Annotated in this window: 50 protein-coding genes and 4 tRNA genes (1 of these 54 running past the window's edge); 18 read left to right on the top strand and 36 right to left on the bottom strand. The window is 69.5% G+C overall.

The genetic code is table 11. The annotated features are described in order from the left end of the window. Positions 1-277: 277 nt before the first annotated feature. The 5 genes from ACFVBH_RS34860 to ACFVBH_RS34840 all read right to left on the bottom strand — a co-directional run bounded on the left by ACFVBH_RS34860 (position 278) and on the right by ACFVBH_RS34840 (position 5,715). Positions 278-353 (bottom strand) — tRNA-Thr (locus tag ACFVBH_RS34860). A gap of 62 nt (positions 354-415) precedes the next feature. Further along, positions 416-1,633 (bottom strand): DNA polymerase III subunit delta', encoded by a 1,218-nt coding sequence (locus tag ACFVBH_RS34855; protein WP_379008322.1) that lies wholly within the window; start codon positions 1,631-1,633, stop codon positions 416-418. Positions 1,634-1,689: 56 nt separating this feature from the next. Next, complete coding sequence (locus ACFVBH_RS34850; RefSeq protein ID WP_354990606.1) at positions 1,690-2,196, bottom strand: DinB family protein; 507 nt, start codon at positions 2,194-2,196, stop codon at positions 1,690-1,692. Positions 2,197-2,302: 106 nt separating this feature from the next. Then, positions 2,303-5,242, bottom strand: coding sequence for a type I DNA topoisomerase (gene topA / locus ACFVBH_RS34845; protein ID WP_379008750.1), 2,940 nt, complete (start codon positions 5,240-5,242; stop codon positions 2,303-2,305). A 269-nt stretch (positions 5,243-5,511) separates the two neighbouring features. Then, a complete protein-coding gene (locus ACFVBH_RS34840; RefSeq protein WP_029925108.1) occupies positions 5,512-5,715 on the bottom strand; it encodes a cold-shock protein in 204 nt (67 codons plus the stop codon). A 463-nt stretch (positions 5,716-6,178) separates the two neighbouring features. Here ACFVBH_RS34840 and ACFVBH_RS34835 point away from each other — a divergent pair, with 463 nt between their 5' ends. Beyond that, positions 6,179-8,548: a DEAD/DEAH box helicase gene (locus ACFVBH_RS34835; protein WP_379008748.1), complete on the top strand. Its 2,370-nt coding sequence runs from the start codon at positions 6,179-6,181 to the stop codon at positions 8,546-8,548. A gap of 364 nt (positions 8,549-8,912) precedes the next feature. Here the strand turns inward: ACFVBH_RS34835 and ACFVBH_RS34830 are convergent, their stop codons facing one another. The 8 genes from ACFVBH_RS34830 to ssd form a co-directional block, all read right to left on the bottom strand. Further along, entirely contained in the window at positions 8,913-9,245 is a 333-nt protein-coding gene (locus ACFVBH_RS34830; RefSeq protein ID WP_354990605.1) for an Rv3654c family TadE-like protein, read from the bottom strand. Positions 9,246-9,325: 80 nt separating this feature from the next. Further along, the gene (locus ACFVBH_RS34825) at positions 9,326-9,643 is read right to left on the bottom strand and encodes a TadE family type IV pilus minor pilin (RefSeq protein WP_379008316.1); all 318 of its coding nucleotides are present in this window, start codon (positions 9,641-9,643) and stop codon (positions 9,326-9,328) included. Positions 9,644-9,660: 17 nt separating this feature from the next. Continuing rightward, positions 9,661-9,876, bottom strand: a complete 216-nt coding sequence (locus ACFVBH_RS34820; protein ID WP_354990603.1) for a DUF4244 domain-containing protein — start codon at positions 9,874-9,876, stop codon at positions 9,661-9,663. 54 nt (positions 9,877-9,930) lie between these two features. Beyond that, complete coding sequence (locus ACFVBH_RS34815; protein WP_379008312.1) at positions 9,931-10,581, bottom strand: type II secretion system F family protein; 651 nt, start codon at positions 10,579-10,581, stop codon at positions 9,931-9,933. Further along, positions 10,578-11,225, bottom strand: coding sequence for a type II secretion system F family protein (locus ACFVBH_RS34810; RefSeq protein ID WP_379008308.1), 648 nt, complete (start codon positions 11,223-11,225; stop codon positions 10,578-10,580). Before ACFVBH_RS34810 ends, ACFVBH_RS34815 begins: the two co-directional genes overlap by 4 nt. Before the next feature lie 1,732 nt (positions 11,226-12,957). Then, positions 12,958-14,142, bottom strand: a complete 1,185-nt coding sequence (locus tag ACFVBH_RS34805; protein WP_379008306.1) for a TadA family conjugal transfer-associated ATPase — start codon at positions 14,140-14,142, stop codon at positions 12,958-12,960. Further along, positions 14,139-15,353, bottom strand: coding sequence for a hypothetical protein (locus tag ACFVBH_RS34800; RefSeq protein WP_379008303.1), 1,215 nt, complete (start codon positions 15,351-15,353; stop codon positions 14,139-14,141). The genes ACFVBH_RS34805 and ACFVBH_RS34800 overlap by 4 nt, the downstream gene beginning before the upstream one ends. Next, positions 15,353-16,531: a septum site-determining protein Ssd gene (ssd, locus tag ACFVBH_RS34795; RefSeq protein ID WP_379008300.1), complete on the bottom strand. Its 1,179-nt coding sequence runs from the start codon at positions 16,529-16,531 to the stop codon at positions 15,353-15,355. The genes ACFVBH_RS34800 and ssd overlap by 1 nt, the downstream gene beginning before the upstream one ends. A gap of 363 nt (positions 16,532-16,894) precedes the next feature. On the opposite strand from ssd, the gene ACFVBH_RS34790 reads away from it, so the two are divergent. Beyond that, positions 16,895-17,695, top strand: a complete 801-nt coding sequence (locus tag ACFVBH_RS34790) for an HAD-IB family hydrolase (RefSeq protein ID WP_354990597.1) — start codon at positions 16,895-16,897, stop codon at positions 17,693-17,695. Between the two features lie 572 nt (positions 17,696-18,267). Here ACFVBH_RS34790 and ACFVBH_RS34785 read toward each other — a convergent pair. The 5 genes from ACFVBH_RS34785 to ACFVBH_RS34765 all read right to left on the bottom strand — a co-directional run bounded on the left by ACFVBH_RS34785 (position 18,268) and on the right by ACFVBH_RS34765 (position 24,405). Then, positions 18,268-19,023, bottom strand: a complete 756-nt coding sequence (locus ACFVBH_RS34785; protein WP_379008296.1) for an oxidoreductase — start codon at positions 19,021-19,023, stop codon at positions 18,268-18,270. A gap of 110 nt (positions 19,024-19,133) precedes the next feature. Then, complete coding sequence (locus tag ACFVBH_RS34780; RefSeq protein ID WP_379008294.1) at positions 19,134-20,807, bottom strand: dipeptide ABC transporter ATP-binding protein; 1,674 nt, start codon at positions 20,805-20,807, stop codon at positions 19,134-19,136. After that, on the bottom strand, positions 20,804-21,766 hold the full coding sequence (locus ACFVBH_RS34775) for an ABC transporter permease (protein WP_379008290.1): 963 nt from the start codon (positions 21,764-21,766) through the stop codon (positions 20,804-20,806). The genes ACFVBH_RS34780 and ACFVBH_RS34775 overlap by 4 nt, the downstream gene beginning before the upstream one ends. Positions 21,767-21,779: 13 nt before the next feature. Then, positions 21,780-22,706, bottom strand: coding sequence for an ABC transporter permease (locus tag ACFVBH_RS34770; RefSeq protein ID WP_354990593.1), 927 nt, complete (start codon positions 22,704-22,706; stop codon positions 21,780-21,782). A gap of 76 nt (positions 22,707-22,782) precedes the next feature. Then, positions 22,783-24,405 (bottom strand): ABC transporter substrate-binding protein, encoded by a 1,623-nt coding sequence (locus ACFVBH_RS34765; RefSeq protein WP_354990592.1) that lies wholly within the window; start codon positions 24,403-24,405, stop codon positions 22,783-22,785. A gap of 297 nt (positions 24,406-24,702) precedes the next feature. On the opposite strand from ACFVBH_RS34765, the gene acs reads away from it, so the two are divergent. The 4 genes from acs (at position 24,703) to ACFVBH_RS34745 (ending at position 29,618) form a co-directional block, all read left to right on the top strand. Next, positions 24,703-26,649, top strand: a complete 1,947-nt coding sequence (gene acs, locus ACFVBH_RS34760; protein ID WP_379008286.1) for an acetate--CoA ligase — start codon at positions 24,703-24,705, stop codon at positions 26,647-26,649. Positions 26,650-26,861: 212 nt separating this feature from the next. Continuing rightward, the gene (gene nhaA, locus ACFVBH_RS34755) at positions 26,862-28,100 is read left to right on the top strand and encodes a Na+/H+ antiporter NhaA (RefSeq protein WP_379008283.1); all 1,239 of its coding nucleotides are present in this window, start codon (positions 26,862-26,864) and stop codon (positions 28,098-28,100) included. A 28-nt stretch (positions 28,101-28,128) separates the two neighbouring features. Then, positions 28,129-28,641, top strand: coding sequence for a phage holin family protein (locus ACFVBH_RS34750; RefSeq protein ID WP_354991851.1), 513 nt, complete (start codon positions 28,129-28,131; stop codon positions 28,639-28,641). 23 nt (positions 28,642-28,664) lie between these two features. Then, entirely contained in the window at positions 28,665-29,618 is a 954-nt protein-coding gene (locus ACFVBH_RS34745; protein WP_354991850.1) for an alpha/beta hydrolase, read from the top strand. A gap of 76 nt (positions 29,619-29,694) precedes the next feature. On the opposite strand, the gene ACFVBH_RS34740 is transcribed toward ACFVBH_RS34745, so the two are convergent. The 4 genes from ACFVBH_RS34740 to nth all read right to left on the bottom strand — a co-directional run bounded on the left by ACFVBH_RS34740 (position 29,695) and on the right by nth (position 33,121). After that, positions 29,695-30,888 (bottom strand): MarP family serine protease, encoded by a 1,194-nt coding sequence (locus tag ACFVBH_RS34740; RefSeq protein WP_354988365.1) that lies wholly within the window; start codon positions 30,886-30,888, stop codon positions 29,695-29,697. Next, positions 30,885-31,613, bottom strand: a complete 729-nt coding sequence (locus tag ACFVBH_RS34735; RefSeq protein WP_354988366.1) for a CoA pyrophosphatase — start codon at positions 31,611-31,613, stop codon at positions 30,885-30,887. Before ACFVBH_RS34735 ends, ACFVBH_RS34740 begins: the two co-directional genes overlap by 4 nt. Before the next feature lie 171 nt (positions 31,614-31,784). Continuing rightward, positions 31,785-32,363 (bottom strand): TlpA family protein disulfide reductase, encoded by a 579-nt coding sequence (locus ACFVBH_RS34730; RefSeq protein ID WP_379008278.1) that lies wholly within the window; start codon positions 32,361-32,363, stop codon positions 31,785-31,787. Positions 32,364-32,422: 59 nt separating this feature from the next. Next, positions 32,423-33,121 (bottom strand): endonuclease III, encoded by a 699-nt coding sequence (gene nth, locus ACFVBH_RS34725; protein ID WP_379008746.1) that lies wholly within the window; start codon positions 33,119-33,121, stop codon positions 32,423-32,425. 253 nt (positions 33,122-33,374) lie between these two features. Here nth and ACFVBH_RS34720 point away from each other — a divergent pair, with 253 nt between their 5' ends. Together ACFVBH_RS34720 and ACFVBH_RS34715 are read left to right on the top strand one after the other, a co-directional pair. After that, entirely contained in the window at positions 33,375-33,617 is a 243-nt protein-coding gene (locus ACFVBH_RS34720) for a hypothetical protein (RefSeq protein WP_354988369.1), read from the top strand. Positions 33,618-33,909: 292 nt separating this feature from the next. Beyond that, entirely contained in the window at positions 33,910-34,584 is a 675-nt protein-coding gene (locus ACFVBH_RS34715) for a Crp/Fnr family transcriptional regulator (protein WP_019044571.1), read from the top strand. Positions 34,585-34,776: 192 nt separating this feature from the next. Here ACFVBH_RS34715 and ACFVBH_RS34710 read toward each other — a convergent pair whose 3' ends face one another. From ACFVBH_RS34710 to ACFVBH_RS34700, 3 genes are all read right to left on the bottom strand, one after another. Further along, positions 34,777-35,586 (bottom strand): MBL fold metallo-hydrolase, encoded by an 810-nt coding sequence (locus ACFVBH_RS34710; RefSeq protein WP_379008275.1) that lies wholly within the window; start codon positions 35,584-35,586, stop codon positions 34,777-34,779. 119 nt (positions 35,587-35,705) lie between these two features. Further along, the gene (locus ACFVBH_RS34705) at positions 35,706-36,176 is read right to left on the bottom strand and encodes a RidA family protein (protein WP_354988371.1); all 471 of its coding nucleotides are present in this window, start codon (positions 36,174-36,176) and stop codon (positions 35,706-35,708) included. Continuing rightward, complete coding sequence (locus tag ACFVBH_RS34700) at positions 36,173-36,337, bottom strand: hypothetical protein (protein WP_354988372.1); 165 nt, start codon at positions 36,335-36,337, stop codon at positions 36,173-36,175. The genes ACFVBH_RS34705 and ACFVBH_RS34700 overlap by 4 nt, the downstream gene beginning before the upstream one ends. A 170-nt stretch (positions 36,338-36,507) precedes the next feature. Between ACFVBH_RS34700 and ACFVBH_RS34695 the strand changes: the two genes are divergently transcribed. Together ACFVBH_RS34695 and ACFVBH_RS34690 are read left to right on the top strand one after the other, a co-directional pair. Further along, positions 36,508-37,527: an ArsA family ATPase gene (locus tag ACFVBH_RS34695; RefSeq protein ID WP_379008271.1), complete on the top strand. Its 1,020-nt coding sequence runs from the start codon at positions 36,508-36,510 to the stop codon at positions 37,525-37,527. Positions 37,528-37,529: 2 nt separating this feature from the next. Next, a complete protein-coding gene (locus ACFVBH_RS34690) occupies positions 37,530-38,699 on the top strand; it encodes an ArsA family ATPase (RefSeq protein ID WP_379008269.1) in 1,170 nt (389 codons plus the stop codon). Between the two features lie 140 nt (positions 38,700-38,839). On the opposite strand, the gene ACFVBH_RS34685 is transcribed toward ACFVBH_RS34690, so the two are convergent. Next, a complete protein-coding gene (locus ACFVBH_RS34685) occupies positions 38,840-39,163 on the bottom strand; it encodes a WhiB family transcriptional regulator (RefSeq protein ID WP_354988375.1) in 324 nt (107 codons plus the stop codon). A gap of 300 nt (positions 39,164-39,463) precedes the next feature. On the opposite strand from ACFVBH_RS34685, the gene ACFVBH_RS34680 reads away from it, so the two are divergent. Further along, a complete protein-coding gene (locus ACFVBH_RS34680) occupies positions 39,464-41,830 on the top strand; it encodes a penicillin-binding protein (RefSeq protein WP_354988376.1) in 2,367 nt (788 codons plus the stop codon). Between the two features lie 116 nt (positions 41,831-41,946). Here the strand turns inward: ACFVBH_RS34680 and ACFVBH_RS34675 are convergent, their stop codons facing one another. Then, a complete protein-coding gene (locus ACFVBH_RS34675; protein ID WP_354988377.1) occupies positions 41,947-42,411 on the bottom strand; it encodes a GatB/YqeY domain-containing protein in 465 nt (154 codons plus the stop codon). Positions 42,412-42,480: 69 nt separating this feature from the next. Here ACFVBH_RS34675 and ACFVBH_RS34670 point away from each other — a divergent pair, with 69 nt between their 5' ends. From ACFVBH_RS34670 to ACFVBH_RS34650, 5 genes are all read left to right on the top strand, one after another. After that, the gene (locus tag ACFVBH_RS34670; RefSeq protein ID WP_354988378.1) at positions 42,481-43,443 is read left to right on the top strand and encodes a metallophosphoesterase; all 963 of its coding nucleotides are present in this window, start codon (positions 42,481-42,483) and stop codon (positions 43,441-43,443) included. Between the two features lie 52 nt (positions 43,444-43,495). After that, entirely contained in the window at positions 43,496-44,605 is a 1,110-nt protein-coding gene (locus tag ACFVBH_RS34665) for a hypothetical protein (RefSeq protein WP_379008263.1), read from the top strand. A 479-nt stretch (positions 44,606-45,084) separates the two neighbouring features. Beyond that, positions 45,085-45,831, top strand: coding sequence for a hypothetical protein (locus ACFVBH_RS34660; RefSeq protein WP_379008260.1), 747 nt, complete (start codon positions 45,085-45,087; stop codon positions 45,829-45,831). Between the two features lie 64 nt (positions 45,832-45,895). Continuing rightward, positions 45,896-45,969, top strand: a tRNA-Pro gene (locus ACFVBH_RS34655). A 184-nt stretch (positions 45,970-46,153) separates the two neighbouring features. Beyond that, positions 46,154-47,068 (top strand): NAD-dependent epimerase/dehydratase family protein, encoded by a 915-nt coding sequence (locus ACFVBH_RS34650; RefSeq protein ID WP_379008257.1) that lies wholly within the window; start codon positions 46,154-46,156, stop codon positions 47,066-47,068. A 134-nt stretch (positions 47,069-47,202) separates the two neighbouring features. Here ACFVBH_RS34650 and ACFVBH_RS34645 read toward each other — a convergent pair whose 3' ends face one another. From ACFVBH_RS34645 to ACFVBH_RS34635, 3 genes are all read right to left on the bottom strand, one after another. Continuing rightward, complete coding sequence (locus ACFVBH_RS34645; protein ID WP_379008255.1) at positions 47,203-47,580, bottom strand: hypothetical protein; 378 nt, start codon at positions 47,578-47,580, stop codon at positions 47,203-47,205. A 54-nt stretch (positions 47,581-47,634) separates the two neighbouring features. Beyond that, positions 47,635-47,706 (bottom strand) — tRNA-Ala (locus ACFVBH_RS34640). 65 nt (positions 47,707-47,771) lie between these two features. Then, positions 47,772-48,629, bottom strand: a complete 858-nt coding sequence (locus ACFVBH_RS34635; RefSeq protein WP_379008252.1) for a helix-turn-helix transcriptional regulator — start codon at positions 48,627-48,629, stop codon at positions 47,772-47,774. A 239-nt stretch (positions 48,630-48,868) separates the two neighbouring features. Here ACFVBH_RS34635 and ACFVBH_RS34630 point away from each other — a divergent pair, with 239 nt between their 5' ends. Continuing rightward, positions 48,869-49,480, top strand: coding sequence for a YbhB/YbcL family Raf kinase inhibitor-like protein (locus ACFVBH_RS34630; RefSeq protein ID WP_379008249.1), 612 nt, complete (start codon positions 48,869-48,871; stop codon positions 49,478-49,480). Positions 49,481-49,530: 50 nt separating this feature from the next. On the opposite strand, the gene ACFVBH_RS34625 is transcribed toward ACFVBH_RS34630, so the two are convergent. Next, positions 49,531-49,600, bottom strand: a tRNA-Val gene (locus tag ACFVBH_RS34625). A gap of 148 nt (positions 49,601-49,748) precedes the next feature. Beyond that, positions 49,749-51,353 (bottom strand): succinic semialdehyde dehydrogenase, encoded by a 1,605-nt coding sequence (locus tag ACFVBH_RS34620; RefSeq protein ID WP_354988387.1) that lies wholly within the window; start codon positions 51,351-51,353, stop codon positions 49,749-49,751. Positions 51,354-51,479: 126 nt separating this feature from the next. Between ACFVBH_RS34620 and ACFVBH_RS34615 the strand changes: the two genes are divergently transcribed. Then, positions 51,480-52,301, top strand: coding sequence for a crotonase/enoyl-CoA hydratase family protein (locus ACFVBH_RS34615; protein ID WP_354988388.1), 822 nt, complete (start codon positions 51,480-51,482; stop codon positions 52,299-52,301). Positions 52,302-52,406: 105 nt separating this feature from the next. Here the strand turns inward: ACFVBH_RS34615 and ACFVBH_RS34610 are convergent, their stop codons facing one another. The 4 genes from ACFVBH_RS34610 to ACFVBH_RS34595 form a co-directional block, all read right to left on the bottom strand. Further along, on the bottom strand, positions 52,407-54,119 hold the full coding sequence (locus tag ACFVBH_RS34610) for an ABC transporter ATP-binding protein (RefSeq protein WP_379008245.1): 1,713 nt from the start codon (positions 54,117-54,119) through the stop codon (positions 52,407-52,409). Between the two features lie 261 nt (positions 54,120-54,380). Then, positions 54,381-55,151 (bottom strand): SDR family NAD(P)-dependent oxidoreductase, encoded by a 771-nt coding sequence (locus tag ACFVBH_RS34605; protein ID WP_379008243.1) that lies wholly within the window; start codon positions 55,149-55,151, stop codon positions 54,381-54,383. Then, on the bottom strand, positions 55,148-55,858 hold the full coding sequence (locus tag ACFVBH_RS34600) for an acetoacetate decarboxylase family protein (RefSeq protein WP_379008239.1): 711 nt from the start codon (positions 55,856-55,858) through the stop codon (positions 55,148-55,150). Before ACFVBH_RS34600 ends, ACFVBH_RS34605 begins: the two co-directional genes overlap by 4 nt. A gap of 99 nt (positions 55,859-55,957) precedes the next feature. Further along, positions 55,958-57,552, bottom strand: partial view of an acyl-CoA synthetase gene (locus ACFVBH_RS34595; protein WP_354988392.1) — the 3' portion only. Its footprint extends 10 nt past the window's final position; 1,595 of the gene's 1,605 nt are visible here — the last part of the coding sequence; the start codon falls outside the window, past its right edge; the stop codon is at positions 55,958-55,960.

The following is a 57,552-nucleotide window of genomic DNA, read 5'->3' as shown; positions in this document are numbered from 1 at the left end:
CTGGCACTGCTGATCACCGCAGCATGGTCCGCTCACCAAGCCACCGATCGATGATCGCCACCTCGCGGTGGTCATCCGCAGATGCATCCCGAAGCTTTCAGCTCCATGATGCTGCTCCGATTACGAGGCCCACGGATTCTGAGATGCCGCCGCGGTCACAGTGTCGAGGTCGTCAGCCATGCAGCCCCTCTAGAACAGAACACCAGCAACTCCGGCCAGGAAACCGTTAGACCCCTCAAACTCAAAAGCCCCGATACCGAAGTATCGGGGCCCTTCATGGAGCCGCCTGGGGGAATCGAACCCCCGACCTTTTCATTACGAGTGAAGCGCTCTACCGACTGAGCTAAGGCGGCGTGCCTTCCGGCGGTGCGAGTCTATCGTCTCGGGGGCGGATCGCGAAAATCGGTGGTCACGGTCACGCGGAGCGGGCCGCTATCAGGGTTGCGACCATCGCCGCCACCGCGAAGCGGGGCTTCACATTCGTCTCCAGGGCCTCGCGGCAATCCAGGACCGCCTCGATCGAACGCAGCAGGCCCTCGGGACGGACATCGCCCGCGAGCTCGCGGATCTGGTCGGCCATGTCCGGATGGGTCAGTGTCACACCGGATTTCGAGTCGGCGGTCGCCGCGCCGAACCGGACCGCGAGGGCATCGCGGTACAGGCCCGCGACATCGATGAGCGCGCGGTCCAGGGCGTCGCGGCCGGTGCGGGTCGCGCGGGACTTCTGGCGCTTCTCCAGATCCTTGAGCACACCGACCGAACCGCGGGTCGCCGACGCCGCGCCCTTACCGGTGCCGCCCGCGCCGAGCGCGGTCGCGAGGGCGTCGCGCTCCTGCTCGTCGCGGCCGACGGTCAACTGCTTGGCCTCGTCATCGGCAGACTTCACCAGCTCGTCGGCGGCGGTATAGGCGACCCCGGGCCGGGCCGTCGCCGCGACCAGGGCCAGCGCCCGCTTGCGCCGGGACCGGGCATCCTCGTCGGTGGCCAGCCGGCGCGCTCGCGCGACATGACCACCGCTGACGGCCGCCGCCCAGGACGCCTGAGCGGCGGGCAGCCCGTCACGTTCACGCAGCACCCGCGCGATCGCGTCGGCCGACGGCGTCGACAGATGCACGTGCCGGCACCGCGAACGCAGCGTGACCGAGATGTCCTCCGGATCCACCGACGGCGCGCACAGCAGGAACACCGTCCGCGCGGGCGGCTCCTCGACAACCTTGAGCAGCACGTTGCCCGCGCCCTCGGTCAGGCGATCGGCGTCCTCGACCACCACCACCTGCCACCGCCCGGTACTGGGACGGCGGGCGGCGACCTGCACGATCGACCGCATCTCCTTGGTCGTGATGCTCAAACCCTCGGGCACCACCCGCCGCACATCACCGTGCGTACCGGCCATCGTCGTGGTGCAGGCGTGGCAGGTACCGCACCCCGGGTTATCCGGATCGGTGCACTGCAGGGCGGCCGCGAAACACAGCGCCGCCTCGGATCGGCCCGACCCGGGCGGCCCGGTGAACAGCCACGAATGCGTCATCGCCGAGGACGAGACCCCCGCGCCACCGCGCGCGGCCACCGCCGCCACCAACAGATCGGACTCGACCGCGTCCTGGCCCACCAGCCGATCGAAGACTCCTGCCACGCCGTACACCCTACTGTCGGCCCCCGACACCCCCGCTCCCCGCCGGGTGCGGCGCGTCAGGGCATGCGCGAATACGTGGAATTCGCCCCGTCGACCGCCTCGCGGATGATGTCCGCGTGCCCGGCGTGCTGGGAGATCTCCCGCAGGATGTGCAGCAGCACCCAGCGCACCGGCAGCCGCACCGGCTCCGGGGTCCACGGCGCGATCGGCTGCGGCACCGTGTCGTCCAGGGTCGGGAGTTCGCGAATCACCTTCGCGGTGTGCTCGGCGGTCGCCTCCCACTCGGCGAGCAGTCCGGCAACCGTCTCGTCCGCACCCATCTTGTACTCGGAATCCATTGCGGCGAGATCGATTTCGGCGTTCTCGTCGCGCTCGACCAGGATGGTCGTCCAGTGCCGCTCACAGTTGTTGATGTGGTGCAGCAGACCGCCGAGGGTGAGCTCGCTGACCGTGCTGCGCTGCCGGGCCTGCTCCTCGGTCAACCCGCGCAGGGTGATCCGAAAAAGGTCCCGCTCCTCGGCGAGAAACGCGATCAACTGCTCACGCTCGTTGTCGACGGTCATCCGCTGATCCTTCCCCTGGGTGCGTATCGGCCTACACGCTACGGCAGGCCCCCGGCGCACTCCACCGTGATGATCGCCCGCCGGAGCGGGCGATCCGAATCGCGGACTACTGGGAAGCGGATGTCTTCTTGGCGGCCGCGGCCTTGGTCGTGGCGCCGTCGGCCGTCTTCTTGGCGACCTTCTTCGCGGCCGCCTTCTTGACCACCTTGGTGGCCGTCGCCTTGGTCGCGGTCGCCTTGGCGGCGGCCTTCTTGGCCGGGGTCTTCTTCGCGGCCGTCTTCTTCGCGGCGGTCTTCTTGGCCGCCTTCTTCACCGGGCCGCGTGCCCGCCGATCCGCCAGCAGCTCCGAAGCCCTTGCGTCGGTGATGGACTCGACCTCGTCGCCCTTGCGCAGACTCGCGTTGGTCTCGCCGTCGGTGACGTACGGGCCGAACCGGCCGTCCTTGATCACCATCGGCTTCTCCGACACCGGATCCACACCCAGCTCGCGCAGCGGCGGCGCGGTCGCGGCCTGACCGCCGCGCCGCTTGGGCTCGGCGTAGATCTTGAGCGCCTCCTCGAGGGTGACCGAGAAGATCTGATCCTCACCGGTCAGCGACCGCGAATCGGTGCCCTTCTTCAGGTACGGGCCGTAACGCCCGTTCTGCGCGGTGATCTCCTCGTTCGAGGCCGGATCCACACCCACCACGCGCGGCAGCGACAGCAGCTTGAGCGCGTCCTCGAGCGTAATGCTCTCCAAATTCATGGATTTGAACAGCGAACCGGTACGCGGCTTGGGCGCTTCGGGCTTCTTCGCGCCCTTCTTGACCTCTACCTCTTCGGCGGGCGCGGGCAGCACCTCGGTCACGTACGGGCCGAAACGTCCTTCCTTGGCGACGATTTCGTGCCCGCTGGCCGGATCCACACCCAGCGAACGACCTTCCTGCGGCGTGGAGAACAGCTTCTCCGCGACCTCGTTGGTCAGCTCGTCCGGCGGCAGATCATCGGGCAGGTTCGCGCGCTGCGAGATCGGATCCCCGTCCGGGTCATCGGGATTGACGATGATCCGCTCGAGATAGGGACCGAACTTGCCGACCCGGACCACGACATCGCGGCCCTCCTCGTCGGCGAAGAGCTTGATCGAGTTGACCTCGCGGGCATCGATGCCGTCGAGCCGCTCGCCGACCATCTTCTTCAGGCCGCCCTCGCGCGCGACCGAACCCTCCGCGCCGATGTCGCCGCCGAAATAGAAGCTGGACAACCAGTTTCCGCGCTGCTCGCGGCCACCGGCGATGGCATCGAGGTCGTCCTCCATGGCCGCGGTGAAGTCGAAGTCCACCAGCCGGCCGAAGTGCGCTTCCAGCAGGCCGATCACCGCGAACGCGACCCAGGACGGCACCAGCGCGCTGCCGCGCTTGTACACGTACCCGCGATCGAGAATCGTCTTGATGATCGAGGAGTAGGTGGAAGGACGGCCGATGCCGAGCTCTTCCAGCGTCTTGATCAGCGAGGCTTCGGTGAATCTCGGCGGCGGATTGGTGGTGTGCCCGTCCGGCGCGAGCTCGACCGCCGTCACGCCCTGGCCCTCGGTCAGCACCGGCAGGCGCGATTCGGCGTCGTCGGACTGGCCGCCCGCTTCCTCGTCGACACTCTCCACGTACGCCTTGAGGAAACCGGCGAAGGTGATGGTCCGGCCCGACGCCGAGAACACGCACTCCTCACCGGAATTCGCGGTACCGGTGACCCGCACGGTCAGCGTGGTGCCGCGCGCGTCCTGCATCTGCGAGGCCACGGTGCGCTGCCAGATGAGTTCGTACAACCGGAATTCGTCGTTGTCGACGCGGGCGTGCACCTGCCCCGGGGTCATGAACACATCACCGGAGGGGCGAATCGCCTCGTGTGCCTCCTGCGCGTTCTTGACCTTGCGCGTGTACTGGCGCGGCGTCGGGCTCACGTACTCCGCGCCGTACAGCTGGGTGGCCTGCGCCCGGGCGGCCTGGATCGCGGACTCCGACAGCGTCGTGGAGTCGGTTCGCATGTAGGTGATGTAGCCGTTTTCGTACAGCCGCTGCGCGACCCGCATCGTGCGCTCGGAGGTGAAGCGCAGCTTGCGCGCGGCCTCCTGCTGCAACGTCGAGGTCATGAAGGGCGCGTACGGCTTACGGGTGTACGGCTTGGACTCGACCGAGGTGACGGCCAGGTCCACCCCGTGCAGCGAACCTGCCAGGGCTTGCGCGTAGGCGGCGTCGAGGACGACCACACCGGGATTTGCGCTGGTCGCGGAGGATTTGAGCTGTCCGTCGGAACCGAAGTCACGGCCGCTGGCCACCCGGGCGCCGTTGACGCTGACCAGGCGGGCGCCGAAGACGCGCGGATTGCTCTCGCCCTGATCGCCGGCGTCGAGCTTGGCCGCGATGTCCCAGTACTCGGCGGAGCGGAACGCCATGCGCTCGCGCTCGCGCTGCACGATGACGCGGGTCGCCACCGACTGCACGCGGCCCGCCGACAACCGCGGCATGACCTTCTTCCACAGCACCGGCGAGACTTCGTAGCCATAGAGCCGATCGAGGATGCGTCTGGTCTCCTGCGCGTCCACCAAATCTTGATCGAGGTCGCGCGTGTCGGCGGCCGCGGCCAGGATGGCCGGTTCGGTGATCTCGTGGAACACCATGCGCCGGACCGGGACCTTCGGCTTCAGCGTTTCGAGCAGATGCCACGCGATGGCCTCGCCCTCGCGGTCGGGGTCGGTGGCGAGGTAGAGCTCGTCGGCGTCGGCCAGCAGGCTCTTGAGCTCCGCGACCTTGGCCTTCTTATCGGGGCTCACGACATAGATGGCCTCGAAGTCGTTGTCGACGTCGACACCGAGCCGGGCCCACTGCATGCCCTTGTATTTGGCGGGCACGTCCGCCGCACCACGCGGCAGGTCCCGAATGTGACCGACCGAGGCCTCGACCACGTAGTCGCGACCCAGGTAGGGCGCGATCTTGCGGGCCTTCGTCGGTGACTCGACGATGACGAGACGACGCAGGGGGCGGCCCTGGTCGGGCGCTGCCTTGGAGTTCGGCACTGCACCGCGGTCTCGTGTTGCCACCGGCGAACACACCTTTCCTGTAGATCCGCGCGGCGCTAGGTGTGCGCGCCGTAAGCGGCTGGGGCAAACGGCTGCGACTACTTATATCGCTGCCAGCAACGTTTATACCCTGTTCAGATGCCGCGCCTTGGTCGCAGCGACGATGTGGCCCCGGGTTGTGATCGAGTGTAATGGGTCCGGATATGGGTCGTCCCCCACCGCCTGGAGGCGATGGGGGACGGAGTACCTGTGGTCTAGAGCTCTAATCAGAGCGCGCGAACACCGGTGGCCTGCGGGCCCTTGGTGCCCTGCCCGACCTCGAACTCGACCTTCTGGTTCTCCTCGAGGGTGCGGAAGCCCGACCCCTGGATCTCGGAGTAGTGGACGAAGACGTCAGCGGAGCCGTCCTCGGGCGCGATGAAGCCGAACCCCTTCTCCGCGTTGAACCACTTCACAGTTCCCTGTGCCATTCTGTTCCTTCTCTTTCCATACCGGAACGGTAGACAAGTAGGTTCGTCCACCGGGTCCGTTGAGACCGCTGTACTCTGTTCCCCCTGCAGGAAAGCCATCAGTACACCGTTCGCAACATCGATCCTGCTTGATGGTTTGGACTTTGGATCCGTTCCCTCGAACACAGAAGCTTGCGACCAGGAACCAGTGAACCATGTCTTCGCTCAATTCAACAGCTGAGTTACCCACAATTTGCAAAAAAGTTGATCTTGCGAATGCGCAGGTGAGGGGCATAATGCCCAAATCCGTACTTGAAGTAGGTTTGCTTCCGGATAACAGAGCGAGCATCCGGCAAACCGCCTGCGAGCCAAGCCGCTACTCGGTAGTGAAATGGCAGGTAGCGCCCGGGACGTACGCACCTTTCGCACCCGAGGTGCGCTCCGGGACGTCCCGGGGATGAATCCGACGGATCCGGCGGGCGCGATGGGCAATTCCAGCGACCCGAGCTATGGGCGATCGTTGCTGAATCGTGTCCTAACCGGGGCGGGTGCCGGCGACCCACGTCTCACTCATGTCGCGGAACTGCCCTCACGTGCGGCTCAGGTCACGAATTGGCCCGAATGGGCCTCACCCGAGGTGGTTGCCGCGGTGCGCGCCGCCGGGGTCGAAGCACCCTGGTCGCATCAAGCGGAAGCCGCTGACCTGGCCTTTCAGGGCCGGCACGTGGTGCTCTCCACCGGCACCGCCTCCGGGAAGTCGCTGGCCTATCAGCTACCGGTGCTGACGGCGCTGCAGGCCGATCCGCGCGCGACCGCCCTATATATAGCGCCGACCAAAGCGCTCGGCGCCGATCAGCTCCGCATGGTCAATGACCTGACCTGCGAGGATCCACTCCGGGGCATTCATCCCGCGCCCTATGACGGTGATACCCCGCTGGAGATCCGGCAGTGGGTGCGGTCCAACGCCCGCTGGGTCTTCACCAATCCGGACATGCTGCACATCGGCATGCTGCGCTCACATGCACGCTGGGCCAGGCTGCTCCGGCAGCTCACCTACGTCGTGGTCGACGAATGCCACACCTACCGGGGCGTCTTCGGTTCACACGTGGCGCTGGTCCTGCGCAGACTGCGGCGGCTGGCCGCCCGCTACGGGGCGAATCCGGTGTTCGTGCTGTGCTCGGCGACCACCGCCGAACCCGCCGATACGGCCTCGCGGCTCATCGGCGCACCCTGCGTCGCGGTGACCGAGGACGGGTCGCCGCAGGGCTCGCGGACGGTCGCGCTGTGGGAGCCGCCGCTCATCGGCGGCGGCGTGACCGGGGAAAACGGTGCGGCCGTCCGGCGTTCGGCCGGTTCCGAGGCGGCCCGGGTGATGGCCGATCTGGTGGCCGAGGGCGCGCGGACGCTCACCTTCGTGCGCTCGCGGGTCGGTGCGGAGTCCATCGCCATGGATACGAGACGCATTTTGGCGGATATAAATGCCGAACTTCCCGGGCGTGTCGCGGCCTACCGCGCGGGGTACCTGGCCGAAGACCGGCGAGCGCTGGAAAACGCCCTGTCAGAGGGGTCTTTGCTGGGCGCCGCCACCACCAACGCCCTCGAACTCGGCGTCGACATCGCCGGGCTCGACGCGGTCGTCGTCGCCGGCTACCCCGGGACGGTGGCCTCGTTCTGGCAGCAGGCCGGGCGCGCCGGGCGGCGGACGCAGGGGTCGCTGGTGCTGCTCATCGCGCGGGACGATCCGCTGGACACCTACCTTGTGCATCATCCGCAGGCACTGCTCGGACGGCCGGTCGAGGCGACCATCACCGACCCGCACAATCCGTACGTACTCGGCCCGCATCTGCTGTGCGCGGCACTGGAACAGCCGCTCACCGATGCCGAGGTACACCACTTCCGGGCCTGGGATCTGCTGTCCGACCTGGCCGCGCGGGGTTTGATCCGACGCAGGCCGGGGACCGGAAAAGAGGGCACCGCACGCTGGTTCACCACCGCGGACTCCGTGCCGCACGACGAGGTGGACGTGCGCGGCGGCATCGGCGCGGGCATCGCGGTCGTCGACGTGGAGACCGGGCGCATGCTGGGCACCACCGATGCCGGCCGGGCGCCCGCCACCCTGCACGAGGGCGCCGTCCACCTGCATCAGGGCGAGAGTTTCGTGGTCGATGAGCTGGACCTTGAGGAAGGCGTGGCCCTGGTGCGCGCCGAGACGCCGGGCTGGACCACCAGCGCCCGCGCGGTGACCACCATCGACATCGAGGAGATCACCGCCGAACACGAGTACGGGCCGGTCACGACCGCGTTCGCGAAGGTGTTCGTGACCAGGCAGGTCATCGGGTATCTGCGACGGCTGCCCTCGGGCGAGGTGCTGGACATGATCCCGCTGGAACTGCCCGCGCAGACGCTGCCGACCCGGGCCGTGCTGTACACCGTGACACCGGAACTGCTGGTCAGAGCCGGTATCGATCCCCGGCAGGCCGGGGGCGCGCTGCACGCGGCCGAGCACGCGGCGATCGGGATGCTGCCGCTGGTGGCGACCTGCGACAGGTGGGACATCGGCGGGGTGTCCACCGCCGAGCACGCCGACACCGGATTGCCGACGGTCTTCGTCTACGACGGGCATCCGGGCGGCGCCGGCTTCGCCGAGCGCGGGTTTGCGCGACTGCGGGACTGGCTGTCGGCGACCCTCGCGGCCATCTCGTCCTGCGGGTGCGCGCAGGGCTGCCCGTCCTGCGTCCAGTCCCCGAAGTGCGGAAACGGCAACAATCCGCTGGACAAGGCGGGCGCGGCACGGCTGCTGACCGCGGTGCTGGCCGAGCTGGCCGCAGGTGACGGTCCGACCACCCAACCGTGATCGGACCGTCTCCGGAGCGAGGCCGGAGCATCATCCGACCGATCGGTCCGAGCCCGGGAGCTGGGCGGTATCGGGCGGCAATGCGAGCCCCGGGGGCCGGACCGGGCACGCCGGGGGCCGTAGCCGAATAAAAAGGGATGTGATCCTGTTAACTGAGCGATTGCTCCGTTCGATAATGTCGATCACGCATTTACCTGTGCATTCTTTCCAATCCGACTTCCGGAACGAATTGCATTGCGATCGGCGCCCGCGCTATTCGCCTACCACTTTCATCTAATTTCGACATACACCGACACGCAGTGTGGTCCGCGCCATGCAATTCCTAACCAACCGCTCAGTACGAGATAGTCGACATTGGCGTCCGCTACTCCCTATCGGCGACGGGTCCGGCGCGCGCTTGCGCGCGAACTTCGCGGGTTCCGAGTGGGCCGAGCGCCATTCGCGCTTCGACCACGATGGTCACATCCCACTCGGCCGCCGTGCAGGCCGACAACCGCACGTTCATCCGCCGCGTGATGTCCGCGGCCCGGGCACAGGCCGCCGGGGTCCCCGCGCTCAATTCCGACGCGGCCGCCAGTGCTGCCAGGTCGGCCGCCGACTGCGCGTGGTGCCGGCCCGCGATCGCCACTCCCACCTGCGCCATCAGCAGCGTGAGGGCGAGCAGAGCGAGCAAGGACACACATGCGGCGACGGTCACACCGCCCGCCTCGGAGCGGTGCGAGGGCCGGGATGCCGGCCAGACAGCCCGCGTCCGGCACCGCGCGCCCGTCACACCGGTCATTCGTCCACCTCCCCCGGTTCGCGGGCGGCGACCGCTTCGGCGCGCACCGTGATCGGGAGCAGTGGTGAGCGAGCGCTCACCATCGCGATCACCAGGTCACCGTCCACCCGGACGGTGACCTCCGCGCCCGAGGGCGCGACCCCGCGGGCGACGGGAACCGCCCGCTCGGTGTCGCCGCGGGCGGTGAGCCGGGCGGCTTCCCGCGCGGCGTCGACACAGCGCACCTGCGCGGCGGCCGCCAGCAGGGCGCCCGCGCACAGCACGACCACCGCGACCAGGGCGGTCAGCGCCAACGCGGCCTCCACCGTGGCCATGCCGTGCTCGCCGGTGCTCAGCCGACCGAGGTCTTCAGCGCCTTGTCGATGATCTCGGTCAGCGCGTTCACGATGCTGTCCCCGGTCACAACGCCGTAGAGCACGGCCCCGAAGGCCGCCGCGGCGATCGTCCCGATGGCGTATTCGGCCGTGCTCATGCCGTCCTCGGCGACGGCGAGGCGCAGCAGCCGGTGGCGCAGTTCCCAGCCGAGGTTCCGTGTCGCAGCTCGCATGGGTCTCCCCTTCCTCGTTCCGGCGCGGCGGTTCCGCGCCGGCACAGTCGGTGTTCACAGCAGGCCGCCGCCCAGGACACGGCCCGCCAGGCCGATCACCACCGGCACGATGCCCAGGCAGACGAAGGCGGGCAGGAAGCACAGGCCGAGCGGGCCGCCGATGAGGACGCCCGCTCGTTCGGCGCGCGCGGCGGCCGCGTCCTCGGCCGCCGCGCGCCGCCGCTGCGCCAATTCGGTCACCGCCGTGGCCAATCCGGCGCCCGAGCGCGCGGACCGGCGGGCCATGCGGGCCAGCGCGCCCACCGATTCGTCGGGGCAGCCGGCCGTGGCCTGTTCCCACGCGGTGACCGGATCCGCGCCCAGCGCCAGCAGATCCGCGGCACGGCGCAGGACCGAACCCAGCGGTTCGGGCGCGGTGGGAGCGACCGCTGCGGCGGCGGCAGCGGCGGGCAGCCCGGCGGTGAGGCAGGCCGCGAAAAGGTCCAGCGCGCCCGCTGTTTCGAGCGGGTCGACCGGCGCGGACTTCGCCGGACGGGCGGAGCGCTCGCCGGCGAGCAGCCGCGTCCCACTTCGTCGTCCGGGCTCCGCGGCATTGCGATCGGCGCGAATCCGCAAGGCACGCAGCCGCTGTGCCGGGACCAGGTGACCCGGCACGGTCACCAGCGCGAGAGCGGCGCACAGCAGCGCCGGCGTGAACGCGTTCATCGCAACACCCGCTCGGTGATGGCATCGGTCCAGAGCAGTCCGGCGCAGGTGAGCCCGGCGCCCAGTGGCAACAGCCAACTCCCCGCCGCGGTCTCGAACAGCACGCTCAGTGGAGCCGCTCCCATCAACTGCCCCAACCCGATTCCGAGCACCGGCAGCAGCGCCAGTACTCCCGCGGTCGCCCGCGCCCCGGCCAGCGCCGCCCGCGTCCGATCGCGAAATCGCCCGCGCCCCACCAGATCGAGCCGGGTAGCGCCCAGCAGCTCCGCCAGCGCCAGCCCGTGCCGGTCCGCCACCTCCCAGGCCGCCGCGATCCGTGCCAGCTCCGCGGGCACCGCGCTCTCCGCCCGCCGAAATCCCTCCGCCCCGGACCCGCCGAGCCGGCTCCGCGCCGCGCTGACCCCGAACACCCGTCCCACCACCCCGTCGATTTCCCGCGCCGCGACCTCCACCGCCGCGCTCGGATGCGCCCCGATCCGCAACTCCCCGATCACCGTCTCCAGCCCCTCCAGCACTTTCCCCCGCTCCCCCTCCCGCCGCATCTCTCCCCGCTTCCGCCGCATTCGCACCCCCAAGGTCCCCGCCACCAGCGCCCCGGCCACGAATGCCCCCGGCCCCACCGCGAGCAGCACCACCACCCCCACTCCCCACCCCCCTCGAATCCACCCGCCCCGCACCCCTTTTCGCCCACCCCCGCTCCCCCCGAACACGCCCCCGAACCGCCGCCGCCCACCCGGCCCCGGCAGCACCACCAGCGCAAGCCCCACACACCCCACCGCCAACCCCCACTCCCCAACCTCCGAAACCAACCGCCCCACAACCACCACCCCCAAACCGAGCCGCGAGTACGACGACTCCCAGCACCCATGACCACGGACCTCGAATCACACCCGCTGTTTCTTCGGGCCGCGGCCGGCATGAAGGCCATGCGCGAACCGAAACCTCCGACCCAGGCACCCACCGACCCACGCATCTACCGACCTCTCGCGCCACTGACCTCTAGCGCCCTCCGGCCTCGCTCGTCCTACACACCCATCTCGTGCCGCTCGATCGATGCCGCGCGTCGATCCACGCGGCACTTCCATCCGGATCGGTGCCGGGGGCGGTGCGGGGCTGAAAGGCCGCCCGATGGGTGTCGCCAGTAGGCGATGCCTGGATTCGGCGACCGAACGCCGTGTCGTTGTTCGCGGTGCGGAGCGTGGAAGGGCTACCCCGCGGACCGCGGCAGCCGGTGCCCGCCGAGACCAGGCGACTGTCGCAGCCGGCTCCCTGCGAGACCCGCAGTGGCGAATGACGTGGGTGTAGGAGGTCGATCGAAATCGATCCCGGTCGGGCCGCGTGACACCGAGGCGGCACGCGGACTCGGTACCGGCTTGCCAGCGGTACGGAAATCCGGCACCGTTCGTCCGCGCAGGCGCGGCGACGGGCTTCCACGCGCCGGCCCGGTCGGTCTCGGTGCCTGCACGTCTCGCCCGTCCCGCGCCGGCTTGGAGGCACACACCCGCCTTCGATCGTCGAGCCGGTGAAGCCGGACCACATCGCGGGGCCACCACGGGCGCACCCGGGACCGAGCTCGTGCGAGGCGAACGGCCTCGGATGCCGAGTGCGGGTGGAGTCATGGTCCGGATTCCCGATCGGGCCGGGGCTTTCGGCAGGGGAAGTGGTCCGGGGCATCGCAGGTGTCGCGGTGCCGGGGGCGTAGCGGGAGAGATCGACGGGGGTTCGGCGGGGAGACGGCCGGATCGCGGGTCGCGGCCGGCGGGTCGTCCGGGGCGGAGGCCGAGCCACCCGCGGGGGCATCGGCGAGTTGGTTTGCGGCATCGTGGTTTTCGCAACCCTGCGCTGCTAGCGGAGGATTTGGCGTGTAGCCACCGTGAACCGGCTCGTCGGAGTCGGCACCGTCGCGCTCGCCCTGTGTGCGGCGGATCTTCCTGTCGGACTCGAGGCGATCTCGCGGCCCGGGGTCGCGGGGATCGTATCGAGGGGCGCCGGAGTCGGTGTGCCGTCCGGGTGGCGGCTCGCCTTCGGCGCCCGGATCGAGGCGATGCTGTGCCGCGGGGGCGGCGGGCTCGAGATGGGGAGATCGGAGGTGCTCAGGGGGCGGCCCGGCCTGCTGCCCGAACTCGACTTCCCCAAGGCACACTTCGATCTTGCCGGGGCGGGGGTGATGACCGGTGGGCCGTTGACGGCGTGGTTGGCCGGCGGGGCGGGGTTCGGGGGGCGGGGGGTAACGATTCGTGGGGAGGTAGGGGATGGGGGTGTCGCAGTCGAGGTGGGGGGCCGGGGGTAGCCCCGGGGGCTGGGTGCGGCGCCATTGGAAGTGCTTGGTGCAGCGCTGGTCTCGGGTGGGGTGGGTCGAATCGGGGTCGGGGGTGGTCATCCGGCGGTCCTTTCGTCGAGGAGGGCGGTCAGGGCGGCGGCGGCCGGGGTGGGGCGGGCGTCGATGGTCCAGGCGGGAACGATGTGGACCCGGCCGTCGGCGGGGGTGATCAGGCCGATTTCGCGGAGGGTGCGCGCGCCGCCGGGGTGGCGGTGGACGTGCAGGACCACCTGGATGGCGGCGGACAGCTGACTGTGCAGCGCCGCCCGGGACATACCGCCCAGGGCGGCAAGGGCTTCCAAGCGCGCGGGGACCTCGCGGGGCGAGTTCGCGTGCACGGTGCCCGCACCGCCGTCGTGTCCGGTGTTCAGGGCGGTGAGCAGATCGACGACCTCCGCGCCGCGCACCTCACCGACGACTATCCGGTCGGGGCGCATGCGCAGGGCCTGGCGGACCAGGTCGCGCACCGTCACTTCGCCCGCGGCCTCTACGTTCGGCGGGCGCGCGACGAGCCGGACCACGTGCGGATGCGGCGGGGCCAGTTCGGCGGCGTCCTCCACGCAGATGATGCGCTCGGCGGGATCGACTTCGGCCAGCAGCGCCGACAGCAGCGTAGTTTTTCCCGCGCCCGTCCCACCGATGACCAGGAAGGCCAGTCGGGCCCGAATGATGCGCCGCAGCAGCGCTTTCGCCTCGGCAGGCACCGCACCCGCGGCGGCCAGCGCGCTCAGGCCCTGGGACGCGGGGCGCAGCACCCGCAGGGACAGGCAGGTGCCGCCGTGCGCGATGGGCGACAGGACCGCGTGCAGGCGGACGCCGAAGGAATTGCCCAGTGCGGCTTCCATTCCGGCCAGCCGGCCGTCGACCCAGGGCTGGGCGTCGTCGAGTCGACGGCCCGCGGCCAGCGCGAGCCGCTGCGCCAATCTGCGCACGGCCGCCTCGTCGGCGAACCGGACGGGCGCGCGGCGCAGACCGTGACCGCGATCCACCCACACCGCGTCCGGCGCGGTGACGAGCACGTCGGACACCTCCGGATCGTGCAGCAGCGGTTCGAGCGCGCCCGCGCCGGTGAGCTCGGTCTGCAACAGCCGCAGCGCACCCAGCAGATCCGTATCACCCAGCACGCCACCGGCTTCCGCTCGAATGGCGGCCGCCACCCGCGCCGGTCCCGGATCCCCCGCACCGTCCGCGAGCCGCTCCCGCACCCGATCCAGCAGCTCCGCCGTCACCAGCCCGCTCACCCCCGCTCCCCCGCGTCGCCGAGCCGCGCCGCGGATCGCGTCGCACCTCGTCGCCGTGCTCCCGAGCCGATGAACCGTGCCCGCCGGGCAGCACAGCGCTCCCGCACGCTCGCCCAGCCGAAGAGCACCGCCTCTGCGGCTCGCCACTTCAGGGCCCAGACATCCACCGACCGCAGCCGCGACAGGGCACCGTGCACCCACGCCGCCACACCGGCCGGGCCCACTGCCGCCGCGACTCCGCGCATCAGCTGCCGGGCATCCAACGTGGGCAGCACCCGAACGCCGCGGTGCACCCACGCCGCCACACCGGCCAGCCCCACTACCACTGCGGCTCTTCGCATCAACCGATCGACATCCGCCGAGGGCAACAACGCCGCGCATACCGTGCGCCGCTTCTCCGTCGGCATCGACCTGCGCGAGCCCGCCCAGGTCGTCGCCCGCGCCGACGACGTCACCGGCCCCCGAGCGCCGCGGTGTGCACGGGCCGCCACACAGGCGAGGCCCAATGCCGCCGCAGCTCCTGTCAACTGCCGGGCATCCGGCGATGGCAGCCGCCGCACGGCGCACTTCGTCCGCGCGGCGATGCCGGACAGACCCAATACCGTTGCGGCTCTGAACATCAGCCGACGATCCTGCGCCGGATAAGATCGCCACTCGGCTGCCCGTACCCGCCCCGCCGATGATCGCAGCCAACGCACCGCGGCGTGCACCCACTCCCGGACCACCGCGAGACCCACCGCCGGTGCGCCGTTCCACGTCAGCTCCCCCGCACCGATGGCCGGAACCCGGTGCATGGCAGCGCATCCCGGGGTGTGCGGGGCGATGGAGCGCAACGCCCGGAGGATGCCGTGCTGCCGCCGTCCGACCCCGAGCGACCGCAGCAGACCGATGACGGCCCGCCGCAACGCGCGGCTCAGCGCGACGACCCGGGCGAACGATGCCGGCGGGAGTTCCCAGGGGTGGTGCAGCTCCAGGACACTCGGCTGGGGCGGCGGGCCGGACTCTCGTATCCAGTTCGACAGCTCGTCGGCCGCGGCCGCCGGAACGGGGCCGGGAACCGCGGGACGCGGCGGAGCCGGGAGGTGTCCGGGAAAGCCCCGCCGGGAACGGTCGCGGAGTTCCGGGCGTTCGGCGATGCTGTTCCACCACGCGGGGGTGGTGGTGACCGCGGCGTGCCGGGCGCGGCGGGTGGAACGGGAAGGGCGCTGCATCAGTGAGCTCCTGTCTGGTGGAGGGCATCGCTTACGTCGGGGCGCACGGGCGTTCGCGCGGCCGGATCCGCGCGCGCACTCGGAACCGCGGGCGTACGGGCGCGGCGGTCGGGGCGCTCGAGCGCAGCGAGCACTGATTCGGCGGCCAGGCGCAGCGGCCCGCGGCGGCGCAGCGTGAGACCCGTGGATTCCAGGCGGCCCGCCAACCCGGGTTGCGGTGGAACCGCCACCAGGAGCGGCAGTTCCAGTGCCCGCGCCATCTCGCCGGCGCGGAGCCCGCCGGGTGCGGGACCGCGAACCACCAAGGACACCTGAGGATTTCGCGCGGTGAGATGTGCGCCGACGGCTTCGGCGGCCGCGGTGGCGCGCAAGCGGGCCGGGACGAGCAGGATCACCAGATCGGCCGTGTCGAGGATGTGGTCGGCGTGCGGGCCGCGCTCGGTGGAGAGATCGCAGACCACGAGATCGCCCGCGGCGCGCCCGGCTTCCACCACCGCGCGCACGGCGGCGGGCGCGAGTTCGACTGCGGGCGTTGCTCTTCCGCACGAGAGCACGGCCGCGCCCGCGGCGCCCGGTAGCGCCTCGTGCAGCGCGGCGGCCGACACCCGGCCGTTCTCGATCACCAGATCGGGCCAGCGGAGGCCGGGGGTTCGCTCCAGCCCGAGCAGCAGATCCAGCCCGCCGCCGAAGGGCGCGGCATCCACCAGCAGCGTGCGGCCGTGCTGCCGCACGGCGGCTGCCAGTGCGACCGCCGCCGCCAGGGTGGACGCGCCCGCGCCGCCGCAGGCTCCGGCGACCGCGATGACCGCACCGTCCCCGGGACCACGCGCGTCGTGTGCCGCGAACGCGGCGATGAGCGCGTCCGCCGCCCGCGGTAGCGAGAGGACCTGTTCGGCACCGACTTCGGTGGCCGCCTGCCATTCCGGCAAACCCGGCTCATCGGCGCTCACCAGGAGAATTCCGGGTCGGCGGGGGCAGCCGGCGGCCGCGCAGCTACGCGCGGCCGCCGCGTCCAGCACGATGACCGAGGCGGCGCTCCAGGCGTGCCGGGCCGGCGGTCCGCCGGGTTCGTCGAGCGGGTGATCGGCCGCGGCCGCGATGCGGCGCACCTCGTCCCGTAGGCGAGCGCCGGAGACGAGCGCCAAGGCTCGGGGCGGAACAGCGGTTCGAGAGTTCATGCAGGTCAGCGTCGCTCGGCGAGCACGTCGTCGAAAGTGCCGAAACCCGGAATGTGGATAACACGCGGCCTGTGGACAAAATCCGAGCCGGAACGACCTGTCCGGAAATAGAGGACGGCCCCAGCCGGGGGGGGAGGAGGCTGGGGCCGTCGGGTTCAGCCCCGGGGGGTCGGGCTGAACGCTACCTGGAACAAGTCCAGGTATCTGCGATACTACACCCAAGCCCCGTCCCGTTTGCAAGTCCGGCGGGCGAGTCTTTTTCCTGCCGTCACGGCCCGGCTTTCGACTGGCAAACTCCGGCAAACGCGGCGTGGACCGGGTCGCCGCACCGGCTCGTCACCCGGGAAACCTATTGTGGACCCCGTGACAGCCGAACGCGGACGAGTCGCCGCCTTCTTCGACCTCGACAAGACGGTGATCGCCAGGTCGAGCGCCTTCGTGTTCAGCAAGCCGCTGATGGATCAGGGCCTGCTCAGCAGGCGCGCGGTGCTGGAGAGCAGCTACGCGCACTTCCTGTTCCTGCTCTCGGGCGCGGACCACGATCAGATGGAACGCATGCGCGAGAACCTGCAGCGCATGTGCGCCGGCTGGGATGTGGACCAGGTGCGCGCGGTGGTGGCCGAGACCCTGCACGACATCGTGGATCCGCTCATCTACGCCGAAGCGGCGGATCTCATTGCCGACCACCACATTCGAGGCCACGACGTGATCATCGTCTCGGCCTCGGGCGCGGAGGTGGTGGCGCCGATCGCCGCCGCGCTGGGCGCCGATCACTACGCGGCCACCCGCATGGTGGTCGAAAACAACAGGTACACAGGCGAAGTCGAGTTCTACTGCTACGGCGAGGGCAAGGTGGAGGCCATCGAAAGCCTTTCCGCCGCATACGGATACGACCTGTCGCGCAGCTACGCCTACTCGGATTCGGTGACCGACGTCCCGATGCTGAGCGCGGTCGGGCACGCCACCGCGGTGAATCCGGATCGCGGATTGCGCCGCGAGGCCGTCGCGCGCGGCTGGCCGATCCTCACCTTCTCCAACCCGGTGTCGCTGTGGGCGCGCATTCCGCAGCCGTCCACCACGACGGTCGCGGCCAGCGTGGCGGTGGGCCTGAGCGCGGTCGCGGCCGGCGCGCTGACCTATCGACTGCTGCGCGGACGGCGCTGACCGGCGGGTCGAATGTGCCCCGAGGGCTTGATGTGAGGGCCGTCACAGAGTAACAATGGACGCACGGAAGGACGGAAGGCCAAGGTCGGATCGGAAGAGAAGGTCCGGACTCCCATCCCACCCTTCCCAGCACGGACACCAGGCACCCACGCGGAGCACGCCGCGACAAGGGCACGAGTAGTTGTGGGCCTGCGTTATCCGCGGTTCCTGTGGCAACGGCCTCGCACCGGCGGGGATGAGCCACATCGGAGCCCGGAGAGCTCGCCGAGGCCGGAACACAACCCGAACAGCACGCTTGGTAACCAGGCGCTCCGTGCTAGCGGGCGGTGAGGTCGCAATCGCGACTACGCCGCCCGCTTCGATGTGCGTACCCGCCCGTCCGAATGCGTGGACCCACCGCTTCGATGTGCGCGGCCACCCGCTCCGAGCCTGCGCGCCCCTCTCCCCCGCGCTCACGCACACCGCCCCACGTCCTTTGCGCGCCACTCATACCCCTGGCGCACACCCGTATTCGCGCGATTCCGCGCTCCCGCTGCCGCGTGGCTACGCGTCAACCCGGCTGACCCCGGGGATCACGATTTCGCGGCGATGGCCGAGTCGGCGATCGATTTGGCTTCGCGCGCACCGTCTTCGAGCGCGCCGCAGACGAAGAGCACCCATCCGCCCACCCCGTCCGCGGTGCCCATGCCGAAGCCGGCGGCCGCGTCCAGGTACGCCTGGCGACGCCGCAACCAGAACACTTCGGGCACGCCGAGGCTGTGCGGGTCAAGGCCGGTGGACACCGCGACGAGCCGGGACGCGGCCCGCGCGACGATGCCGTCGCCGTCGCCGAAGGGCCGCAGGGACAGCAGTTCGCCGTGCACGACGGCGGCGATCACCGGCGCGGGCGCCTTGGTGACCTGGATGGTCTGCACCAGCTGATCGAGTCGTTCGGCGACGCCGCGCACATCGCGGGGCCGGCCCAGGGTCTGCTTGTCCTGCACCATGTCGGCGGCGGCCAGCAGGTGCAGCCGGGCCAGGGCCTGCAGCGGCGCGCGTTCCCACACCCGGACCAGCGACTGCAGCGGCTCGCCGTCCAGTGCCTGGCCCACCCGCAGCGCGCCCGCGAGGATGGGGTCCTCGACATTGCCGTCGGCGGGCAGCTCGATGGTGCCGCCCTCGATGGCGGCCGAGGACCGGGCGGCGCGCACCGCGGCCTCGGCGGCGGTGGTCGGCCAGCCGCGCCGGTTCGCCTGGTGCCGATGCACGAAGGCCAGCGCGTCCCGGGCCTTGTCGGCGGCCTCGAGCACACCGGGCAGATCGACGAGGGGCTGCAGCGGATCGGTCACGAAAGACGAGGCTACTGCCGCCCGCACTGTGACCTGCCCCCGCCTCCGCCGCCCCGCGGACCCCGGCCCGCACGCGGGCCAGCCGCCCTGCACGACCGGATTGAGGCCTATCAGCCCACCGGCAGGTCGCGCCCGGGGATCGCCTCGAGGAGGCGGCGGGTGTACTCGGAAGTGGGATTGTCGAAAACTGCTGCGGTGGGGGCGGATTCGACGACCCGGCCCTGCTGCATCACCACGACGTCGTCGGCGATCTGGCGGACCACGGCCAGGTCGTGGGTGATGAACAGGTAGGACAGGCCCAGCTCGGCCTGGAGTTCGTTGAGCAGGTTCAGGATCTGGGCCTGGACCAGGACGTCGAGCGCGGAGACGGCTTCGTCGCAGATGACCAGGTCGGGTTCGAGGGCGAGGGCGCGGGCGATGGCCACGCGCTGGCGCTGGCCGCCGGACAGCTCGCCCGGGTAGCGGTCGGCGACGCTCGACGGCAGGGCGACCAGTTCGAGAAGTTCGCGCACGCGGGCGATGCGGGTACCCCGGTCCCCGATCTTGTGGGTGCGCAGCGGCTCCTCGATGGTGCGATGGATGGAGTAGGTGGGATCCAGGGAGCCGTAGGGGTTCTGGAAGACCGGCTGGACACGGCGGCGGAAGGCGCGCGAGTTCTCGGCGAGCTGCCGTTTCAGGTCGACGCCGTCGAAAGTGACCGTGCCGGACGTGGGTTCGAGCAGCCCCAGCGTCAGCTGCGCGACGGTGGTCTTGCCGGAGCCGGATTCGCCGACGAGCGCCGTGGTGGTGCCGCGCCGAACCCGGAAGGAGACATCCTGTGCCGCAGCGTGTTCGGTGTGCTTCCAGGGCACCGAACCGCGCACGCGGTAGCGCTTGGTGAGCCGGTCGGCCACCAGGATGTCCGCGGGCACCTCCCCGTCGGTCACCGCGTCGGCGACGTCCACGGCGAGTTCGCGAACGGCGGCGCGCTCGCGGACCGCCGACACCCGCTGGGCGGCAAGCGACGGCGCGGCCTCGACCAGCCTGCGCGTGTACTCGTGCCGCGGATCGCGCAGGATCTCCAGGGCCGGACCGGATTCCACCACCCGCCCGCGATACATGACCACCAGGTGCTCGGCCCGCTCGGCGGCCAGTCCCAGGTCGTGGGTGATGAGCAGGACCGCGGTCCCCAATTCGCGGGTGAGCCCGCCGATATGGTCCAGGATCTGCCGCTGCACGGTGACGTCCAGCGCGGAGGTGGGCTCGTCCGCGATGAGGAGTTTGGGGCGCGCGGACAACCCGATCGCGATCAGCGCGCGCTGGCGCATCCCGCCGGAGAACTCGTGCGGATACTGGTCGATGCGGCGTTCGGCGTCCGGAATCCCGGCTTCGGCCAGCAGTTCGATGGCGCGCTGCCGGGCGGCGCGACCGTGCGCGACGCCGTTGGCGACCAGCGCCTCCCCGATCTGGAAACCGATCTTCCACACCGGGTCGAGGTTGGACATGGGGTCCTGCGGCACGAATCCGATGCCGTTGCCGCGCACCGCGACCAGCTGCCGCTCGGAGGCCGCGGTCAGCTCCTGCCCGTCGAACACGATGCTGCCCGATTCGACTCGCCCGGCCCCGGGCAGCAGTCCGATGATCGCGTGCGCGGTGGTGGACTTCCCGGATCCGGACTCGCCGACGATGGCCACGGTCTGCCCGGGGTACACCGTCAGATTCACCCCGCGCACCGCCTCGACCCGCCGGTCGCCTTCGCCGAAACAGATGTGCAGGTCCCGTATTTCGAGCAGCGGGGCGGTCATCGGCGCTCCTTCGGGTCGAGCGCGTCGCGCAGGGCGTCGCCGAGCATGATGAAGCCGAGCACGGTCAGCGCGAGCGCGGTGGCCGGATAGAACAGGATGAGCGAGCCCGCGCGCAGCTGCCGCTGCCCGGCGGCGATGTCCGCGCCCCAGGAGACCTCGGTGGGCGGCAGGCCCACGCCCAGGAACGACAGCGTGGCCTCGGTGACGATGAAGACGCCCAGCCAGATGGTGGTGACCACGATGACCGGCCCGAGCGCGTTGGGGATCACGTGCCGCAGCAGCACGCGGAAACGGCCGACCCCGAGCGCGGTCGCGGCCTGCACGTAGTCGTTGCCCTTGGCGGCCAGGACCGAGCCGCGGGCGATGCGGGCCACCTGCGGCCAGGTGAAGGCGGCCAGGATGGCGATGACCATCCAGATGGTGCGCTGTTCGGCCAACTGCATGATGACGATGGCGGCGAGCATGAGCGGCACCGCGTACACGATCTCCGCGATGCGGGAGATGATCGAATCCAGCGGTCCCCCATAGAATCCCGCGAGCGCGCCGAGCGTGCCGCCGATGCCGAGGAACACAGCGGTGGCCCCGATGCCGGTGAGCACCGAGGCGCGGGCGCCGTAGATCGTGCGGGCGTAGATGTCGCAGCCCTGCAGGTCGTAGCCGAACCAGTGGTCGCGCGAGGGCGGGGCGAGGCTGAAGTCGACGACGCAGTAGCGCGGGTCCTGGCCGGTGAACAATCCGGGGAAGACCGCGATGAGCAGGACCAGCACGATCAGGCCGGCGGCCACCAGGAACAGCGGCCGCCGGCGCAGTGACCGCCAGGCCGTTCCCCAGAATCCCGCGGGCGCGCCGGCCGCGGTGTCGACCCGGTCGGTGGCGACCACCTCGACGTCCTCGGGAGGCGCGACCCAGCGTTCCTGCCCGGGCCGGGGTTCGCCCGCCGCCGCGGTCTTCTCGAACATCGGGGGCTCCTGTTCAGGCATAGCGAATCCGCGGGTCGAGGGCGGCGTAGAGCAGGTCCACGATCAGGTTGGTGAGCAGGAAGACGATGATCAGCGCGGTCACGAAGGAGACCACGGTGGGCGCTTCCCCGCGCACGACGGCCTGGTAGAGGGTGCCACCGACGCCGGGGATGTTGAAGATGCCCTCGGTGACGATGGCCCCGCCCATGAGCGCGCCCAGGTCCGCGCCCAGGAAGGTGACCACGGGGATGAGCGAGTTCCGCAGGATGTGCCCGACGACGACCTGCCGCCGGCCCAGCCCCTTGGCGGTCGCGGTGCGCACGAAATCCGCGTCCTTGTTCTCGGCGACCGCGTTGCGGGTCAGGCGCAGCACGTAGGCGAACGAGAGCGAGCCCAGCACCAGCGCGGGCACGATCAGCCGGGGCAGACTCACATCCGAGCCCACGGTGACCGGCGCGATATGCCATTTCACGCCGAACAGGAACTGGGCGAGGAAGCCGACCACGAAGATCGGCATGGCGATGACGACGAGGCTGACCACCAGCATGGTGGAGTCGAACCACCCGCCGCGGCGCAGTCCGGCGATCACGCCGAACACGATGCCGAACACGGCCTCGAAGAACACCGCGAGCAGCGCGAGCCGGAACGTGATCGGGAAGGCGTGCGCCAGGACGTCTTTCACCGGCCGACCGGAGTACGAGGTGCCGAGGTCGAGGGTGAAGATGCCCTTCAGATAGTGCGCGTACTGCTGCCAGAAGCCCCGATCGAGCCCGTATTGCTCGCGCAGCTGCGCTTCCAGGGCGGGGGTAAGGGTGCGCTGTCCGGCCAGCGCGGTCACCGAACCGCCGCTGACCTTCCAGATCAGGTAGTAGACGAGCAGGGTCGCGCCGAAGAAGACGGGGATCATCTGCAGCAGCCGCCGCACTATGTACCAGGCCACGCGTTTCCTTTCCTCGGTGCGGCACAACCGTTCTCGGCGCCGGGTGAGTCCTCTGCCCCGGCAACTCCCCCGCCGGTCATCGCAGTTCGAGGTTCTCGTAGTCGGGCAGCCCGTTCCACGCCATGGTCGCCCCGGTGAGCCGTTTGGAGTACCCGGCGGAGTTGATGTAGTCGAAGACCGGGATGGCGGGCAGGTCCCGCAGCAGCAGCGACTGCGCCTGCCCGGCGAGCCGCCAGGATTCGGGTTCGGTGGCGGCGGCTTCGGCGGCCGCTATGAGCCGGTCGAACTCGGGGTTCCGGTAGTCGATGTCGTTGCTCTCGGAGGTGGACAGGAAGCTGGGTTCGAGGAACTGCAGCATGGTGGGGTAGTCGCCCTGCCAGCCGAATCGGAACGCCTTGCCGACGGTGCGGGCCACCACCTGATCGCGCAGCTGTTTGAAGGTCGGGTACGCGGCGCCGACCGCGTCGATGCCCAGGGTGTTGCGAATGCTGTTGGCCATGGCGTCGATCCAGGACTGGTGGCCGCCGTCGGCGTTGTACGCGATCTCGAATCGCCCGCCCCAGGGCGCGATCTCGTCGGCGCGGGCCCAGAGGCGGCGGGCCTGGTCGGGGTTGTAGTCCAGGTTCGCCGAGTTGGGCAGGTCCGGGTCGAAGCCCGGCAGGGCCCGGGAGGTGAAGTCGCGCGCGGGAATTCGCGTGCCCCGGAAGATCTTCTCGCCGATCTGCGCCCGGTCGATGGCCATGGAGATGGCCTGGCGGCGCAGGCGGCCCTCCTCACCGGTGAAGTGCGGGAGGTTGCCCTGCATGCCGATCCACTGCGCCTGCGCGGTCGGTCCCTCGATGGCCCGGTCGCCCAGATCCTTCCGGTACACCGCGATGGCGCTGTCCGGGATGGTGTCGAGCAGATCCAGGTTGTCGGCCAGCAGATCGGAGTAGGCGGCGTCGAAGTTGGAGTAGAACACGAAGGTCAGGCCCTCGTTGCGCGGCGGGCGGCCGCCCCGGTAGCTCTCGTTGGGCACCAGGGTGAGCTGGACGTCGTGTTGCCAGGCGTCCGCGGCGGCGAACCGGTAGGGGCCGTTGCCGACGGGGTGCTGCCCGAACGCCTTCATGTCCGCGTAGGCGCTCGCGGGCAGCGGATAGAACGGCGCGTAGGCCAGCCGGGTGCGGAAGTCGATGGTGGGCGCGATCAGATCGACCGTGAAGGTGAGGTCGTCGATGATCTTCAGACCCGACATGGTCTGCGCGCGTGGCGGATCCGCCTGCACGTCGGCGAAGCCCACGATGGGCCCGTAGGTGTAGCTCTGCAGCTGGGCGTTGGTGACGAGCGCGCCGTAGTTCCAGGCGTCCACGAAAGACCGTGCCGTGACCCGGGATCCGTCGCTGAAGGTCCATCCGTCGTGCAGCCGGATGACGAAGTGCTGCTGATCGGTGGTCTCGATGCGCTCGGCGACCTCGTCGTGCAGGACGCCGCGATTGTCGATGTAGCGCAGGCCGGCGAAGAGCCGGTCCACGATCCGCCCGCCGCCGTTCTCGTTCGTGTTCGACGGGATCAGCGAGTTCTGCGGTTCGGAGCCGTTGACGGCGATGGTGTCGCCGTAGACCGGTGCGACCGCGCCGCCGGACAGGGCGATCGCGAGCAGCGCGAGTACCGCGACCAGTACCACCGCGGCCTGGCGGGCCGCCGAATACCTCAGGTCCACGAGCGCCCCGTTCGTTCATGAAATCCGCGTTCATGATTCGTGCATGAGAACCCAGCAAAGCTAGGTGCAGACCCTAGCCCGCGGCGGCGCACTCCGCAGGAGACCGGGCCGCCCTGGCCGAAAACCCCGGCTCGGCGCGCCCGCCGGGAGTGAATGTCCTCACCTTCCGGCGAGTGGGATCGGAGGGGATCGGCGGTCCCGGCGCACGTCACACTCCGATACTGTCGAACGTGGCCGCGGTCACCCCGGGGCAAGTATTTCCTGCACAGCAGGGCACGCGAGGGAAGAAGAGACGAGATGACCGAAACCACCGCCGATCACCCGGACGTCTATCCGCCGAGTGCCGAGTTCGCCGCCGCGGCCAACGCCGACGGCGCGCTCTACGAGCGGGCCGCCGCGGATCGCGAGGGCTTCTGGGCCGAACAGGCCGGCCGTCTGCACTGGGCCGAGCCGTGGACGCGGGTCCTGGACTGGGACGACGCGCCCTTCGCCAAGTGGTTCGTCGGCGGCAAGCTCAATGTCGCCTACAACTGTGTGGACCGGCACGTGCTGGACGGGCACGGCGAGCAGGTCGCCATCCACTGGGAGGGCGAGCCCGGCGATTCGCGCGACATCACCTACGCGGATCTGCTGGCCGAGGTGTCGCGGGCCGCCAACTACCTCACCGAGCTGGGTCTGACCGCCGGTGACCGGGTCGCCATCTACATGCCCATGGTCCCCGAGGCCATCGTGTCCATGCTGGCGTGCGCGCGGCTGGGTCTGACGCATTCGGTCGTCTTCGCGGGCTTCTCCCCCGGCGCGCTGCGCCAGCGGGTCGACGACGCCGCCGCGCGACTGGTCATCACCACCGACGGGCAGTGGCGGCGCGGTAAGGCCGCGCCGTTGAAGGAAGCCGTGGATGAGGCTCTGGCCGAGGGTGATTCGACCGTCGAGCACGTACTCGTGGTGCGGCGCACCGGGATCGAGACGCCGTGGACGCAGGGCCGGGATCTGTGGTGGGACGAGACCGTCGCGCACGCGTCGCCCGAGCACGAGGCGCAGGCGTTCGATGCCGAGCATCCGCTGTTCATCCTGTACACCTCCGGCACGACCGGTAAGCCCAAGGGCATCCTGCACACCTCGGGCGGGTACCTGACCCAGACCTCGTACACGCACCACAACGTGTTCGATCACAAGGCCGGGACCGACGTGTACTGGTGCACCGCCGATATCGGCTGGGTGACCGGGCACTCGTACATCGTGTACGGGCCACTGTCCAACCGCGCCACCCAGGTCGTGTACGAGGGCACCCCGAACTTCCCCGACGAGCACCGGCACTGGCAGATCATCGAAAAGTACGGTGTGAGCATCTATTACACCGCTCCGACGCTGGTGCGCACGTTCATGAAATGGGGACGGGAGATCCCCGACGCCCACGACCTGTCGAGCCTGCGGGTGCTGGGCAGCGTCGGCGAGCCGATCAACCCCGAAGCCTGGCGCTGGTACCGGGACGTGGTCGGCGCCGGCAAGACCCCGGTGGTGGACACCTGGTGGCAGACCGAGACCGGCGCGATCATGATCTCCCCGCTGCCCGGCGTCACCGCCGCCAAGCCCGGCGCGGCCATGACCCCGCTGCCCGGCATCTCCGCGACCGTGGTCGACGAGGAGGGCAAGCCCGTCGTCCTCGGCGAGACCGAGGCGAACGGCTACCTCGTGCTGGATCAGCCGTGGCCCTCGATGCTGCGCGGGATCTGGGGCGACAACGACCGCTACCGTGAAACCTATTGGCAGCGTTACGCCGAGCAGGGCTGGTACTTCGCCGGCGACGGCGCCAAACTCGACACCGACGGCGACCTGTGGGTACTGGGCCGCGTCGACGACGTCATGAACGTCTCCGGCCACCGCATCTCCACCGCCGAGGTCGAATCCGCCCTCGTCGGGCACTCCGGCGTCGCCGAAGCGGCCGTGGTCGGCGCATCCGACGAGACGACCGGCCAGGGCATCGTCGCCTTCGTCATCCTCACCGCCGAGGCCAAGGACACCGGCGACGACCTGGTGAACGAGCTCAAGGCCGAGGTCTCCCGGGCCATCTCCCCGATCGCGCGTCCGCGTGAGATCCACGTCGTCCCGGAGCTGCCCAAGACCCGGTCGGGCAAGATCATGCGCCGGCTGCTGCGCGATGTGGCCGAGGGCCGCGAACTGGGTGACACCTCGACCCTGGTCGACCCCAACGTCTTCGAGGCCATTCGCGCCGGCAAGGCGTAACCCGCACCTCGCACACTCGGCCCCCGCGACGACCGGTCCCGGGGGCCGAGCCGTGTCCGGACCCGGCGGCCGGGGTCTTCATGCCCGAACCGACCGTTAGAATTGCGTAAGGTGTGCCGGGAAGTCTGGTCGGCATGCGGTATGCGCCGACCCTTCGACGGTGAGACGCACTCCGCTGGTTCTGTCGACCGAAAGACCAGAAAGGCGCGCCCTTGATCGTTCAGCTGCGCTCGGAACTGTCCCGCTATCTCCGCACCGAAACCGTCGGCGGCACACTGCTTCTCATCGCCGCCGCGGCCGCCGTGCTGTGGGTGAACTCGCCCTGGGAGGCGAGCTACACGGCCATGATCGGCACCCACCTCGACATTCCGGCGCTGCACCTGAACCTCACCCTGGCCGACTGGACCAAGGACGGCCTGCTCGCCATCTTCTTCTTCGTCGCCGGGCTCGAACTCAAACGCGAACTGGTCGTCGGCGAACTCGCGGACCGCAAACGCGCCACCCTGCCCATCGTCGCCGCCGCGGGCGGCGTCGTCCTGCCCGCGCTCATCGCCATGACCGTGAGCTGGGGTGTGCCGGGCATGGATCGCGGATGGGCCATTCCGGTCGCCACCGACATCGCCTTCGCGCTGGGCGTACTGGCCCTGACCGGATCCCGCATCCCGGCCGGCGCGCGGGTGTTCCTGTTGAGCCTGGCCGTGGTCGACGATCTCATCGCCATCGTTCTCATCGCGGTCCTGTTCACCACCACGCTGAAGATGCTGTGGCTGCTGATCGCGGTGCTGTGCCTGCTGTGCTGGTTCCTGGCCCAGCGCAAACGGCTCGGCAACCCGATCATCTACGTGCCCCTGGCGCTGGTCACCTGGTACGCGCTGCACGAGGCGGGCATCCACCCGACCCTGGCGGGCGTGGCCTGCGGCCTGCTCACCCGGGTCCGCCCCGATGACGACGAGGACGAGCACGACGTACCCGCGGCGAAATTGGAACATTTGTTCCAGCCCATTTCCGCCGGAATCTGCGTTCCGTTGTTCGCGCTGTTCGCATCGGGTGTGCCGCTGGATTCGCAGGTGTTCTCCCAACTGTTCACCAACCGGCTGTCGCTCGCCATCATGGCCGGCCTGCTGATCGGGAAAACGCTCGGAATCTTCGGATCCGCTTGGCTCGCGGTGCGTCTGGGTATTGCCGAAAAGCCAGGCGATCTCGAATACCGGGACATGTTCGCCCTGTCGGTACTAGGTGCGATCGGGTTCACGGTTAGCCTCTTGGTGGCAGAACTCGCACTGGCGGACGTCGGCGACGGCTCCGCGGTCGAACTCGCGAAAGCGGCGGTGTTGCTGACATCATTGGCGGCTTCCCTGGCAGGTTCGGCGCTACTGTTGCGTCGTGGCCGTGCCCACCAGGCGCGACGTGACGAGCGGGCACTGCAAGGACAAGAGGACTTGACCGGATAGGTCCGGGACATGGAGAAGGGTCGAGCAATTGAGTTTCAACCAGGGCGGTAACGGGCGAGACGGGAACCCCCGCACCATCACCTCGATTCCGCTGTCCGATGTCGATGTGCACGAAGCGGCGACCATCGGCACGCTGGTTCGCGACGCGACCGAACAGATGTCGACACTGGTGCGCGCGGAAGTGGAACTCGCCAAGGCCGAGGTCACCGGCGAGGTCAAGAAGGGCCTGCAGGGCAGTGTCTTCTTCATCGCGGCGCTGACCATTCTGCTTTTCAGCTCGTTCTTCTTTTTCTTCTTCCTCGCCGAATTGCTGGACGTGTGGGTGTACCGCTGGCTGGCGTTCCTCATCGTCTTCCTGTCGATGATCGTGGCCACCGCGGCGCTCGGGTTCCTCGGCTACCTCAAGGTGAAGCGCCTGCGCGCACCGGAGAAGACCATCGAATCGCTGAAAGAGGTGAAGACCGTGCTGCCCAGCGGTTTCGGGTCCGGCGGCGACCACCCGGCGAGCACTTCCGCCCAGCTCGGAACACCGAGGTACTAGACCTTCGATTAGTCTCCTTCGGCGTGTCGTCGAATTCGCCCCCGGATCCGTCCGCTGTCCGCTACGACGGACCGTGGACCCATCGGGATGTGCATGCCAACGGCATTCGCTTCCACGTCGTGGAGGCCGTGCCCGCGGGAGGGACGGCCTTCGCCGATCCCGACACCCCGCTGGTCGTGCTGCTGCACGGCTTCGGGGATTTCTGGTGGTCGTGGCGCCACCAGCTGACCGGTCTGGCCGAACGCGGATTCCGGGCGGTAGCGGTGGACCTGCGCGGGTACGGCGACACCGACAAGCCGCCGCGCGGCTACGACGGCTGGACCCTGGCCGGGGACATCGCCGGGCTGATCCGCGCGCTCGGGCATTCGGACGCCACCCTGGTCGGGCACGCCGAAGGCGGTCTGGTGTGCTGGGCCACCGCGGTGCTGCATCCGCGCCTGGTCAGTTCCATCGCGCTGGTGAGCTCACCGCATCCGGTGGCGCTCAAGCGCGCGGTGCTGCGCGATCGCGGGCAGCGCGCCACCTGGCTGCCGAACTTCCTGCGGTATCAGATACCGCGCTACGCGGAGAACCTCATCACCGTCGACAACGGCGCGGAGATCGAGGCGCTGCTGCGCCGGCACGCGGGCCAACGCTGGTCCGGCACCGAGGAATTCGCCGACACCGCGCAGCGCATGCGCACCGCCATCCGCATTCCGGGAGCGGCGCACTGTGCGCTGGAGTATCAGCGCTGGGCCTTCCGCAGCCAATGGCGGCCCGACGGCAAGCGTTTCATGTCCACCATGCGGGAGCCGGTGACCATTCCGGTGCTGTCGCTGTACGGCGACCGGGACCGATACATCCTCGCGCGCACCATCCGGCGCGGCTACGAGTTGTCGCCGAACCGGCGCATGGTGGCCATCCCCGAGGCCGGGCACTACGCCCACCAGGAGAATCCGGACGTCGTCACCGCGGAGCTGGCCAAGCTCCTGGCGTGAGAGGCCGTCGAAACCGCTTGGCCGCGAACGCGGAACGGGCCGCCCCGGTCGGGGCGGCCCGTTCGCGTGTAGTCGATCAGCTCAGCACGCAGCTGCCCGTTCCGACCGAAGCATTCGCTCCCGGAGCGGCGTTCACCTCCGGGCGCACCTCCTCGAGGGTCAGCACGTAGCCGGTGTCGTCGTCGGTGACGGCCGCGCCGAAGACCACACCGAGGATGTTGCCGTCGGTATCCACCAGCGGGCCACCGGAATTGCCCGCACGGACCTGCCCGCGCACGGTGTAGACCTCGCGCTCGACATTGTTGTCGCGATAGATGTTGGGGCCCTTGAGTTCCAGCGTCTCACGCACGCGGGCCGCGCTGGCCGTGTAGCGGCCGCCGCCCGGGTAGCCGAGCACGATCGCACTCTCCCCGGAGTTGGCGGGCGCGGGAGCCAGCGGAATCACCGGCGAGTCCAGGCCCGGTACCGCCAGAATCGCGATGTCCTTGGACGGATCGAACAGCACCACCGTGGCATCGAGCGCGCCGCGCGCGGTATCCACGCTCACGCTGGTGGTTCCGGCGACCACGTGCGCGTTGGTCATGATGCGCTCGGGCGCGACCACGAAGCCCGAACCCTCCAGCTGCCGTTGGCAACTCGGCGCGATGCCGCGGATCCGCAGCACACTGCCCTGCAGCGACTGGGCCACCGGCAACTGCAGGATGCCCGCGTCGGGCGGCTCGACCGCGGTGATGGGCACCCGGCCGAACGGCCCGATCACATCCGGCAACCCGGAAGTATTGAGCAGATTGGAGAACTCGTTCGGGACCTTGCGCAGCCAGTCCGGCGCGACATGATCCACGTTGATGAGCACCCGGGAGTTCTTGACCGCGGCCGCGATTCCCGGCTGCGAGGAGTTCGCCAGCGGCAGCGCCAGCAACCAGGCGGTGGCCATGACCGCCGCCATCTGCAGGCCCGCGCCCACCACGCTGTCCACGCTGCGGGTGAACGGATCGCGCATGCCACTGCGGGCCGCCCGGCCCAGCACCATGCCCGCCACCTCGCCGACGATCACCAGCGCCACGATGAGCAGCACGCCGACCAGCACCCGCGAGCGGCCCTCGCTCAGGTGCACGAGAATGTGCGGGGCGATGAGGATGCCCGCCACCGCGCCCAGCACCACGCCCAGGAAGGCCAGCGCCGAAGCGACGGCGCCCTGCCGCCACCCGGAGGTGGCCGCCAGCAGCGCCAGAATCACGATCCCAATGTCGAGCCAGGCCGAGGCCGTCATAACGTCATCCCTACCGCGGCCAGCGAGGCCTGCAGATCACGCACATCGTGATGGTCCCATTCGTGTTCCCAGCCGGACACCGCGAGCAGTCCGGCGAGCACGCCCGCGGTGAAACCCCACACCAGCATGCCGTCCACCGTGAAGGCCGGACCCATGTAACCCAGCGGATGTCGCACCACGAAACGGTTGGCGGGATCGATGAGGTCCGCGATCGGCACGCGCACCACGCGCGAGGCCTCGGTTTCGCTCACCACACCCACCTCGCCGGGGGTTCGCCAATACGCGACCACCGGCGTCACATCGAACCGCGAAGGCGGCACGAAGATCTTGGGCAGAATAGACAGCGGCTGCACGCTCGCCGGATCCAGCCCCGTCTCTTCCTCCGCTTCGCGCAGCGCCGTGCTGATCGGGCCGTCGTCCTGCGGCTCGACGCCGCCGCCGGGAAAGGCCACCTGACCGCTGTGCTGGCGCAGGGTCGCCGCGCGCTGGGTCAGCAGCACGTCCGCGTCGGCGGGAAGTCCGCCCAGCGCTTCGGGATCCGGGTCCGGCGAACCGCCGAACAGCACCAGGACCGAGGCTTCGCGGGGAGAGGTCACCGCGGCGGCGAAGCGGCGCATGGTGCTGCGGCGCAGGACCGGATTGACGCCGGTCGGATCGGCCGGTTCGTGCTCGGCCACCCCGCGCAACCACTCCGGAACAGGGCCCGCAGGCGCCTCTGGTCTCATGCCCACACTCCCGAACCCACGTTTGCACCGGAGTAACCGGCGAACACCAAGCAGCACAAAGTACTACGTCTACATCCTGCAGCGAGCGCACTCACACGGTGACCGTTCGGCCGGAACAGGCCCGTACGCGGGGACGCTCGGCGCGGGAGAACCCGGCTGCCGCACAGCCACTCACGCCCGCACGCCCAATTCGGCCGCGACGGTGTCGGCGATGTCGTCCACACTCTTGAACGGGCGCACCACGAGTTTGGCGATGGAACCGTCGGCGCGCACGAGCACCGAGATGGGCAGCACCGCGGGTGCGCCGATCGCCTTGCGCACCTCGATCTTCGGATCCTGCACGCCGGGCAGATGATTATCGAGGCCGATCAGCCGGGACAGCGCTTTGCCCGCGCCGGGATCACTGTGCACGGTGAGCACCGTGACCGCGCCGGCCGCCCGATCCGAGAACTGTTGCAGCAGCGGCAGTTCCTCCGCGCACGGTCCGCACCAGTAGGCCCACAGGTTGAGCAGCGCCGGTTTTCCGGCCAAAGCGGTGGTCAGCGCCATCGGCTTGCCATCCGCCAGGCATTCCAGGGTCAGGCCCGCCAGCGGAGAGCCCGCGTCGGCCGGTGCACCGGAGGGCACGGGGCAGGGCGCGAGTTTCGCGAAGGCTCGTTCCTCGTCGGTCACGCTCTTGCCCGCCGGAGCCGGGCCGCCGCCACCGTCCGGGCTCTCGGCCGCGCCGCCGCAGCCGGAAACGGCCAGCACCGCGCACACCGCCGCCACCGCCCACCCCCCGCGAACGCCGTTCCGGGAGAACACAGCTCTCACAGGCCCACCAGTTCGAGCAGATGTTCGGTCTCGGGACCCTTGACCAGCGCGGCGGCCGTGGCGGGATCGGTCGGGCCGGTCCCGTACGACGGACAGTCCTTGGCCAGCACGCAGGCGCCGCACGCGGGCTTGCGGGCGTGGCACACACGGCGGCCGTGGAAGATCACCCGGTGCGAGAGCATCGTCCAGTCCCTGCGCTCGATGAGCGCGCCGACGATGTGCTCGACCTTCACCGGATCCTCTTCCGCGGTCCAGCCCCAGCGCCGCACCAGCCGGCCGAAGTGGGTGTCGACGGTGATGCCGGGCACGCCGAAGGCATTGCCGAGGATGACGTTGGCCGTCTTGCGGCCGATGCCGGGCAGCTCCACGAGCTGCGCCAGCGTGTGCGGGAGTTCGCCGTCGTAGCGCTCGATGAGCGCCTGGCCCAGGCCGATCAACGAGGAGGTCTTGTTCCGGTAGAAACCGGTGGGCCGGATGAACTCCTCGAGCTCGGTCCGGTTCGCCTCGGCGTAGTCGCGGGCGCTGCGATACTTGGCGAAAAGGGCGGGTGTGGTCAGATTCACGCGCACATCGGTGCATTGGGCCGACAGGATCGTGGCCACCGCGAGCTCCAGCGGAGTGGTGAAGTCCAGCTCACAGTGGGCGTCCGGGAAAGCCAGGGCCAGTGTCCGGTTCATCCGGCGAGCCCGCCGCACGAGTCCGGTGTGCGTTTCCTTCGCGCGGGACTTCGCCTTGCCGCCGGCGGGTGTGAGCGCACCGCGCGCCGTTTTCGCCGGAACCGCCGCGTCGCTGGTAGGGACGGCGGACGGGCCGGAATCGGCCCCGGGAGCGGCCGCGCTGGATGGTGAGACACGCACGCGTCCACCTTACGGAACCACCCGGACGCATCAACCGGGCTGCGCACTCCCCGTGTTCCATCTGAGACCTTCGGCGTGTTTACTCACCCCTATGCAAGGACTCGCCGTGGTGCTGTTTCCGATAGCGCTCATGCTGTTCGCGTTGGTGATGGAACGGGTCGAGAACCGGCTTCGCAAGCTCCTCGAGCCCGATCCCGAGGTCCAGCAGTACCTGGATCGAGCCACGAATGCCGAGGTCAACGACCTCACCAAACTGGGTCTGCCGGCAGCGGCCGCGCGCCCGCGCCGGGCTCGCCCGGCAGCCAAGGGCCTCGACGTGGCCCAGGCCAGCTGAGCCGATTTCCGTCGATTTTCCCGGCGCTCCCCCGCCCGGCCCGCGGGGTGTCCGGTGCGATCCGACAGCACGTATTCTGATCTTCCTCACACCGCGCCGACGGCGTGTCGCTAGATTGAACCTCGCGTGTCGGAAAACCGTCTTTGCGTGTCCGGTAAACGGGCGCCGCGTGTCGGAGAATGAGCGCGCTGCGTGGTGTCTATCACTACCCGGACATATTGCAAAGTAGACTGCACTGTCGGCCGACTCGCTTCGGTCGAGGACAGAGCCATTTCCCATAAGGAGCACATTCGTGGACGAGGCCCTCGCCAGAGCAGGCATCTTCCAAGGCGTCGAGCCCACCGCGGTGGCGGCTCTCGCCAAACAACTTCAGCCAGTGGACTTCCCGCGCGGTCACGTGATCTTCAACGAGGGCGAGCCCGGTGACCGGCTCTACATCATCACCTCCGGCAAGGTGAAGATCGGCCGTCGGTCCCCCGACGGTCGTGAGAACCTGCTGACCATCATGGGCCCGTCGGACATGTTCGGTGAGCTGTCGATCTTCGATCCGGGCCCGCGCACCTCGACGGCCACCACCGTCACCGAGGTCCGCGCGGTCACCATGGACCGGGACGCGCTCAAGGCGTGGATCGACCAGCGCCCGGAGATCGCCGAGCAGCTGCTGCGGGTCCTCGCCCGCCGTCTGCGCCGCACCAACAACAACCTGGCCGACCTCATCTTCACCGATGTGCCCGGTCGTGTTGCCAAGGCGCTGCTGCAGCTCGCCCAGCGGTTCGGCACCCAGGAAGCGGGCGCGCTGCGCGTGACCCACGACCTGACCCAGGAAGAGATCGCCCAGCTGGTCGGCGCCTCGCGCGAAACCGTGAACAAGGCCCTGGCCGACTTCGCGCATCGCGGCTGGCTGCGGCTCGAGGGCAAGAGCGTGCTGATCTCCGACTCGGAGCGCCTGGCCCGCCGCGCGCGGTAGCTACAACTCGCACAACGTCTCTGGACCGGTCGCCATCAGAGCTGGCGACCGGTCCAGACATGTTTGCGCACCGGTTGCGACCGCGGCGATCGATCCGCCTCGACCCCCGAGGTGGGCAGCCGGGCCGAGATGCACGGCCCGGATCAGGCGACGGCCGATCCGGTTTCGGCGGCATACCGCCGCGTGGGTGGATCAGCCGTGGGCGCGGATGTAGGCGAGTTGAGCTTTCACCGAGCTACGGGCCGCGGGCCACAGCCGCTTGTCCACGTCCGCGTAGACCTTGGCGACGATGCGCAGCGATCCGGCGTCCGGGCCGAGTTCGGCGAGCGCGGCCCGCACCTGGTTCAGGCGCTCCTCGCGATGCTTCATGTAGTAGTCGATGACCGGCAGCGCGTCCGCGTGGTCCGGGCCGTGCGCGGGCAGCAGCACGCGGCCGGGGGCGGCCTCGGCCAGGCGGCGCAGGGACTCCAGGTAATCGGCCAGGGCGTCGTCGCGGGATTCGAGCACGGTCGTGCCCGAACCGAGGACGGTGTCGCCGGTGATCAGGGCGGCGTCGGCGTCGTCCGGGCCGTCGACGAGGAAGCTCAGCGAGTCCTCGGTGTGGCCGGGGGTGGCCAGCACGGTGATGCGCAGGCCGGCGGCCTCGATCACCTCGCCGTCGGACAGGTTCGTGCCCGCGCCGCGCAGGAACTTGGAAGCCTTGGCGCGCACCGGACTTCCGGTGGCCTCGACCAGGTGATCGATGCCGCCGGTGTGATCGGCGTGCTCGTGCGTGATGAGGATCAGCGCGACGTCGCCGCCGGTCTCGCGCACGATCGCGGCGGTGTGCTCGCGGTCCTTGGGCCCCGGGTCCACCACCACCCAGCCGGTGTGGCCGGGTGCGCGCAGGAGCCAGGTATTGGTGCCCTGCAACGTCATTCCGCTGGGATTGTCGGCCAGCACGACGGCGGCGGACGGGGTCACTTGCCGCAGTTGCTCATACGCGGGGTGAGTGAGGGTCATACCTTGGTCCTAACGCGGGCGAGGCTGCGTGTCCATGCTTTGTCTCACTGCGCTTCTATTGTGCGCCAATCGGATTGGCGGGTGGCGCACGCCACGGGTGACGTGCGCCGGGTGAAACGTCAGCGAACCTCGGCGATCAGTTCGACTTCCACCGGGGTGTTCTTGGGGAGCTCGGAGACGCCGACGGCCGAGCGCGCGTGCACGCCCGCGGGGCCGAAGACCGCGCCGAGGAAGTCCGAGGAGCCGTTGATGACGACCGGCTGATCGGTGTAACCCGGTGCGGAGTTCACGAATCCGACGACCTTGACGATCCGCACCACGTTGTCGAGGCCGACCAGCGCGTGCACCGCGGCCAGGGCGTTGAGGGCGCACAGCCGCGCGGCCTCGGCGGCCTGCTCGGTGCTCACCTCGGCGCCGACCTTGCCGGTGATCGAGAGCTGCCCGTCCACGAACGGCAGCTGACCCGAGGTGTAGACCAGGTTGCCGGTGCGGATGGCCGGAATGTACGAGGCCACCGGCGCGGCCACCGCGGGGATGGCGAACCCGAGCTTGTCGAGGTTCGCCGCCCACTCGGTCGCGGGGGCGCTCACTTCTTGGGGCGCTTCAGGTAGGCGACGTGCTGCTCACCGGTCGGCCCGGGCAGGACGGAGACGAGCTCCCAGCCGTCGGAGCCCCACTGGTCCAGGATCGCCTTGGTGGCATGCGTCAACAGCGGCACGGTCGCGTATTCCCAAGCGGTCAACTCACTCATGAGGTGAGGTTAGCCCCGGCCGGGCCGGTCGGATTCCCCGGGACCTCCGGACTGCGCTGCGCCATCGGGAAATCCAATTTTCCAACGTGGTGTATCAGACAGTTGGCGTCACCTATGGGCAGGAACGAGGAACGGGTTATAGGCTCGCGAGCGTGGGAGTACCGATAGCAGTGCCCGTTTCGGTTGAGCCGGGGGTCGAAGCAGGTTGGCCGGAGCGGGCGGACAAGGCCCGCCTGCACTACGTGTCCGGAAAGGGGGGAACCGGGAAGTCCACCGTCGCGGCCGCATTGGCGCTGGCACTCGCGGCGGGGGGCCGCCGCGTGCTGCTGGTCGAGGTCGAGGGCAGACAGTCCATCGCCCAGCTCTTCGACCTGCCGCCCTTGCCGCCCACCGAGACTCGCATCGCGGCCGCCGACGGCGGCGGCGAGGTACTCGCCCTGGCACTGGACGTGGAACACGCCTTCCTGGAATACCTGGACATGTTCTACAACCTGGGCTTCGCCGGCCGGGCCATGCGCCGGGTGGGCGCGATCGAGTTCGTCACCACGATCGCACCGGGCCTGCGCGACGTCATCCTCACCGGCAAGATCAAGGAGTGCGCCGTCCGCGCCGACAAGGCGGGTAAACCGGTGTATGACGAAATAGTCATCGACGCCCCGCCCACGGGCCGTATCGCGAGCTTCCTGGACGTCACCCAGGCCATGGCGGAGATCGCCGGCGGCGGGCCGATCCAGACCCAGGCGGACGGGGTCTCCAAGCTCCTGCACTCGCCCCAGACCATGATCCACCTGGTGACCCTGCTCGAGGCGCTGCCGGTGCAGGAGACCGCCGACGCGGTCGCCGAGCTCACCGCCAACGACCTCAACATCGGCACCGTCATCGTGAACCGCGCCAGCGAGGGACTGCTCCCGCGCGAGCTGCGCGCCAAGGCCGCCGAGGGCCAGCTCGACACCGACGCACTGCGCGCCGGGCTCACCGAGGCCGGAATCACGCTGTCCGATGCCGATTTCCAGGGCCTGGTCGAGGAGACCGTCGAGCACTCCGCGCGACTGCAGGCGCAGGACGAGAACGCCGCCGATCTCGCGCGGGTCGATGTTTCCCGGTTGTACCTGCCGTCGCTGGCCGACGGCATCGACCTGGGCGGGCTCTACGAGCTGGCCGAGCACTTGAGCGCACAGGGAGTCCGCTGACCATGATCGTTCCGGCTGCCACCGTCCCCCTGGACATCAACAAGGTCATCGCCGACCCGAACGCGCGCATCGTGGTGTGCTGCGGCTCCGGCGGCGTCGGCAAGACCACCACCGCCGCGGCCATCGCGCTGCGGGCCGCCGAGGCGGGTCGCAAGGTCGTGGTGCTGACCATCGACCCGGCGCGCCGGCTGGCGCAGTCGCTCGGGGTCAGCGACCTGGGCAACACGCCGCAGCAGGTCGAGCTGGCCGAGGGCGCGAAGGGCCAGCTGTTCGCCATGATGCTGAACATGCGCCGCACCTTCGACGAGATGGTGCTCGAGCACACCAGCCCGGACAAGGCGGAGCAGATCTTCGCCAATCCGATCTATCAGACCGTCGCGTCCTCCTTCGGTGGCACCCAGGAGTACATGGCGATGGAGAAGCTGGGACAGCTGGCGAGCAAGAAGGAGTGGGACCTGATCGTGGTCGACACTCCCCCGTCCCGCAACGCCCTGGACTTCCTGGACGCGCCCAAGCGCCTGGGTAACTTCCTCAACGGCAAGATGATCCGGGTCATCATGGCCCCGGGCCGCGGGGTCGGGAAGCTGGTCGCCGGCGCGATGAGCCTGGCGCTGCGCGGCGTCTCGACCATCGTCGGCGGGCAACTGCTCAAGGACGCCTCGGTGTTCCTGCAGTCGCTGGAGTCCATGTTCGGCGGGTTCCAGGATCGCGCGGACCGCACCTACGCCATGCTGTCGCGCCCGGGCACGCACTTCATCGTGGTCGCGGCGGCCGAGCCGGACGCGCTGCGCGAGGCGTCGTTCTTCGTGGACCGGCTCTCTACCGACAAGATGCCGCTGGCCGGGCTGGTGCTGAACCGCACCCACCCGGTGCTCAGCTCGCTCTCGGCGGAGCAGGCACAGGTCGCCGCCGATCGGCTGGCTCCGGCGGGGGAGGCCGAGGAGGACGCAGAGTCGCCCACCGCGCTGGCCGCCGCCGTCCTGCGCATCCACGCGCAGCGAGCGCTGACCGCCAAGCGCGAACAGCATCTGCTGCAACGGTTCACCGGCGCGCATCCGCGGGTGCCGATCGCGGCGGTGACCTCGCTCCCGTTCGAGGTCGCCGACGTCGAGGCGCTGCGCGCCGTCGCCGATCAACTGGCCGCCGCGGGTACCGCGACACGCCCGGCGTGACGGGCGTCGTGAAAAAGCGTCAACCGGTCTGGCAAACCGGGGGCTGAGTGCCCGAAGAGGCGTTTTTGCCCGTTCTTGTCCCGGAAACGGACCGAGCCCGCAATCGCGGGCTCGGTCCGTTCTGCTTTGGGGGATACGAGTTACATGGCGACTTTCTGCGTCCTCTGGACCCGGAAGAAGTCGGACCAGGAGGTCACCTCCGGGTGCTGCTTGAGCAGCGCCCGGCGCTGGCGTTCGGTCATGCCGCCCCACACGCCGAACTCGACTCGGTTGTCGAGGGCATCGGCGCCGCACTCCATCAGGACCGGGCAGTGCCGGCAGATGGTGGCCGCTTTGCGCTGCGCTGCACCGCGCACGAAGAGCTGGTCGGGATCCACTTCCTTGCATCGGGCCTGGGCAACCCAGGCAATACGTGCTTCGGCCTGCTCCACGTCCAGTCGAGCGATCGGGGTAGTCATATGCATTTGGTGTGCCCCTTTGCAGTCCGAACACCGGGTCACGGCGCTCCAGAATCGCGTGTGCAGCGCGCAGATACCCAACCCCACTGCGAACTGCACCACATTCCACTTTGAGTGTTAGCTCTATCACACTGGGTTCTCAATCTAGGTAATGAGGCGTGGCAAGCGCAAGACCGTCCCGAGATTTTCTGGTACGCCCGTCCACGCATTCGTCACCAAAAACCGGTCAGTCGGCACCTTTACGGCGAATGGACACCCGCCCCGGGCGGACGCCGGGCGACGGAAAGGGCAATTAGGCTAGGGCTCGTGCCGATCACACGAACGCTCGCGAGACTGGCCGGCAGCTGCACGCTGGCAGCCGTCCTCCTCGCCGGGTTGCTGTTCCCCCTCGCCGGCGGTTTCGGGTATATCTCCAACCGAGCCGCCGACGCCGTAGACAATGTCTCCGCCGAACTGGTGGAAGGCACGGTCCCGGCGGTGTCGACGATGGTCGATGTGAACGGCACGCCGTTCGCGTGGCTGTACGAGCAGCGCCGATTCGAGGTGCCCAGCGACCAGATCTCCAATGACATGAAGCTCGCGCTGGTCTCGGTGGAGGACAAGCGCTTCGCCGACCACGGCGGTGTGGACTGGCAGGGCACCTTCCGGGCCTTCCTGACCAACACCTCCGGCGGCGAGGTCCAGCAGGGCGGTTCCACCATCGACCAGCAGTACGTGAAGAACTACCTGCTGCTCGTGGTGGCCAAGACCGACGCCGAGCGCCGCGCCGCCATCGAGACCACCCCCGCCCGCAAGATCCGCGAAATCCGCATGGCGATGACGCTGGAGAAGGAGCTCACCAAGGACGAGATCCTCACCAGGTATCTGAACCTGGTGCCGTTCGGCAACTCCTCCTACGGGATCCAGGACGCCGCGCAGACCTACTTCGGCATCGATGCCAAGAACCTCGACATCGTGCAGTCGGCGATGCTCGCGGGCATGGTGCAGTCCAGCTCCAAGCTGAACCCGTACACCAACCCCAAGGGCGTGCTCGAGCGCCGGAACACCGTGCTGGACACCCTGATCCAGAACGTCCCGAATCAGGCCGAGAAGTTCCGTGCGGCCAAGTCCGAGCCGCTGGGCGTGCTGCCCGAGCCCAAGGGCCTGCCGCGCGGCTGCATCGCGGCGCAGGATCGCGGGTTCTTCTGCGATTACGCGCTGCAGTACCTGGCCAACGCCGGCATCACCCGGGATCAGATCGACAAGGGCGGCTACCTGATCCGCACCACGCTGGACCCCGACGTCCAGAACTCGGCCAAGGCCGCGGTGGTGCAGAACGCCGATCCGAACCTCGGCGACATCGCCCAGGTCATGAACATCGTGAGCCCCGGCCAGGATTCGCATCCGCTGCTCGCCATGGTCTCCAGCCGCACCTACGGCCTGGACGGCAACGCCAATCAGACCGTGCAGCCGCAGCCGTATTCGCTGGTCGGCGACGGCGCGGGCTCGATCTTCAAGCTCTTCACCACGGCCGCGGCCATGGAGAAGGGCCTGGGCATCAACGCCCAGCTGGACGTGCCCGGCCGCTTCGAGGCCCAGGGCATGGGCAACGGCGGCGCGAAGGGCTGTCCGGCCGCGACCTACTGCGTCGAGAACGCGGGCAAGTACAAGTCGCCGATGTCGGTGACCGAGGCGCTCGCGACCTCCCCGAACACCGCGTTCGTCAAGCTGATTCGCGATGTGGGCGTGGCCCCGACCGTCGATATGGCGGTGCGCCTGGGCATGCGGTCCTACACCCAGCCCGGCACCTCGGGCCACGGCAACCAGAGCCTGGCGGACATGATCAAGGACCAGAATCTGGGCTCGTTCACCCTGGGCCCGGTCGCGATCAATCCGCTGGAGCTGTCGAACGTGGCGGCGACCATCGCCTCCGGCGGCAAGTGGTGCCCGCCCACCCCGATCCGCGAGGTGGTGGATCGCAGCGGCAAGAACGTTCCGCTCACCCAGCAGGCGTGCGAGCAGGTCGTGGAGCCGGGTCTGGCCAACACCCTGGCCAACGCCATGAGCAAGGACGACATCAGCGGCACGGCGGCGGGCGCGGCCCGGGCCGTGAACTGGAACGCGCCGCTCTCGGCCAAGACGGGTACCACCGAGAGCCACCGGTCCTCGGCGTTCCTGGCGTTCACCAACTCGCTGGCCGGTTCGGCCTACATCTACGGCGACAGCCCGACCCCGGGCGAGATCTGCTCGTTCCCGCTGCGGAACTGCGGCAGCGGCGACCTGTTCGGCGGTAACGAGCCGGCTCGATCGTGGCTGGCCGCGGTCCGGGACGTGCTCGGGAAGTTCCCGCCGCCGGGGCTGCCGCCGCTGGACGACAAATACGTGCGCGGCTCGAACAACGCGCAGATTCCGGACGTCATCGGCCTGCAGCAGGGCGAGGCGAACGCGAAGCTGATCGCGGCGGGCTTCCAGGTGTCGGTGGCCTCGGCGCCCGGCGCGGGTAAGGGCACCGTGGTGAGCATGTCGCCGGACGGGTCGGCGATCCCGGGTTCGGTGATCACCATCTACGTCAGCGACGGCACCATGCGGCCGGCGCCGCAACCGGATCAGCCGGCGCCCTCGGTGCCCGGGTTGCCCGGAATAACCATTCCGCGGTTGCCGCCGATCCCGATTCCGATCCCGATTCCGCGCTGACCGGAGACCGCGCCCGGCACACCGGCGCGGACACCGGTTCCCGAGATGACACGAGGCCCCTCGCCACTGGCGAGGGGCCTCGGTCGTTCGCGGCCTTCAGGCGCGGGTGTTCGAGCTCACAGCCGGTCTTTCACGGCCTTGGAGACGCGGGTGCCGTCGGCGCGGCCCGCGGCCAGCGCGGTGGCGATCTTCATGACCTGGCCCATCTGGCGCATGCCCGGGCGCTCGCCGTTCTCCTCGGCAACCTGCGCGATGGCGGTGTCGGCGATGTCGGCGACCTCGGCCTCGGTGAGCTGGGTCGGCAGGTACTCGTCGATGACGGCCTCTTCGGCGCGCTCGTTGGCGGCGAGTTCACCACGCCCGGCCTGCTCGTAGACGACGGCGGCTTCGTTGCGCTTCTTGGCCTCCTTGGCCAGCACCGCGAGCACCTCGGTATCGGAGAGTTCCCGCGCCTGCGAACCCGCGACCTCGGCGGTCTGGATGGCGGCCAGCAGCATGCGCACGGTGTTCAGGCGCAGCGCGTCCTTGGCCTTCATCGCGGTGGTGAGATCGGCCCGCAGCTTGGATTTGAGTTCCGACATGGCCGCCACGGTACCGCTGAACACCCGCGACGCTGTACGCATTTTCTGCGGGTCGCCTATTCTGGGCGAATGCCCGTCATCTCGACCGCCACCCTCCGCCGTACCGCCCTGGGCGCCGCGGGGACTGCCGTCGCCGGAATCGGTTACGCGACGCTCATCGAGCGCAACGCTTTCACCCTGCGCGAAGCGACGCTGCCGGTGCTGGAGCCGGGCAAGCCGTCGCTGCGGGTGCTGCACATCTCCGACCTGCACATGATGCCCGGCCAGAAGTTGAAACAGGCCTGGCTGCGCGAACTGGACCGGCTGGAGCCGGATCTGGTGGTGAACACCGGCGACAATCTCTCGCACATGAAGTCGGTGCCCGCGGTGGTGCAGGCGCTGGGCGGGCTGCTGGGCCGGCCGGGATTGTTCGTGTTCGGGTCCAACGACTATTTCGCGCCGGTGCCCAAGAACCCGCTGAAGTACTTCAAGAAGGACCACAAGCGGGTCATGGGTGATCCGCTGCCCTGGCAGGACATGCGGGCGGCGTTCACCGAGCGGGGCTGGCTGGATCTGACGCACGTGCGCCGCGACATCGAGGTGTCCGGGGTGCGGATCTCGACGGCGGGCGTGGACGATCCGCATTTGCGGCGTGATCGCTACGACACGGTGGCCGGGGCGCCGAATCCGCTCGCGGACTTGAGCATCGGGCTCACCCACTCCCCCGAGCCGCGCGTGCTGGATCGCTTCGCGGCCGACGGGTACGACCTGGTCATGGCCGGGCACACGCACGGCGGCCAGCTGGTGCTGCCGGGCTTCGGCGCGCTGGTGACCAATTGCGGGATCGACCGGGCGCGGGTCAAGGGGCCGTCGAAGTGGGGCGCCCATATGCGCCTGCACGTCTCTGCCGGGCTCGGCACCTCGCCGTGGGCGCCGTACCGCTTCTGCTGCCGTCCGGAGGCGACCCTGGTGACCCTGGTCGGCGCTCCGCCCAAGAAGCCGGTCTCGGAATCGGGCCGCGGGCGTACCGCGCCGGAGGCTGTCGCGCGATAGGCGTTTACAGCGATATACAACGCGGTATGTAGTCGAGGACGGGGACAAAACCGTGACCAGTGGTAATGACCGCAATGATGATCCGGCCGCCGGCGGGCCGGATCCGAACTGGTGGCAGGGTACGCCCGCGGCGGATTCGCCGTGGCAGCAGAATCCGCCATCGGGGAGCAATCCCGCTGCGCAGCAGGCTGATCCGACCTGGGTGGCGCAGCCGACCACGCCGTTCCCGGGTGGGCAGCAGTACGGGCCGGGGCCCGATCCGTATCAGCAGCAGCCGTATTCGGGGCAGCAGCCGTATCAGTCCGCGCCGGCGCAACCGGCCTACGGGGCGGGGTACGGGCAGCAGCCCGCGTACGGGCAGCCGGGGTACGGGCAGCAGCCGCCGCAGCAGCCGTACGGCGCGCCTCCCGGTGGCGGCGGCGGCAACAAGGGCTGGTTGTTCGCGGGCATCGGCGTGCTGGTGGTGGCGATCATCGGCGCGGTGGTGACCGTGGTGCTGGTGAACGGGAGCTCGGACGAGCCGTCGGCGCAGTCGAAGACGACGCCCTCGCTGATCAGCGCGCTCACCACCGAGAATTCGCCGTCGGCCAAGCCGACCGCGCCCAAGTCCAGCACCACCAAGGCGGGTGCGCCGACAGCGGTGATCCCCGGCTACCAGGTGGTGTCGATTCCGGATAACGGTGCGGCGTACGACATTCCGAAGAGCTGGGCGGTCGATCGGTCGGCGCAGTCCACGATCGGCGAGGGCGCCGATCAGATTCCGATCGCGGGGCTGGCGCAGGACGGCGTCGACTACTGCCCGGATTACGTGCGCACCAACATCTTTCTGAGTCAGTCGGTGGAAACCGATCCGGGCAAGGCCGCGGCGGACATCGGCACGAAGCTGAGCCGGATCGGCTGGCCGACCACCACGGGCGCGACTCCCGGTGCGGCCGAGGCGTTTTCCTCGTCCGGCGGTGAGCTGTCCGGGATCTACCAGGAGTTCAAGGGCAGCGCGCCGGTGCAGACCGCGGGCTGCGCCTCCACGTTCACCGTCTACACCTTCGCCTTCCCGGGTGAGGAGGGCGCGTTCGTGTTCACCATCGCGGCCGACACCGGGGTGGCGGGCTCGGTGGATACGGCGACGGCGAAGAAACTGCTCGCCTCGATCCGCCCGATCTAGCGGGCAGGGCCGGGCGGGAATCGTCCGGAAGGGGGTCCGTGATGACCGGTGACGAACGAGACCGGAGTGATCCGGATCGGACCGACGTGCAGGCGGATTGGTGGCAGGGGCCGCCGGCGCCGGGTTCGCGGTGGGAGTCGCCGCATACGGTGCCGCCCGCGCGCGGTGCGGAACCGCCACCACCGCCGCCGGGTCCGCCCGGGCCGGGTCCGGGGCCCGCGCGCCGGGCCGAGCCGACCACGCAGCAGCCGTTCGTGCCGCCGCCGGATACCGGGCCGCCGCGGACGTATACGGCGGGGCGGCCGAGTCCCGGTGTGGCGGGGCCGCCCAATCCCATCGCGGCGGGGAAGCTCGATCCCGTCACCCCGGGTCGGCCCAATCCTGTTCGTACGGGGCCGCATTCGCACGCGAGTCCGCCTCCGGGATACACCACCGGTGCGCGCGTCGGCACGGGACCGTATGCCACCGGGCCGAATTCGGTGCCGCCCTATCGGAATCCGCAGCCGCCCTACGGGTCCGGGCGGACCCCCGGCAACGCGCGCGTGTGGCTCTTCGCCGGGCTCGGAGCGCTCGTGGTGGCGCTGGTCGCGGTGACCGCCGTCGGGGTCGTCACTCGCGATTCGGGCGGGCAGCAGGGGCTGGGCACGACGACCACGAGCACCTCGGCCGGAACCACGACGGCGACGAGCACCACGCCCGCCCCGGTCATCGCCGGGTACCAGACGGTGGTGCCGAACGATCTGCGGGCGGCCTGGGATGTGCCGAAGGACTGGACCGTGGACACGAGCCACTCGAGTATGAATTCGGCCACCGATTCGGTGCCGGTCGCCGGGCTGGCCTACGAGGGGGTCGGCTACTGCACCGACAACGTCCGCACCCAGATGTTCCTGACCCAGACGAAGATCGCGGACACCGCCGCGGCGGCCGCGGACATCGCCACCCGGATGGCCCGGATCGGCTGGACGACAAACACTTCCATCGTTCCCGGCACGGCCGAGCCGTTCGATTCGTCCTCGCACGCGCTGCACGGGGTCTACCTCGAGACGACCGGGACGTTCACCGCCGCCGACGCGAGCTGCGCCAAGACCTTCGCCGTGCACACTTTCGCGGTCTCCGGCGGCAGCGCCGGCGCCCTGGTCCTGGCGATCGGCGCCGACACCGGCGTGGACCGCTCGGTAACCCGCGACTTCGCCCGCCGCCTACTCGCCACCCTCCGCCTGTTTTAACCCTCTGACCACCCGATTTAGCATCAACCCCACCCATCGGTTAAGCTACTGCAGGTTCGCCTCACGGGGTGTGGCGCAGCTTGGTAGCGCGCTTCGTTCGGGACGAAGAGGTCGCAGGTTCAAATCCTGTCACCCCGACGTGTTGGTTGAGACACAAGAAAGGCCCTGACCATTGGTCAGGGCCTTTCTGCTTGTCCGGGGACTCCACCGGTGCGAGCCCTTTCCGATCACGAGACCCGGATCACAGGCGCGGGCCGTCACGTTCCGGCCTGCCCGGACGTCTAGTTTCCGTCATCGACACGGCGATCCGAGGATGTGCGGCATGAGAGTTCTGCTGGCGGGAGCTACCGGTGCGATCGGGCGGCCGTTGACCCGGGCGCTGGTGGCGGGTGGGCACGAAGTGCTGGCGCTGGCGCGGAGTGAGCAGACCGCCGGTGCCGCAGCGGTTCTGGGCGCGCGAGCGGTGCGGGCCGACGCCATGGACCGGGACGGGTTGTTGCGAGCCCTGGCCGGGGTGCGGGCGGACGCGGTCATCCACGAGCTCACCGCGCTCACCAAGCCCAAGCGCATCCTGGACGCGAACGATCCGAGCACCCTGCTGCGCACGGTCGGCACCGCGAACCTGCTGGAGGCGGCCGAAGTCGTTGGCGCGCAACGGTTCCTCACCCAGTCGATGGCGCTGGGCTACGGGTACACCGATCACGGCGACCGTCTCCTGACCGAGCAGGACGAGTTCGCGATCGCGCACGGCAACGCCGCGGACCCCGTCATCGAAGGGCTGCGCTCCACCGAACACCAGACCTTCGCCGCTCCCCACGTGGCCGGGATTGCCCTGCGCTATGGCCTCTTCTACGGTCCCGGCACCTGGTTCGACCCGGCCCCCGGCAGTCGCCCCACCCCGGTCCCCTGGCGCGGCGGCGGAACCGTCTCCTGGATCCACGTGCACGACGCCGCGGCGGCCACCGTCGCCGCCCTCGAGCACGGCTCCCCCGGCCACGCCTACAACGTCGTCGACGACACCCCCGCCACCTGGCTGGAGGTGGCGGCCGCGGCCCGCCCCGCCGCCCACCCGGTCCGGATCCCCGCTCCCTGGCTCCGCCGGATGGTCCCCTACTTCGGCCCCCTGATGCTCGACACGACCCTCCGCGCCGACAACACGAAGTCCCGGATCGCCCTGGCCTGGACCCCCACCTACCCGAGCTACCGCGAGGGCATGGCGGCCGCCATCCTCACCTGACACCGGAGTGGCGGGAAGGCCTGGCTCGAACTCACGGGCCTTTGCCGGCAGCCCATGGACCCGCGCCATGTCCGGCCTGGCGGAAATGACACGAACACGGCCGTGCCGGAACCTGCCTGCCGGACCCACGCGGGTCAGCCGATGTGCCGCTCGATGCGGTTGATTCGGGAGGTTGTGGCCTCCGGGGTGTTCATCCCGCGCCGGGTTCGGTTCTGCAGCCTCCAGGTGAGGGCTTCCGCCAGCGGGGTGTCGGGGGACTTGCGCCAGCGTTTGGTGAACCACATCGACTTCTTCGTGGTCAGGGACAGTTCTGCCCCGGACGCGATTTCGGAGTTCGGCGGGCCGATCGCCTTCGACAGTTGCTGGGTGGCGTGGTGGCGGTCGGAGCGGTTCGGGACACGTTTGTTGCGGGGGATGTTCTTTCGGGAGCTCTTGTCGTTCTCGCCGTAGGTGTTGCGGCGGTCGCGGGCGTAGGAGAGGGCCTTCTTCTCCTGGGGGCTCTTGCGCGACATCGGGATCCGGCTTCGGTCTGGTGCGGCCGGCACGGTCGGCCGGAAGTTCGGAGGGCGTGGAGGCGGGGATCGAACCCGCGACCTTCACACTGCGAATGAGATCTCTACCGACTGAGCTACTCCACGCCCCGGGGGAACCGTAGCGGGAGGAATGGGGCGGGGCCACCGAATTCCGGTGGTGCGCGGGGAGGTCAGACGGCGGGGTGGAGGCGGGTTGTGCCGTGGCGGTGGGCGTGGGTGGTGAGGAGGGTTGCCAGGGCGCGTTCCGTGGCGGGGGTGGCGGGGGTCAGGACGTAGAGGCGGGTGTCGGACGTGCCGGGGATCAGGAGGGTGTCGTAGGTGAGGGCGAGGGTGCCTTCGGTGGGGTGGTGGATGCGTTTCGTGCCGTGGGAGCGGTCCTGGACGGTGTGGTCGTTCCACCAGGTGGCGAAATCGGTGCTGGCTGTTCGGAGTTCGCCGATCACCTCGTGCAGGCGCGGGTCGTCGGGGTGGCGGGCCTGGTGCAGGCGGAGGTTGCCGACCGTTTCGCGGGCCACGCGATCCCAGTCGAGTTGGGCGGTTCGGGTGGCGGGGTCCAGGAACAGGAGGTGGGCCGTGTTGACGCCGGGGGCGAAGGAATCGCCGAAAAGGGCCGCGGCGGCGGCATTTCGGGCCAGGACGTCGCAACGATAGTCCATGGCGTAGGCCGGGAGCAGGGGCATGCCGTCGAGGATCGCCTGGACGGACCGGCTCAGGGCGGCGGAGGCGGGGCGCGGGGGCGGCTGGGCGCCGCGGGCGATCAGGTGCAGGTGGGCTCGCTCCGCCTCGGACAGGCTCAAGGCCGCGGCCACCGCGTCCAGGACCGCCGCGCCGGGGGTGACCGCGCGGCCCTGTTCCAGGCGGATGTACCAGTCGATGCTCACCGCGGCTAGTTCGGCGACCTCCTGGCGGCGCAGGCCGGGGGTGCGGCGGCGGCCGGTGACGGGGAGGCCCGCGTCGGCGGGGGACAGTCGTTCGCGCATCGCCCGCAGGAACGCGCCGAGTTCGGCGCCCGAATTCACTCTCTCCACCACCCCATACTGGCCGATCGCCCGCGACCACCTCGGACCGGCCGCCGGACCGGACAGCCCGGCGCCGACGCCGCCGCACCGGGGACTGCCCGCCGCCGGCATCTCCTCCCCCGCACCCGCGCAGATCTGCCCCGTGAAGGTGGCATCCCCGATACCAGGATGCGCACAGCCTTCCCGACTATCCCGGAATACGAGACGTTGATCCCGGCAAATGAAACACCGACATCCGGAGGATCGCCGTGAAGAACATCGCACGAATCATGTCCGCGGCCGTGGTCGCCTCCGCCGCACTGGCGACGGCGGCCTGCGGATCCGACGCGGCTCCCGCCCCGGCTCCGGCCCCCGAAACCGGCGTCACGGTCCGCGAGGTCATCCCCTCCGGCGCCGCGCGCTTCACCGTCACGAGCCCGGACATCGGCGCGGACAACACCTTCGGCCCGGACAATTTCGCCGCCGCCTTCGGCTGCACCGCCGCGAACAAGGTCCCCACCATCCGCTGGTCCGGCGCGCCCGCGGCCGCGAAGAGCTTCGCGATCACCATGTTCGACGCCGACGCCCCGACCGGCAGCGGCTTCTGGCACTGGATGACCTGGGACATCGCCTCGGGCGCAGCGGAATTCGAGCCGGGTGACGCCGCGGTGCAGGGCACCAACGACGCCGGGGCGACCGGCTACCTGGGCCCGTGCCCGCCCGCGGGCGACAGGGCGCACACCTACCGAATCACGGTGCTGGCCTTGGATACCGCACAACTGGGCGCCCCGGCCTCAACCTCACCCGCGGCGGCCTCGTTCTCGATGAGCGGCCACATCATCGGCGCGGGGCAGTTGACGGTGACCGCGCAGCGCCCTTGAACGGCTTCCGGCACCACAGCCGAAGTAGCCTGTACGGCAAAGGTTCTGAGTCATGGGGACGGGAATCGAACCCGCGCCTTCACACTGTCTGTGAGAGCTCTACCACTGAGCTACCCCATGCTCGCCTCACACTATCCGGCCTGCCGCGCAACGCGCGAGTGAATTAGACCGTTCCGGACGCGACGGGGCACGAAACAAGCGACCCCGCAGCCGATTCCGGCTGCGGGGTCGCTGTCGCGACGAGGCACTCGGCCCAGATGACCGGCACTCAGCCCAGATGCAGACGCTTCATCAGCCGCAGCGTCATGAGCGTGCTCTTGAGCTGCTTCTCGTACGGCATCCCCGCGCGCGCGGCCAGGATCTGCTTCTTCTGCACGCCGATGTTGATCGTGTCGGTGTACTTCAGGATCCCCGCCGCCCCGTGCCGGGTGCCGACGCCGGACGCCTTGACCCCGCCCGAGGGCGTGCCCTTGGCCGCGTAGGTGGTCACGAAGCCGTCGTTGATGTTGATCGCCCCGGAGTCGATCTTGGCGGCAATGCGCCCGGCCCGCTCCAGATCCCCCGCCCACACGCTGGCGTTGAGCCCGTACGCGGTGTCGTTGGCCAGGCGGATGCCCTCCTCGTCGGTGCCGAACTTGTAGATCGACACCACCGGCCCGAAGGTCTCGAGGGTGGCCAGGGACATGTCGGGGGTGACGTCGGTGAGCACGGTCGGCTCGTAGAACGCGGGGCCGATGTCGGGCCGGGGCTTGCCGCCGGTGACGATGGTCGCGCCCTTCTCCCGGGCTTCCTCGACGTGCGCGGAGACCCGCTCCATGTGCTCGACCGAGACCAGCGAGCCGATCTCGGGGTCGAAGTCGTAGGTGGCGCCGGCCTTGGCGCCCAGTTCGTCGGCCGCGGCGACGAATCGGCGCAGGAACTCGTCGTACACCTTCTCCTGCACATAGATTCGCTCGATGTGCATGCACGCCTGCCCGGTGTTGCCGAACACCGCGAAGGTGGCGCTGGGGATGCACTCGTCGAGGTTCACGTCGTCCAGCACCAGCATCGGGTTCTTGCCGCCGAGTTCGAGCGAACAGCCGATGAGGTTCTGCCCGGCCTGCGCGCCGATGGTGCGCCCGGTGTTGGTGGAGCCGGTGAACATGACGAAGTCGACGTTGTCGATGATCGTCGGGCCGACGTCGGGCCCGCCGCCGCACACGACCTGGACCAGCCCGCGCGGCAGCCCGGCCTTGTGCAGCAGTTCGATGCCGAACAGGGTGCACAGCGCGGTCTTGTTGTCCGGCTTGAGCACGAGCCCGTTGCCCGCCATGAGCGCGGGCGCGGAGTCGGACATGGAGATGGCGAAGGGGAAGTTCCACGGCGCGATGACCGCGACGACGCCCTTGGGCCGGTGCTCCTCGGTGGAGCTGGTGATGACCGGCATGGGCCCGCTGCGCTTGCGGGAGCGCAGGGTCTTCTTCGCGGTCTTGAGGTAGTGCGCGATGACCATCGGGGTGTCGCAGGCCTCTTCGATCGCCATGCGACGAGCCTTACCGCAGCCGATCTGAATCAGATCGGCGATGGTCTCGATCTCGGAGAGGATGAGTTCGTGAGCGCGTTCGAACACTTCGAGTCGCTGCTCGAGCGGGCGGCGGGCCCATTCGGCCTGCGCGGCGCGGGCGGTCTCGACGGCGAGGAGCACGTCCTCGGGCGAGGACTGCGGCAGCTGCCCGACAACGTCTCCGGTGTAGACCTCGATCATGTCGTACGGATCGCGGGCATCGCCCGCCTTGCCCGCGGTAACCATGGCGGTGAGCCGGTTGACCAGGGATTCCGTGACGCGTGGGGGCAGCTTGGCCCGGGAGCCGCGCTGCGTGCTCGTTGTGCTCATGGCGTTCTCTCCATAACTTGCCGCCCGTGACGGCGGTCACCCATGATCCAAACTAGAACACGTTATTGTTCAGGACAACGGCGCGGGGTACTTTCGTCCCCGAACACGCGGAAAGAAAGGTCGGCGATGACGACAGCCACGACTGAAACAAGTAGCAATACCGAGCCCCATGCCCTCGTGGAGCAGCGCGGGGCGACGCTCATCGTCACCATGAACCGCCCGAACTCTCGCAATGCTCTCACCGGCGAGATGCTCGCGATCATGACCGAGGCGTGGGAGCGCGTGGACAGCGATCCCACGATTCGCTCGTGCGTCCTGACCGGTGCGGGCGGCTCGTTCTGCGCGGGCGCGGACCTGAAGAACATGGCCAAGAACGACCCGAGCGCGGGCATGGCCAGCGGCAGCGTGTTCGATCCGACCCGCATGCCCGGTCTGCTCAAGGGTTACCGCCTGAGCAAGCCGCTGATCGCGGCGGTCGAGGGCCCGGCCATCGCCGGCGGCACCGAGATCCTGCAGGGCACCGACATCCGCATCGCCGGTGAGAGCGCCAAGTTCGGTGTCTCCGAGGCGAAGTGGAGCCTGTTCCCGATGGGCGGCTCGGCCGTGCGCCTGCCGCGCCAGATTCCGTACACCGTGGCCGCGGAGCTGCTGCTGACCGGCCGGCACATCACCGCCGCGGAGGCGCTCGGCTTCGGCCTCATCGGCCACGTGGTGCCGGACGGCACCGCGCTGGACAAGGCCCTGGAGATCGCCGAGCTGATCAACAACAACGGCCCGCTCGCCGTGCAGGCGATCCTCAAGGTCATTCGCGACACCGAGGGCCTGCACGAGGACGAGGCGTTCAAGATCGACGCCAAGGTCGGCCTGCCGGTCTTCCGCAGCCAGGACGCCAAGGAGGGCCCGCGCGCGTTCGCCGAGAAGCGCAAGCCCAATTTCACCGGCCAGTAAGAACTTTGGGGCGATCCCCGAATGAACGGGACCGCCGGGGGTTTCCCTTCTCTCCCCCGGCGGCCCCGACCCACCGGGCGCACCTCCACCCTGCAGGAGGTGCGCCTAGCGGGCGATGAGTTCCTCGCCGAGGAAGCCACCCGATTGATGACTCCACAGCTGCGCGTACATCCCTTCCGCGTGCAGCAGGTCATCGTGGGTGCCGGACTCGACGATTCGCCCGTGATCGAGCACCACCAGCCGATCCATACCGGCGACGGTGCTCAACCTGTGCGCGACCACCAGCGCCGTACGCCCATCCATCAGTTCCCAGAGCGCCTGCTGCACCAGCTTCTCGCTCTCGGAATCGAGGGCGCTGGTGGCCTCGTCCAGCAGCAGGATCGGCGCGTCCCGCAGGATCGCCCGCGCGAGGGCGACCCGCTGGCGTTGCCCGCCGGAGAGTTTCACACCGCGCTCGCCGAGCAGGGTCTCCATGCCCTGCGGTAGCGACTCGGCGAATTCGGTGACGTGCGCGGCCTCGGCGGCGCGCAGGATCTCCGCATCGCTGGCCCCGGGCCGGGCGAAGCGGATGTTCTCCCGCAACGTGCGGTGGAACATGGCCGGATCCTGTGGCACGTAGGCGATCTGGCTGCGCAACTCCTGCTGCCGCAACCGCGAGATGTCCTGCCCGCCGATGCTGATCGTCCCGCCGTCGACGTCCATCATGCGCAGCAGCAGCTGGGTGAGCGTGGTCTTGCCGCCGCCCGAGCGCCCGACCAGGCCCAGCTTGGTCCCGGCGGGGACGTCCAGATCCAGTCCGGCGAACAGCGGCTTGTTGCCCGCGTGCGCGAAGTCGACCCGATCGAAGCGCACGCCGGAACCCTTGGGCAGCAGCGGTTCCGGATCGGGCACGTCGACCACCGTCGGCGGCCGCAAAAGCAGTTCGGTGAACTGCGCCGCCTCGGTGAGCACGGTCTCCAGCCGCCGGTAGATCTGGTTGAACCGGAACATCAGCCCGGTCGCGTTCCAGTAGTAGGTGAAGGCCACCATGATCACTTCGACGCGCGCGTGCCCGCCGCCGATGTTCACCGCGATGAGCAGCCCGAGCACATTGGTGATCACCACCAGCGGCACGATGGCGGTGTCGATGCGCAGATTCGCGTAGTCCCAGGACCGAATGGCCTTGCGCCGCTGCCACGCGACCCGCCGCCGGTGTTCGGCCGCCTCCAGGGGTTCGGCCCCGAAGGCGCGCACCACCTGCATGATGGCCAGGCTGTCGGCGACGTGCCCGGACACCAGCGCGATGGCCGCCTCGCGGTCGTCGACCAGCTCCTGCCGGCGCCGGATGAGCGGGGTGATGACCAGGCAGGTCAGCGCGATCATCCCGATCAGCACCACCACCAGCATCGGGTCGTAGCGCCACAGCACCACCGCCGCGAAGGTCAGCGGCAGCAGGGCGGCCACGATCTCGAAGGCGATGGTGTCGACGAACTGCTCGAAGCGGGTGGCGAAGCTCAGCGCCCGCTTGGTGAGCGATCCGGCGAAGTTGTCGTGGAAGAACGCCGCGTCCTTGGCCAGCAGTTCGTCCATGGCGGTGATGTAGAGATTCTCGATGCCGTAGGCGTCGATCCGGTTGAGGCAGTGAATTCCTATGCGCCACAGTATTTCCGCGATCAGCAATATCGCGGCGAAGCCGATGACGAAGGGCGCGAGTGCGCCCGCGCCGGAGTCGCCGCCCGCGGCCACCCGTCCGACGAGGACGGCGACCAGCAGCGCGGCGATGTAGTTCTGACAGATGTTTCCGAGTGCCGGACCCAGCATGGCTATGGCCGACAACAACTTTCGTTTCTTGAATTCTCGCCCGTAATAGCGCAAAACCAGTTTCAACGCAGGCGCGCGTGAGCTCATCCGTCCCCTCTCTCGAATGGTGTTCGAGCAGTGCAGAAGGGATATCGTCCCGCGCGGGCGAGCGGCGGGCCAGCGAATATTAGCCGAAGAATAGCTACGAGAGAGTGGCGCTGGGCGATCGCAGAGCCCCGATCACCCAGCGCCGTTCGCGGTTCACCGGTCGGAGCACGAGCCGGTGTCCCGCACGACGAATTACTCCGTCGGCTTGACCATGCGAGCCACGACCCGGCGCAGGAAGCCGGGCGCGAAGCGCCGCACGAGGTAGGTGGGGTAGGCCTGACCGGGGAAGACGAACAGCGGATTGGCGGGTTTGGCCAGCGCCCGCTCCAGCGCGTCGACGACGGACTCGGGGCTCATGCCGCTCGCACCGCCCAGCACCGATTCGTTCTCCGCGCGCACCTTGTCCAGGAACGCGGTCTCCACGACCGGCGGGCACAGTCCGAGCAGGCGCACCCCGCTGTCCCGCAGTTCGTAGGACAGGCTCTCGATGAAGCCGATGACCGCGAACTTGGACGCCGAGTAGCCCGCCATGCCCGGCGAGGGCAGCCAGCCCGCGACCGAGGCGAACAGCACCACGGTGCCGGTCCCGGCCTGTTTCATGGCGGGGATGACGGCCTGGCACAGGTTCACGGTGCCGATGTAGTTGACGTCGATCATCTTCTTGATCTGCGCCACATCGTGATTCAGCGCCGACGCGTGCACGTGCGCCATGCCGGCGGCGTGCACGAGCCGGTCGATCGTGCCGAGTTCGCCGCGCACCTTGTCCACCACGGCGCGCACCTGTTCGGGGTCCGAGACGTCGCAGAGGTAGGTGTGGGTGTTGGGCGAGCGGTCCGCGGTGACCCGCAGGCCCTCGGGGTCGATGTCGAGGGCGGCGACCCGGTGGCCGGCGGCGGCCAGGCGCTGGGCGACGATGCGGCCCATGCCGCTGGCCGCACCGGTGACGAGGGCTGTCTGTGTCATCGGTTCTCCCAGGTCTGCAGTACCGTCGCGGCGTCCTCGAAAGTCATGCGCAGAGTGCCGATTCGGCTGGCGAACAGCGCGGGCTTGGGCAGCCCGAGTGCCCGCAGCTGCGCGGCGATCGGATGATCGCCGAGTTCGACCCGCGCGCCGCCCGGCCGTCCGCGCACCGCACCGGGATTCATCAGCCAGGGCGTGCGCCGCAGCACGCCGTTGCGTGAGGTGTAGGCGTCGATGGACGAACCGCCCGCGCCGCCTGGCATGGGCAGGCCGTCGGCCACGCGCAGGCCGATCACGAACTGCCCGTCGACCCGCACCTCGCAGCGGTGGCCGCCGCGCACGGGAGTGATGTCGATGTCGGCCATGAGCTTGGGGAAGCCCCAGATCGACTGGCCCGCTTCGCAGGTGAAGGACTGGTTCACCGGGAGCCAGTGGATGTAGGCCCCGGTGCTGTCCTTGCGCCCGGGCTGCCGCGTCATGAGCGAGAAGGCGAATTCGTGGTACGGGCCGAGATCGCCGTCGACGTAGCGCACGAAGGCCAGCGACAGGACCGCCCGACCGAGCGTGGCGAGCGGTTCCAGTCCGGTGCCGGCGACCAGGTCGCGGGCGGCGTCGAGATCGACCAGGAACAGCGCCGAGCTGGCGTCGGCCTGCCGAATCCGCACCGGCATCCGGACCTGTTCGCCCAGTACGGTATGCGCCTCTGCCATTCCCAAATTAGAACAGGTTGCAGTGACTTACGCCATAGGTTCCGGCCAGGTATCCCAATGGCCGGACCCTACTGTCGCGCCGGCTTCCAGAACCGGTTATCACACCTCGTGATCGGGGTCCCGGGATTCGGCGAGCGCCTTGGCCGCCCGATAGTCGGGCTTGCCGCTCGGGGTGCGGGCGACCGTGCCGACCACCCAGATCCGGCGCGGCAGTTTGTATCCCGCGAGATGGGTGCGCACGTGCTCGGCCAGCGCCGCGATGTCCACCGGACCCGAGGCCGCCGACACCACCGCGGCGACCTGCTGCCCCCAGCGCTCGTGCGGAAGGCCGATGACCACCGCGTCGTAGACCGCCGGATGCGCCTTCAGCACCGACTCGACCTCTTCCGGGAAGACCTTCTCGCCACCGGTGTTGATCACCATGTTGCCGCGCCCGATCAGGGTGATGGACCCGTCGTCCTCGACGCGCGCCCGATCGTCGGTGACGACCATGCGCCGCCCGTCCACGGTGCGGAAGAGCTTGCCGGTCTTGACCGGATCCTTGTAGTAGCCGATCGGCACGTTGCCGGTCTTGGCCAGCCAGCCCTCGTGGCCCGGCTCCACCGGCTGCCCCTGCTCGTCCACCACGACCGCGCCGCGGCCGGTGTTGACCCGGGGCGCGCGGGTCGGGTCGTCGTCCTTCTGCGCGAATCCGATGCCGCCGAAGCCGGTTTCGGAGGAGCCGATGGATTCGGTCACCAGGGTGCTCGGAAACAGTTCCAGCAGTTCGTTCTTCACCGGCTGGGTGAGCTGGGCGGCCCCGGAGCCGATGGACCACAGCGAGGCGGCGTCCACCGGCGCGGCCCGGTAGGCGTCGATGAGCGGGCGGGCCAGGGCGTCACCCGTGATGACCATGATGTTGGGCTGTTCCCGGGCCACCGTCGCCCAGATCCGCTCGGGGTCGAACCGCGGTTCGAACAGCACGGTGTTGCCCGACCACAGCGCGGTGAAGGTGGGCATCATGGCGGCGGCGTGGATGAGCGGGGGCAGCACGAACCAGCGGGTGGGCTGATTCTCGACGGCGGCGCGGGACTGCTGGTACTCGTCGGTCACCGGTTCGCCGGTGTAGAAGTCGATGCCGCCGCCCAGGACGCGCCACATGTCCTCCTGCCGCCACATGACGCCCTTGGGCAGTCCGGTGGTGCCGCCGGTGTACATGATGAACAGGTCGTCGGCGCTGCGCTCGTCGAAATCGCGGTCGGGGGAACAGTTCTCGATGGCCCACTCGTACGGGGTGGACCGGCTGGGCAGGCCGGTCCCGCCCTGCTCGTCCTCCACGACCAGCGCGTGCCGCAGCGTGGGCAACAGCGGGCGCACCTCTTCGATGACCGGGGCGTAGCAGCGGTGGTGCACCACCATTTCCAGGTCCGCGTTGTCGTAGACGTAGCGCAGTTCCTCGGCCCGGTATCGATAGTTGATGTTGATCGGCACGGCCCGGATCTTGAAGCAGGCCAGCAGCGTTTCGAGGGTCTCGATGCCGTTGTGCATATGGAAGCCGATGTGCGCGCCCGGGCGGGCGCCGGCGTCGAGGAAGTGGTGCGCGAGCCGGTTGGCCCGCGCGTCGAGTTCGGCGAAGGTGCGCCTGCGCTCCCCCTCGATGACGGCGAGGCGCTCGGGAACGGCGTCGGCGGCGTGTTCGTAGAGGTCGGCGAAGT

The organism is Nocardia sp. NPDC057668 (genome assembly GCF_042799795.1).
GTDB lineage: Bacteria > Actinomycetota > Actinomycetes > Mycobacteriales > Mycobacteriaceae > Nocardia.
This window is presented reverse-complemented; position numbering and strand designations above follow the sequence as displayed.

Bases quoted from the DNA above. Each gene is read 5' to 3' on its own strand.
- ACFVBH_RS34850 (WP_354990606.1), bottom strand. From the start codon at position 2,196: ATGACCGTCGACAACGAGCGTGAGCAGTTGATCGCGTTTCTCGCCGAG.
- ACFVBH_RS34840 (WP_029925108.1), bottom strand. From the start codon at position 5,715: ATGGCACAGGGAACTGTGAAGTGGTTCAACGCGGAGAAGGGGTTCGGC.
- ACFVBH_RS34835 (WP_379008748.1), top strand. From the start codon at position 6,179: ATGGGCAATTCCAGCGACCCGAGCTATGGGCGATCGTTGCTGAATCGT.
- ACFVBH_RS34825 (WP_379008316.1), bottom strand. From the start codon at position 9,643: ATGGCCACGGTGGAGGCCGCGTTGGCGCTGACCGCCCTGGTCGCGGTG.
- ACFVBH_RS34820 (WP_354990603.1), bottom strand. From the start codon at position 9,876: ATGCGAGCTGCGACACGGAACCTCGGCTGGGAACTGCGCCACCGGCTG.
- ACFVBH_RS34815 (WP_379008312.1), bottom strand. From the start codon at position 10,581: ATGAACGCGTTCACGCCGGCGCTGCTGTGCGCCGCTCTCGCGCTGGTG.
- ACFVBH_RS34800 (WP_379008303.1), bottom strand. From the start codon at position 15,353: ATGCAGCGCCCTTCCCGTTCCACCCGCCGCGCCCGGCACGCCGCGGTC.
- ssd (WP_379008300.1), bottom strand. From the start codon at position 16,531: ATGAACTCTCGAACCGCTGTTCCGCCCCGAGCCTTGGCGCTCGTCTCC.
- ACFVBH_RS34780 (WP_379008294.1), bottom strand. From the start codon at position 20,807: ATGACCGCCCCGCTGCTCGAAATACGGGACCTGCACATCTGTTTCGGC.
- ACFVBH_RS34775 (WP_379008290.1), bottom strand. From the start codon at position 21,766: ATGTTCGAGAAGACCGCGGCGGCGGGCGAACCCCGGCCCGGGCAGGAA.
- acs (WP_379008286.1), top strand. From the start codon at position 24,703: ATGACCGAAACCACCGCCGATCACCCGGACGTCTATCCGCCGAGTGCC.
- ACFVBH_RS34740 (WP_354988365.1), bottom strand. From the start codon at position 30,888: ATGACGGCCTCGGCCTGGCTCGACATTGGGATCGTGATTCTGGCGCTG.
- ACFVBH_RS34735 (WP_354988366.1), bottom strand. From the start codon at position 31,613: ATGAGACCAGAGGCGCCTGCGGGCCCTGTTCCGGAGTGGTTGCGCGGG.
- ACFVBH_RS34720 (WP_354988369.1), top strand. From the start codon at position 33,375: ATGCAAGGACTCGCCGTGGTGCTGTTTCCGATAGCGCTCATGCTGTTC.
- ACFVBH_RS34710 (WP_379008275.1), bottom strand. From the start codon at position 35,586: ATGACCCTCACTCACCCCGCGTATGAGCAACTGCGGCAAGTGACCCCG.
- ACFVBH_RS34700 (WP_354988372.1), bottom strand. From the start codon at position 36,337: ATGAGTGAGTTGACCGCTTGGGAATACGCGACCGTGCCGCTGTTGACG.
- ACFVBH_RS34690 (WP_379008269.1), top strand. From the start codon at position 37,530: ATGATCGTTCCGGCTGCCACCGTCCCCCTGGACATCAACAAGGTCATC.
- ACFVBH_RS34685 (WP_354988375.1), bottom strand. From the start codon at position 39,163: ATGCATATGACTACCCCGATCGCTCGACTGGACGTGGAGCAGGCCGAA.
- ACFVBH_RS34675 (WP_354988377.1), bottom strand. From the start codon at position 42,411: ATGTCGGAACTCAAATCCAAGCTGCGGGCCGATCTCACCACCGCGATG.
- ACFVBH_RS34670 (WP_354988378.1), top strand. From the start codon at position 42,481: ATGCCCGTCATCTCGACCGCCACCCTCCGCCGTACCGCCCTGGGCGCC.
- ACFVBH_RS34650 (WP_379008257.1), top strand. From the start codon at position 46,154: ATGAGAGTTCTGCTGGCGGGAGCTACCGGTGCGATCGGGCGGCCGTTG.
- ACFVBH_RS34645 (WP_379008255.1), bottom strand. From the start codon at position 47,580: ATGTCGCGCAAGAGCCCCCAGGAGAAGAAGGCCCTCTCCTACGCCCGC.
- ACFVBH_RS34620 (WP_354988387.1), bottom strand. From the start codon at position 51,353: ATGAGCACAACGAGCACGCAGCGCGGCTCCCGGGCCAAGCTGCCCCCA.
- ACFVBH_RS34615 (WP_354988388.1), top strand. From the start codon at position 51,480: ATGACGACAGCCACGACTGAAACAAGTAGCAATACCGAGCCCCATGCC.
- ACFVBH_RS34605 (WP_379008243.1), bottom strand. From the start codon at position 55,151: ATGACACAGACAGCCCTCGTCACCGGTGCGGCCAGCGGCATGGGCCGC.
- ACFVBH_RS34600 (WP_379008239.1), bottom strand. From the start codon at position 55,858: ATGGCAGAGGCGCATACCGTACTGGGCGAACAGGTCCGGATGCCGGTG.